This window comes from Pseudoalteromonas sp. 2CM39R (assembly GCF_023161845.1).
The window spans coordinates 57,672-115,342 of record NZ_JALNTM010000021.1; the positions used below are offsets into that span (position 1 = coordinate 57,672).

The window sequence follows — 57,671 nt, forward strand, 5'->3', positions numbered from 1 at the left end:
TTTAACGGCAGAACTACAGCAAAAAGCGGATCTAGAAACAAAAGGCACTGAACAACTGAACGACGCAACAGCTAACACAGCGCAAATGGCATCAGCGTGGCTAAAGCCTGTTTTTCATCGTGCGCAAAGCCAAGAGTCTGATGCGAGCCTAAATCTTGCTATTGCGATGGATATTGGTCTTGAACTCAGTGATATCAGCGCTAATTTAGCGGGCATGCAAATCGATAATCCAAGCTTTGGTCGCTATCAATTATCACTTAATCGTGATGTTCCGATGGATAGAGACTTTGAGCTGACATTTAAACCCCTTGATAAAGCCCACTCACAGGCTGCATTTTTTACCGAAACAGTAGCAGGGCAAGAATATGGTTTACTTATGTTAGTACCGCCAAGCGATCACTTTACCTCGCAAGCTCGACTTCCTCGCGAAATGGTGTTTGTTGTTGATACCTCTGGCTCAATGCATGGCCAATCAATGGAGCAGGCTAAACAAGCCTTGTTTTATGCCCTTTCGTTATTGGATGAAAATGACAGTTTTAACATCATAGGCTTTGATAGCGAAGTGTCGGTATTAAGTGACACGCCAATGATTGCCAATGACTTTAACATTCGCCGTGCAGAGCGCTTTATTTATGGCTTACAAGCTGATGGCGGCACCGAAATAGCAAAAGCACTGACTCAGGTACTTGATGGTAAACAGCATGATGGTTTTGTACGCCAAGTGGTGTTTTTAACCGATGGCAGTGTGGGTAACGAAACGCAGCTATTTAAACAAATTCAAACAGATTTAGGTGACAGCCGACTCTTTACCGTCGGTATTGGTAGCGCGCCTAATAGCTTTTTTATGACCAGAGCTGCTGATATTGGTCGTGGTACATTTACTTTTATAAGTAGCACCAGCCAAGTACAGCCAAAAATGCAGCTACTTTTTGATAAGCTGGCGCATCCCGCTGTTACAGAGCTTGCTCTTGAAGGTGACAAAGCAGCACTTGAGTACTGGCCATCGCCATTACCTGACTTGTATTTTTCAGAGCCGGTTTTGGTTGCCGTGAAGCTTGATGGCAGTCAGCACTTAACATTAAAGGGGCAGACAAACACAGGGCCAATGACGATTAATTTAGCAACAGCCAATGCCGCAAATGGCGAAGGTATCGCTAGACTCTGGGCCAGACAAAAAATTAAATCGCTGCTGCTTTATAACGAAAAACAAACGGTACGCGCAGAAGTCGAAGCATTGGCACTTCAGCATCATTTACTTAGCCCTTTTACGGCCTTTATTGCAGTTGATAACTACGCGGGTAATGAGATTGCAGAGCGTTCAATGCAAGTTAGAAACAAACTTCCTAACGGTATGACGCTACCGCAAACCGACGGACAAAGCCGGGTGTTTATGTTACTTGGGTTGTTGTTGCTTACATTCTCATGGTTATGGCAATGGCGACGCTAAAAAAAGCGCTGCCAGTTTGCAGCGCCTTACTTGGCATCGCATTGTTTGTTAATGGTGGATATATGCAGGCGAAAGCTTGGCTGGCACAGGCATTGATTGAGTCTGCTTGGCAGCAAGCTTTGCAAAGTCCTAATCAGCAAGTAAGGCCTTGGTTTTACGCCGATGGTTATGTCACTGCACACATAAATTGGCCAAGTCAGCAGCAAGAGTTGACTGTACTTGCTGGTGCATCGGGGCGAAACCTCGCGTTTGCACCTGGGCATTTTTTGCCAAGCGGTGAACTTGGCAGCTCAAAAGGGGTGTTAATAGCTGGTCATAACGACACCCACTTTGCATTTCTAAAACATGTCGAAGTGGGTGAGCAGTTCAGTATGCAGTTGCAAAATGGCCAGATTGAACACTATCAAGTTCGCAGCATTGATGTTATTCATCAAAGCGAACAAGGGTTTTTAGCACAATCAGGCCTTTATTTATTAACCTGTTACCCTTTTGACTCCTTAGCTTCAGGGACTGAGTTTAGGCTATTGGTTTCGGCTGATAAATTATCATCGTCTACTTCAACTTTGAGCTCTTGATGACGTTGGCTAACAATAACACCGGCAAATACCACCGCAATACTCACCCATTGCCAAAGTGTCAGTACTTCACCAAGTAGAATGGCAGACAAAATTAACGCAAAAATTGGAATGAGGTTTGAGTAAGCAGCGGCGGTTAACACCGACACTTTACTGATGGCGTAATTGTACATGCCATAGCCACCTAAAGTGACACATGAGCCTAAATATAAAATGCTCAGAAGGGCACTTAAATCGTGCTGATTTTCGCTGGGTAGTTCGATGAAAAATAAAAATGGCGCAAAGAATAAGCTACCGCTAAACCCTTGGATTGCAATTAAAGTAAGTGGTGAGTAACGAGCTACTAGGTGTTTTACGCTCACGGTATAAAACGCGGCGCAAACCATCGCCATTAACTCTAAAAAGTTACCAAGCAGTGGGTTAGGGGCTTGCTCAGTGCTTGGTGATAATAGCGTTAATAAAATACTGCCACCAATACACAAGGTAAAACCAACGACGATGGCTTTACTGATGTACTCTTTTAATATTAAGAGCGCCAAAATAGCGACGATAATTGGTAAACAAGAAACAATTACCCCAGCTTGCGATGCCGAAGTATATTCAAGGGCATGCCCTTCAAATAAATAATAAAAGCAAGGCTCAGCCAGCGACATACCAATTAAGTACTTCCAGTCACCTGGTTTAAACTCAAAGCGGATTATATAGCGCCATAAACATAAGCTAATCAATAACGTGGTTAGCATTCTTAAAAATATCACTAACACAGGATCATAAACATTGATTGCATGCTTTAGAGCAATGTAGGAGCTACCCCATAAAAAGGTCGCGATGATTAAGCATAAACTGGCTGGCATAGGCGTCGCTATTGAGTAAAAAAACGAGAGCGCGATCCTAGCATGAATTTTTTTAACTTGTTCAAAAATCGTTAGCTGGTATATATATACCCAAACTACCTCAATATGCAGAATATAAGAATCAAATGCAAAGGCCACACGTCGTTGTTGTAAAGCTGGGCACAAGCGTGCTGACAGGCGGTACCGACAAATTAGATAAAGCGCACATGGTTGAACTTGTTCGCCAATGTTGCGAGTTAAAAAAGCAGGGTTATCAGGTTGTTTTAGTATCAAGCGGCGCGGTTGCTGCAGGTCGCGAGCAACTCATTACCCCCTGTGGTCGTTCTTTGATTGAAAAACAAATGCTTGCTGCAATCGGTCAAGGGCAACTTATTCATATTTGGCAGAGCTTGTTTGCTTTGTATGGTGTGAATGTTGGACAAATGCTACTGACCCGCGCCGATGTAGAAGACCGTGAACGTTACTTAAATGCCCGCGATACCTTAAATGCACTACTTGCGCACAATGTGGTGCCAATTATTAACGAGAACGACGCCGTGGCAACCGCCGAAATTAAAGTCGGTGATAACGATAACTTATCTGCTTTAGTCGCGATATTAGCGAATGCAGAAAAACTGTTATTGTTAACTGACCAAGAAGGCTTATTTACAGGCGATCCGCGCTCTGATGCTAATGCAACACTTATCAACGAAGTTGAGCATATTAATGATGAGCTAAGAGAGCTCGCTGGTGGCAGTGGCACTACCCTAGGTACCGGTGGTATGGCTACCAAACTTCAAGCGGCCGATATTGCACGTCGCGCCGGTGTTGAGGTAATTATTGCAAAAGGCTCAGGCAAAAATGTGATTTTAAATTGCATGGCCGACAAGCTCCCTGGTACACGCTTTTTAAAACTCACCGCACCAAAAGATGGCCGCAAAAAATGGTTACTTGCAGGACCTAAAAGCACGGGGCAATTAGTGATTGATGATGGCGCAAGCCTTGCTCTTAAAGAGCGTGGTGCAAGCTTACTGGCAAAAGGCGTAAAAACTGTGCGAGGGAAATTTGAACGCGGTGATGTGATTGAAGTAGTGACGTGCCAAGGGCAATGTATAGCCAAAGGCCTTGTTAATTTTAACCATCAAGAAATTGATCAAATTAAGGGCTGTCATTCGTCGCAAATTACCCAGTTGCTTGCATTTGCACCAAGCAGTGAAGTAATTCACCGAGATGATATGATTTTGTTATAGTTTTTTAGTAATTCTGATAAAGTTAACTAAACTAAAGTAATAAGCAGTTTTGGGGGCTTTTTAGATGGCGGCTAACGCTTGCGGACATGACTGGGTTGTAGAAATTACCCAACAAGAAGAAGAGCCTGAGCTCGATCAGGCGCTTATTAATGCCGTGAGTGAACTAGATGAGTTTTCTCGTTTTGCTATTTACATTAACAAGTTTTTCAAACCGGGCTTGCCTGCAAGACTGCTAAATAAAGATTCGGTTATCGAAGAGCTCAGTGAACACGAAGTCAATGAGCTCATCGAAAAAGTCAGTCGCAATAAAATTCGCATCAGTCGCAACTACGGTTTTATTTCTACTTATGTGCCCATTTATTACATGGGCAATGTGGTTGGTGTACTGGTCATTGAGTCTGAAAAAGAGCTTTCAGAGCGCTGTAGCATGCTCGCCATCTACATGCTAAATATCTACGCTAATCAACTTTCGTTACTTTATAAGTCGCAACTTGACCCTTTAACTGAGCTTTTAAACAGGCAAACCTTTGATAAAAAGGTGATTGAAATTGCAGCCGATGCCGCTGTAGATCATGAAAGCCATGAGTCAAAGCAACGTCATTGGTATTTGGCGATGGTCGATATTGACCATTTTAAAAGCGTAAATGACAACTATGGGCACGTTATTGGCGACGAAGTGATCTTGTTAGTAGCGCAGCTATTAAAAAATAATTTTCGAATTGAAGATTTCGTTTTTCGCTACGGCGGCGAAGAGTTTACTGTGTTATTTCAAGCAAGTGACGAGCTCGATGCTCGTAATGCCCTAAATCGTTTTCGAGGCTGTGTGGCAGAATACCCCTTTCCTCAAGTTGGTAACTTAACTGTGAGTAGTGGTTTTATGCCAATTTACGAGTTTGAAATGGTAGCTAGCCTAGTCCAAAAAGCCGATCAGGCCTTGTACCATTCTAAAAACAGTGGTCGTAATTGTGTCACTGCCTATTCAGAGTTAGATATTCAGCAAATCAAACCTCAAGATGATTCTATAGAGCTGTTTTAAGGTGTTGCAGCGCGCTTAGCTGTGTTAAAATTGCCCATTATTTTTTGAGCCACATGAGAAGGTAAGATGAAGTTTGTTCGTTGGTTGTTAGGCCGCATCATTTTGTTTTTTGATTTTGTATTCACACCACGCAGTAAAAAGCGTCCGGCAGCAGAGCAAGCAGCGCTTGACTCAGTGACCTCACAATTTAAGCTTTATCAATTTAAAGCCTGTCCATTTTGCGTGAAGGTACGTCGTGCTATTAAACGCCAAGGTCTATCAGTTGAAACCCGTGACGCTAAAGGTAACGAGCAATTTCGCCAAGAGCTATTAGAGCAGGGCGGCAAAGTGAAAGTGCCTTGTTTACGTATTGAAGAAAACGGCCAAGTAACTTGGTTGTATGAATCAAACGATATCATTGCTTATTTAGATAAAGTCGCGGCATAAAGCGGCTTTTCACTTCGATTATAGCCCGTGCTGTGCTAGCATTTGGGCAAATTTTTAATTGTCTTTTGAGAGATATAACCATGACAATTCGCACCCGTGTTGCTCCGTCACCGACAGGTGACCCGCACCTAGGTACTGCATACATCGCATTATTTAACTACTGTTTTGCTAAGCAGCAAGGCGGTGAGTTTGTGTTACGTATTGAAGATACAGACCAAGTTCGTAGTACGCCAGAATCAGAGCAAGCTATTATGGATAGCTTACAATGGTTAGGCTTAAACTGGGATCACGGTCCAGATGTAGGCGGTGAGTTTGGTCCATACCGTCAATCTGAGCGTAGCGATTTATATAAGAAATTTGCGCATCAGTTAGTCGAACAGGGTAAAGCTTTTTACTGTTTTGCTACGGGCGAAGAACTAGACCAAATGCGTGAAGAGCAAATGGCCGAAGGCCTACGCCCTAAATACGATGGTCGTGGTTTAAATCTTTCTGAAGATGAAATTAAAGCAAACCTTGAAGCGGGTAAGCCTTACGTAATCCGTATGAAGATCCCAAGCGAAGGCACGTTCAAGTTTAACGACTACCTACGTGGCGAAATTGAGATCCCATGGGAAAATGTAGACATGCAAGTGCTACTTAAAGCTGACGGTTTCCCAACTTACTTCCTTGCCAACGTTGTTGATGATCATCATATGCAAATTAGCCACATTTTCCGTGGTGAAGAGTGGATCAATTCAGCGCCTAAGCTATTAAAATTATACGAAGATTTCGGTTGGGAAGCGCCAGTATTAGGTCACTTACCATTACTTCGTAACCCTGATAAGTCAAAGTTATCGAAGCGTAAAAACCCAACTTCAATCAACTATTATAAAGAGATGGGCTACTTACCTGAGGCACTATTAAACTATTTAGGCCGCATGGGTTGGTCAATGCCTGATGAGCGTGAAAAGTTCACGTTAGCAGAGATGATTGAACACTTTGATATGAAACGTGTGTCGCTCGGTGGCCCTATTTTCGACATCGATAAGCTTAGCTGGTTAAATGGTATGTGGATCCGTGAAAACTTATCTGATGCAGAACTAATGCAACGTTTTGTTGATTGGAAATTTAATACTGAGCTATTCGCCAAAGTATTACCAGAAGCAAAAACGCGTATTAACACGCTTTCTGATATGGTTGATCTTGCCGGTCACTTTGTCGGTGGTATTCCAAGCTATGATCCTGCGCTATTAACAGCAGGTAAAGCTGATGAAGATGTAATCCGTCAAGCATTACAGTTCTTCATCTGGCAATTAGAAGGTTTACGCAGTTGGGAAAAACCAGCGATTTTTGCTATCGCAAAAGAAGTGGCGACTTTCCATGAATTGAAGATTAAAGACTTCCTTGAGCCAATCTTTGTGGCTATCACAGGTAAGACATCTTCAACTTCAGTACTTGATGCGATGGAAATTTTAGGTTCTGACTTATCACGTGCTCGTTTACGTGTTGCACTAGCGCACATTGGTGTGTCTAAAAAGCAAGCGAAAAAAATTGAGCGTGCATATCGCGATTATCCACAAGCTTAATCGTAATGTTAGTTTTAAAAACCGAGCTTATATGCTCGGTTTTTTTATATTTAAATCAAAGTTAATGCAGATTTAACTTGTAAATAGGGACTGCTCTAATAGTATTAAACATGCACAATTTATCACTTGTAGATATATCTTAATGAAGCAGTATGAGGTAACTGCAAGCGAGGGATTATTAAAGCTGAGGCGAATGCTTTAGTTAGTTTTCAAGGAGAAAGTGATGTTTAAATACGTATTGGTCTGTTTGGCCATTTTAGGCTTTAGTTTGCCAAGTTTCGCGGCTGATAAACCCAATGTACTTGTTATTTGGGGTGATGATGTTGGTATGTGGAACATTAGTGCCTATCATCGAGGCATGATGGGAGGCAGTACCCCAAACATAGATAGAATTGCTAATGATGGCATGATATTTATGGACCATTATGCACAGGCCTCGTGTACTGCTGGCCGCGCTGCATTTATCACAGGTCAGTATCCTATGCGAACTGGTCTCAGTACGGTAGGGCTTCCTGGCGCGAAGCAAGGCTTGCAAGAGAAAGATCCCACCTTAGCAACTATGCTCAAATCAAAGGGTTATGTCACAGGCCAGTTTGGTAAAAACCATTTAGGTGATCGTGATGAACACTTACCTACAAATCATGGCTTTGATGAATTTTTTGGTATTTTATATCACCTCAATGCCGGTGAGTATCCAGAACAGCAAGACTATCCTCAAGATGCCAAAACACAAGAAAAGTTTGGTTTAAAAATGCGTGGGGTCATTCATTCAAAAGCGCTTGGAAATGGCAAGCAAGAGATTAAAGATCTTGGTCCATTTGGGAAAGAGCGTCAGCGCAATTTAGACCAAGAAGTACTTGTAGAGTCAAAACGCTTTATCCGTGATGCAGTAAAACAAAATAAACCTTTCTTCGTTTGGCACAACACAACTCGTATGCATTACCAAACTAACCTTAATAAAGCTTATGACGGCAAAACTGGCTTTGGTTTATATGCTGATGGTATGGCCGAAATGGATGATGATGTAGGTGAGTTACTTAACTTACTTGATGAACTTAAAGTCGCTGATAACACAATAGTGATGTTTTCTACCGACAACGGTGCCGCATCAAACTCATGGCCAGATGGTGGCAACCAGCCATTTCATGGTGAAAAAGGCGTTGGTGGCTGGGAAGGTGGGTTCAGAGTACCTATGGTTGTTAAATGGCCGGGCCATATTCCTAAAGGTGTGAGCACCGGTGAGTTCATGACAATGGAAGATTGGATGCCAACGATTATGTCGTGGGTTGGTGATAAAGATTTAAAAACTAATTTATTAAAAGGCACCAAGATTAATGGTCAAAAGTATAAGGTTCATTTAGATGGTTTCGATCAAAGTGATATCTTACTAAACAATGGTAAAACAAAGCGTAAAGAGTTCTATTATTTCACCGAAACGACCTTTCATGGAATGCGTTACGGTGACTGGAAGTTAATCTTTACAGAACAAAATCATTGGTTTAGGTCTACACAGCAAGCCCTTACTTCACCTTACATTATTAACCTAAAAATGGATCCATTTGAGCGATTCATTGATGCTAGGGGTTATGATGAGTGGGCAGAAAACCGTAGTTGGATTTTAGGCCCAGCAGGTAATCAAATTGCAGAGTTTGTAAAAACTTTTAAGGCTTTTCCACCTAGCCAAGAAAGTATGTCAGTACAAGTGGGTAGTGTTGCTGAAATGATTTCACAGCAAGCGTTAAACCGCTAAAAACTATAGGCTTTACCAGAACACAAGGTTGCAACATCACAGTCTTGGTAGTCACTGGTAAAGTCTTTACAACTCTCAACTAAGTAGCCGTTACCACCTCTATTAACTACTTCAAGTTTTAACTGCTCAATAGCAATACTATTTACCTCTGTAGGGTTATAACCACCAGATTGTACTGAACGCTTACCAAGACAACTAAGCCCTTCAACATCACCTAAATAATATGCGCCACCTCTCTTTTCTATTTATTGTAAAGAAAAACTAAATATTGATGCTTTCCTGGTAATTTAAATGTTAACAGTGTGTACAAAACGCTACACGAATGTACGTCATTTTTAAAACTTCTTGTGGTTATATTGTAGTCGCAAGCAGTGAAATGGATGTTCACATAGCTTGAATAATTACTCTAACTAACTATCCAGGGGATACTTATGCAAGTGAAAACACTTTCGATTGCTGTTGCCGCAGCTCTCTATAGTGCCAGTGCTGCTCATGCAGTGGGTGTAGATAACAATCAAGTTAAACACCAATTAAAAGCACCTAATATCACATTTGAAGAAGTAAAAGCGTTTAGCAAAGAGTTTAACCAAGGTGACTCTAGCAACATGCTACAAAACGATGGTCTTAACGTTCAGCTAAATAGTAAAGCAAATAAATTCGCTGAAGAAGGCATAGATGGCGAGCATGTTTACATCATTCGTTTACGTGATAATTCAGTAGCGCTAGAAGCACGAGATTTAACCTCGTCATTATCACAATCACTTCAAGCGCAAGGCGTTTCAAAAGTATTTGAGAAAGGTCAAGCGGCGGTCTCTGCCGTAACTGATTATCAAAACAAACTACTTTCAAAACAACGTACTGTAATGCAAAGCGTGACAGCAGTAACGGGCCGCACAGACATGCGCCGTCAATTCACTAAAGCATTGAATGGTTTCTCTGTAAAAATGACAGAGCAAGAAGCGATGCGCGTTGCAGAGCTTGGTGCAGTTGTTTCTGTAATGCGTTCGAAGAATTATGATCTTCTTTCTGATGAAGGCCCTAAGCATATCGGTGCTGATCAAATTTGGGATGGCTCAAGCGTTCCTAGTGGTATCAAGGGTAAAGGTGAAGGCCAAATCGTTGGTATCATCGATACCGGTATTAACTCAGATCACCCTTCATTTGCAGCTGTTGGCGGCGATGGTTACGAGCATGAAAACCCGTTTGGTCCAGGTGTTTATGTCGGTGACTGTGTTGAAGAGCCTGAAGAAATCCAATGTAACAATAAATTAATCGGTGTGCGTTCTTATGATGTGATCACGGATGCATTTGATGCCATGATCCCAGGCTGGCCTGCAATTGGTGAAGATTACCAAGGTCACGGCTCACACGTAGCTTCAACAGCAGCTGGTAACGTGGTCAAAGATGTACCGTTTATGCTTCCGAGCTTTGGTGAAAACACCGATGGTAATATCTTAAAAGAAGGCTTATTCCCTGAAATATCAGGTGTTGCACCGCACGCAAATATCATTGCTTATCAAGTATGTTATCCATCAAGTGACGAATACGCAGGCTGTCCTGGCGAAGCGCTTGTAGCGGGTATTGAAGATGCAATTTCTGATGGTGTTGATGTAATCAACTTCTCAATTGGCGGAGCCGATTCAAATGTGTGGGCCGATCCAGTACAACTTGCATTCTTAGCAGCGCGTGAAGCGGGCATTAACGTTGCCGCGGCAGCAGGTAACAGCGGTCAAGCATGTGGCGCAGCTGAGTGTTTTGGTTACTTAGATAATTCATCACCTTGGCTTGCACAAGTTGCAGCAACAACACATGGTCGCACTGTGGCTGTTGAAACTGCCGTTGAATTTGCTGGCTTTGCTGACGAAACTATGGGTTCAGAAGTACCTAGCTGGTCAGAAACTGGCCTTGTTGGTGGTTCAATTAATAGCGAAGAAATTACCGGTGTTGTTGTTTGGGCTAAAGATTACGAAGACGTAAATGGTTTTAAAGATTACAACGGTTACTGTACAGCAGATTACCCAGAAAATACCTTCAATTTCTACAAAGATGGTACTGAAATCGCGGGCGCGGCTGATGGTAGCACGAATGTTATTGTTATCTGTCAACGTCACGATCCAAATGATTCAGCAGCCAATGCGCGTACTGCAAAAGTTGATCATGTAAAAGCTGGTGGTGCGGATGGTTTCATCATGTTTAACCGTGACCGCGATCAAGGCACTGTGGCTGAAGGTTACTCATTACCAGGTGTTCACTTTACTTATGACCAATGGAATGGTGTTTATCCAGAAGATGGCTTAGAAGATTGGGTAGATAGTTACTCAGAACTTGGTCATATGATCACTATCAAACCAACAGTGATTGAGCGTCGTGTTGATGCAGAAGATGCGGATTGGCTGGCAACATTCTCATCACGTGGTCCATCTTACGATAACATTGAAGTGCTTGCTCCTACGCTCGCTGCTCCTGGTGTTGATATTTACGCGGCTTACTCTGATGAACATCCATTTGTAACGCCACATGGCCAAGATTATGCGTCAATTAGCGGCACGTCGATGGCATCACCACATGTTGCAGGTTCAATGGCGTTACTACGTCAAATTCACCCAGAGTGGACGGCAGCTGAAATTCAATCTGCGCTATCAATGACAGCTGAAAACGTTGTTAAATATCACCGTTTAAACAGCGAAAGCGATGTTGTTGCTGATGCGAAAATCTATCGTTCTGGTGCAGGTCGCATTAATGTGGGATTAGCTGCAAAAGCGGGATTTGTAATGGATGAAACGGCTGATAACTTCTTAGCAGCAGATCCATACAATGGCGGTACACCACATAAACTTAACTTACCAAATCTAGTTAACTTCTCATGTGCACCTGAATGTCAGTGGGTTCGTACAATCAAAGCAACAGAAGATGGCACTTGGACTGTAAGTCACGAAGACGTTGAAAACTGGGCATTTGATGTAAACACACAAACAGCACAAAATGGTGTGAACATCGATATCTTCCCGAAAACTTTCACACTGAAAAAAGGTGAAACACAAACAATCATTGTTAAAGCATCAATCATGGATACTCAAGATTGGTTCAGTAACTCAGAAGTTGAGCTTCATACAAACCTTGTTTTCCAAGCTGAAGAAGCGGATATCCCTGATGCACATTGGCCTGTGGCATTTAAATATGACCGTGGTAACTTACCATCATCATTAGAGACGACAGCTCACTCAAATGTAGGTACTTATGTTGCTAAAGGTATTGTATTACCAAGTGTTGAAGCGCCAGTAGCTCGTGCATATGAGCCTGTAAAAGCAGATATCACTTCTGTAACTCTGCCGAAAGATGATGAGCGTACTTTCCCTTGGGCTATGAACCGTACAGAGGAAGTGGATGCTGCAGATATTTTAGATGAAGCAACATTTACTAAGTTTGTAACTGTGCCAGCTTACTCAAAACGTTTTATTGCTGAAACTGTTGGTGTTGAATCAGAGCTTGAAGGTACTTTGAATGTGGGTAACCCTATCATCTATGTAGGTAAGGACTACAACGGTGATGGAATTGTTCAGCCACAAGATGAAATTTTATGTGTATCTAACCATAAGATTTATAAAAACTTCTGTAATATCAATAATCCAGAAGAGGGTGAGTATTGGGTTGTTGTTTATAACAATAATCAATCGGCTGTAGGCGCGATTGAAGAAACCTTTGATATTGCTACTGCGGTTGTTTCAGACCAAGTTGCAGCAGGTATGACAGCAAGTCTGCCGGGAAGCGATGGTCAAAACACAGTTGAAATGACTGTAGACTGGGACATGGATCTCGATGCAGACAGCGTGTACTACTCACTATTAGATGTAGGTACATCGGCTGTGAACCATGGCAACTTAGGCTCAATTCCATTTAAGCTAAACCGTGGCAATGATGTTGCTCACCTTGATGCGCCGTACACAGGTGCAAAAGTGGGTGATATGGTGCCTTACACATTTGAAGTGTTAGCGAATAACTCTGGTGTAGACCGTGAGTTTTCATTAGAGCTTGATATCCCTGCAGGTCTTGATGTTAAAGCTGAAAATGTAATGGTTTCAACAGCATCAGAAATCAACGTTGAAATTGCTGACGGTAAAGTGATTGTAACGGGCACACAAGCGGATACTCGTGATGTTGAACCTGATTATATCGTGACAGATAACATCACTGATGAAATGTGTCGTACGCCTGATTTTGGTAACTCAAACCCTGGTGGTTATGTCGATTTATCAGAGTTTGGTATCACGCCAATTCTATCTGGTTTCGATGAGAACAACCTTTATAACTCTCGCAGTGGTTATTCATTACCAATCGCAAGCTTCTATAATGGCGCATATGACACATTTAGCCTTTATAACAATGCTGAAAATACTAATATCCAAAACTCGATTATTCAAATTCGTGGTATGGGTACAGTAAATACTAATGGTAGCCGTTACTTCTACCCAGTACATAACCCGTTCCCTTATAACTCATTCCCATATGAGAACATGGGTCCATTATGGCGTGGCTGGGAGTTCACAGACAATGGCTTAGTGCGTTCAGTAATGTCAGTTGGCTTATCGTCTAACGAAGGTATTTCACTAGCAAGTACAGCAACTGGTTGGGGTATTGTTGAGTGGGATAATGCATCTGACTACGATAACCCTGTATATGACCGTACAACAGGCAAATATACTTACACTAAACGTGATAACTCATTTGACTTCCAAGTGTTATTTAATGCAAATACACGCTTTGGTAAAGGTGAGCATGAAATTTACTATGCATACGATAACCTAGACTACGGTTCGACGCGTCCTGCAGGTAGTATCGGCCTACAAGGTTTCCGTGGTGCACAGTATCAATATGGTCCACTTGAAAACTACCGTGGTATCCAAATCGCTTATAACAATCTAGATGAAGTGATCAGCGATGGTTACGTGGTGTGTATGGACTATGTAGGCCCTGAATCATCACAGTTTGAAGTGACTGCATGGGCAGAAGTTATGCCAACAGCTACAGGTCAAACTCTTGAAGTTGCAGCTAAAGCAGCAATTTCAGGTCTGAATGACATGACTTCAACAGCAACACTGGCCATTCCTGGCAACATCACTGTGGTGGCGCTTGATGACATGGTAACAACTGAAGAAACACCGATTAGCTTTGATGTTCATCACATTGATGAAAAGAACTCGAAGAATGAAATCTCGGTAATTTCTGACGATGTAACCTATGAAGTTGATGGCGATACAGTAACGATTACACCAAATGAGAACTTCTCTGGTGAGACCGAAGTAACTGTTATGGTATCTGATATTGAATACCCATCAGATGCTGCAAGCACAACCTTTATGCTAACAGTTGAAGCTGTTAATGATGCACCTGTTGTTGTTGTTGAAGCAAGCTCACAAGAGGTCGAAGAAGGCAGCGTTATTACTTTAGATGCATCAGCATCACATGATTTAGATAATGACGAGCTAACTTTCTCATGGGAAGGCCCAGGTACAATCGCAAGCCCAACATCAGCAATCACTGAAGTATCAGGTTTAACAGCTGGTGAGCATCAGTTTACTGTAACGGTAAGTGATGGTGTTGAACCGATGGAACTAGGTGTAGCTGTGACGGTAACGGCACAAGAAACAACTGTTGTTCCTGAAGAAAAAGCTAAATCATCAAGTGGTTCACTTGCATGGTTAACAGTTCTATTAGCTGGTTTTGCAGGTGTTCGTCGCCGTGTAAAACGAGGCTAAGTACTCCCTAAGTATGTTATGTGACAAAGGGCCTTCGGGCCCTTTTTTTTGGTCTATAAAATTTTAATAACCAAAAAGAATAACTAACAACTGAAAACCTATGTAGCAAAATGTACAGGCTATTTTATATTTTTTTCAGTGTGTTAGTTTGAAGATAGGGCGTAAATTAACAGTCTACGCCGCTTTGTTGGTCAAAAAAATTATACAATAAAGCGCGCAAGCGATATGATCGTCCCGGATTAAGTAAAGACTAAAGACTTTTTGGTAGTATTAAGTTGTTATAGTAACTGTTATTTATGACATAAAGGTGAATTGCGTTAATGAAGAAATTGTTTGGCTTAGTATGTTGTTTAACTGCATCAACTGCGTTTGCGCAGGCTGATGTTAAACAACCACAATTAATTAAAAAGTCGACAATACATGCCAGTATCACAGTGGGGTATGGGGGCATTGAAAACCCGGTACTTGATGCTGATGATGTCACTTCGCCAATTCTGCCAAGCTTTGCTTATTACGGTGATAACTGGTATTTCGATGATTTCTCTGTTGGCTACAGTCTATATGAAACAGAGAACTTCTACGTTGATCTACTGGGGCGCTTTAATGACGATGGCTTTTTCTTTGAGCTGGATGGGGTAGATAAACTCTATGCCACAGGTGTTGTTCGTTCGAGTTCAGGGCGACCGACATTACCCACTGCATCACCAATTAATTTAACACCTATAGAACGCGACCTTTCTTACATGGCAGGGTTATCATCGGCAGTAAACGTGTATGATAATATCTGGTTAAGTGCTGCGTATGTGCACGATGTAACCAATGTTCATAATGGTTATGAAATAATGTTCAACGGCTATCATGTATTTGAATTGTTTTCTGGTACTGCAGGGCTTGAAGCGGGTATTAATTACAAAAATGAAGAGCTGATCGATTATTACTACACGGTTAATCCGTCAGAAAGCAAAACGCGTTTACTAAGCTACAATTTAGAAAGTGCCACGAACTACTACTTAAAAGTAAGTTACGAATATCCGATCAGCGACAGTTTCAGTCTTGATTTCAAACTTAAACATACTTGGCTTGATAGCAACTTAGCTAACTCACATATGATCAATAAAAACGGTTATTTTTCAGGTTTTACGGGAATTACTTACCACTTTTAGGCCAACGAATGCTGATCTCTGCACCGCCTGTTTGCGAACTGTTAGCCAAGCTAATTTTACCGCCATGCCAGCTGGCAATACGATGCACGATATAAAGCCCTAATCCATACCCACTCGCTAGTTTATCGCCTTCACCTTGTTTAAAAGGCTCAATCAACGCATCCGCATTAATTGGTAAGCCAGGTCCATCGTCTGTAATACTTATACTGTAATAGCCCGCTTGTTCTGTGCTACTTATATGGATTGTGTGTTTTGCGTATTTTGTGGCGTTGATCAGTAAATTTTGTACCGCGATTGCCATAAAGCTTGCTTCGCAATAGGCTGTGTCTACTTCAAAGGCTGGTATGAATTCGAGTTCTTTGTATAAATCGAATTTAGCAATTTCTGTGTTGATCAGTTTAGCTAAGTTAACTTTCTCCTGATTAAAAACACTTTGCTGGTGCTCTAAGCGAGCGAATGATAAGTACTGCTCTAGACGTAATTCAATCTCATCAATATCACGCTCAATTTGTCTACCTTCTTGAGATTCCAAATCGGCAATCGACAAAGCAAATCGCATACGGGTAAGGGGAGTGCGAATTTCATGAGAAATAATACGCGATAAGTCATTATGTAGCTGAACAAACTTATTGATGCGCTCAGACATATGGGTGAAGGTGCTGGCTAATGGCGCAATAGATGAATTTGGTTTTATATCAAGCTCTATACGTTGCGGTTTCTTACTAAAACGATGAGCTGCGCGTTGTAATAAGCTCAAATCGCGAAATACTGGGCGAATGAATAATAAGATCATCGCACCAAGTAAAAAGTAAAAGGCAAAAAATGCAAGCCAGTCAGTTTTTGTTTGCGAAATCAAAGATATGGGGCCAACTTTTTGGATGCTACCGTTATTGCCTTTGAGGTATATATACTGCTGATTGTTTTCGGTGACGCTGATAATGCCATCTTTATCGAATTTGGCTTTTAATGAATCAGGTAAAACAAGCTCGTTTTGGTTAAAGGAGTTGATCCTAGATTCTTTTTGCTCAGCTATTTGAGCAAGTTCAGCAACACTTATTTGCACACTCGGTATGTGCTCAGAAAAAAACTGATTATAAAGCTGGCCAAAAGCTAAAACTAAGGCAATTAAGCTTACCGTGATAATTAAGTAAAGCTTAAAAAATTGCTGCTTCATATTTTTGAAATATCCAAGCTGTATCCTTTACCTCGTACAGACTTGATATCTAGGGTTTCTTTTTGCTCGCTAATGGTTTCTTTTAGCTTTTTACGTAAACGGCTAATTTTTAAGTCAATAGCTCGGTCAAGTCCGTCATACTCACGGCCTATAACATGCTTGAATAATACCTCTCGAGAAACCGGTTCTGGGGTGTTTTTTGCAAGGTAGGCAATGATCTCAAATTCACTTTCATTGAGATTCAATGCTGTATTATGAAAATAGATATCGCGTTTTTTGTTATCAATACGCAAGATATCAATTTGGTGTGAAAAGTTATCTTGGCCAACGGTGTGGGCGATAATCGTTTTAACTTTGGCGAGTAACAGTTCAGGCTTAATGGGTTTTACAAGGTAGTCGTAAGCACCTAGGTTTAAGCCCTTAATTTGTGATTGCACAGAATCCAGTGCTGTTAGAAAAATAACAGGGCAACTGTACTTTTCTTTCAATTGAGAAATTAGCTCAAAACCATTGCCATCCGGTAGCATCACATCACAGATGATCAATGAAGGCATAAAGGTAATTTCACTGCTACGGTACGCTTCTGCAGTATTAAATACATCTATGGTATAGCCATGCTTTAACAAAAACGTTTGTATTAAGCTTGCTAATTTCACATCATCTTCAATTAAAAAAATATGCTGCATTATAAACTCCAGCCAAAGCGCCGTTTTATTCGGTAATCTTTAGCTTCATAGCTTGCTATTGACAGTAGTTGTTGCTTAACAACTTGATTACTCAATGGATTAATTAATTTCACTGTAAGCGGATGCTCAGTCTTAACCGTTAATTTCTCGATAATTAAACCACCTTGTTTGTAACACTGCGTATATTGAGGACGCTGAGTTATTTCTAAACAAAGTTCTTTAAAGGGATCAACACGAAAATGAATCTGTATATTAAACTCACAGGCTTTTTGTTTTGCATCTGTCACACACACGGTGGGTGAGACTTTAAAAAAAGGTTGCTCGGGACTGTCATCGCTTAAACAAAGCGACGAAAAACAAAGACAAAAAAACAGTAATAGCCAACTAAATCGGTTTATCATTTAACCAAGTCTCTGTTTTTTAGAAGTCTTTTCTTCAAAGTAACAATAACCATCGAAAGCTGATGTAACCTGCCCAACTCACTTTGAGTACTCATTTTTTTGCCGTTTATTATAATTATTATTTATGCAGCCTATGTGTGGCGATTACACGATAAAAAAGCGTGTCTATCATACCTCATTTATCGTTATAGCTACAAATAGGTGCTATGCAAAGCCAGTAATTTCAACCTATTGGCGTATTTTCTTTATATTCTAAAGTTAGCTTGTTGTTTTAAAAGGGAAACTGAATTTATATTTAGTTTTAGCTAATAGTTTTTCACTAAATTTAGTTGGACCTTAGTCTTTACTATTCTGCGTTATTTGTTAATTGTTTCGTACAAATTGATACATTTTAAATTTAGCTTGTCAAAACCACTATTTTAGCTCATGCATTTAAACATATGCTGAGCGCGTGATTAATAATTAACAGATTCGACCTCTATTTTCATTTTATCTGGTAGTATAGTCAGGTTATAAGTAGTTTAAGCAGTGAACAATTATGTTAAGTCCTTATTATCAGCAACATGCTGATTACGTTTCTATCTCACGTGAGCAAGGCTGTCGTTTTGCCAAGTTAGTGGCTGATGATTTCAATCCGTTACATGATAAAGATGCCAAAAAGTTTTGTGTGCCGGGCGATTTACTTTTTTCGCTGGTTTTAAACCGCTATGGCATCAGTGAAAAAATGGAATTCACGTTTGCAGGCATGGTTGATGAAAATTCAAAGCTGACTTTCCCAGAAGGTGCTGATGAGTTTGCGATCACCGATGGCGAAAAAGTCATGCTAAAAGTGAAACGAGAAGGGGCTGTTAGCCAATGTCCTGAGTTAACAAATAGCTTAATCAAAAACTATGTTGAGTTTTCTGGCACGACCTTCCCGCATGTGATTATTCCATTGATGGGGAAGCAGGATGTGATGATCAATCCAGCGCGTCCAATGGTGATTTACGAATCAATGCTGATTAACCTTGACCGTCTTGATATCAGCGCACCTGAGTTAGAGTTTGCTGAGCCTGATTTTGAGTTTACTGGCAAACGCGGCAAAATCACGCTTCGCTTTAACCTGTTAGAAAATGGCGAAAAAGTAGGGGCGGGTGAAAAACACATGCTTGTGTCTGGAATTCGTGACTATTGCCAAGCAACGGTTGATGACTTAATTAGTTTTTATAATCAACGTAAAGAGTCGCTAAAACCAGCGTAATCTTTACATTTGCTACAAAGGGCGCTGATTGCGCCTTTTTTGTTGCTGGCGTTCCGCGTACAATAGCGCTTTTATAGCCAAATGTACTTCAGACTATGTCAGTAGCGACCTTTTCAGAGTTAAATCTTGCCCCTGCATTGCTAACAGCCTTGCAAGAAGAGAATTATCACACCCCCACAGCAATTCAAGCGCAAACAATCCCACTTATTTTAGCGGGTGCTGATGTAATGGGCAGTGCGCAAACGGGAACGGGCAAAACCGCCGCGTTTGTTTTACCACTACTGCACAATTTGCTATCTGCTGAAGTACTCCCTGATGCTGTTAAAGTCCTAATTTTAACGCCGACCCGAGAGCTCGCTCAGCAAGTATTTGCAAGTGTAGAGCGTTATGCTGCACACACGCAGATAAAAGCAGCACTGGCTTATGGCGGTGCTAGTATTGGCCCACAAATTAAAGCCATAAAAGGGGCGCAGGTTGTAGTGGCAACACCTGGGCGTTTACTTGATCATGTGATCAAAGGCAGTATTAAGCTTTCAAGTATCAATGCGCTGGTATTTGATGAAGCTGATCGCATGCTTGATATGGGCTTTATTGACGAAATTAAACGCATCTTGCGCCATGTGCCAAAAGAACGTCAAACTTTACTTTTTTCAGCCACATTTGACGACAGCATCTTTAAACTCAGTAAGCAGTTATTAAATGATCCTAAATTAGTTGAAGTGAATAAACGCAACTCAGCAGCGGTTGAAGTTGAGCAGCTAGTATATGCGGTTGATGAAGACCGTAAACGCGAGCTGGTATCACACATGATTGGCATGAAAAATTGGCAGCAAGTACTTATATTCACTCGTACTAAACAAACCGCCGATGTGCTTGCTAAAGAAATGTGTAAAGACGGCTTAAAAACCGAATCTATTCATGGCGATAAAAGCCAAGGTGCGCGTGATAAAGCACTGCAAAATTTTAAATCAGGTGCGACAAGAGTACTGGTTGCGACAGATGTTGCTGCGCGTGGTCTTGATATTGCCTCACTCAAGTATGTGATTAACTATGAGTTGCCTTATGTGGCTGAGGACTACGTACACCGTATTGGTCGAACAGGACGTGCTGGCGAGAAAGGGATGGCGATGTCGCTGGTTAGCATCGATGAGCAGTGGCTATTGGACGAAATAGATATCTTACTCGACACGAGACTCACGCCGCAGTGGTTACCAGGATATGAGCCTGATTTAACCAAAGAGCCAAAGCAAGTTCGTAAAAATACTAATAAGGCACGTCGCTCTCGTGATAAAAAACGTATTTTAGGGCAAAAAAGTAGGAGACGCTCCTAAATCTGGCATATATTTATACTATCCTCCGGCTAAAGTTGAGAGTTTAGTATGTTAGAAGAGAATAAATGGACCTTCCGCCGCGCTGATAAACAGTTCTCCTTAGAAAAGTGGCAGAAAACAATTGATCTCATGACCGAGTTGTTTTCTGCTCCCGCAGGTTTTATCGTTCATAAAACAGATGATGTCTATCGTATTATCGTCTCCAGTGAGCAACAAGAAAATCCCTATGATGCCGGGGCTGAATTAAGCGCCGACGATAATATCTTCTGCAAAAAAGTACTGCGTGACATGGCACCGCTTTATGTTGATCACGCAAGCCAAGATAGTCAATGGGATGACAGCCCACTGGTAAAAGATGGTTTTGAGTCTTATCTTGGGGTGCCGATTAGCTGGCCAAGTGGTGATCCGTTTGGCACCTTTTGTGTTATGGATTTTAAACAAACCCATTATCAACAGAGCTTTTTAGAACTAATCGAGCAGCTTCGCGATATGGTTGAAGATGACCTTGCACTGTTAGACAACTTTACGCAAATGCGTGAAATTGCCATGCTTGACTCACTCACTAATATTTATAATCGCCGTGCAATAGACCTCCTTTGCCAACATAAATTAAATATATCGAAACGACTTGGTTTTGATATTAGTTGTCTATTTATCGATATAAACAGCTTTAAACCACTCAATGATACCTATGGCCATGAAGTAGGCGATCTCGCGCTGATTTGTTTAGCTGACACCATGAAAGAATGCCTACGTGAAACCGATATTATCGGCCGCTTAGGGGGCGATGAGTTTATTGCGTTATTGCAAGTTCAGCCCGGTGATTGCATAGACAGCATCGCTGATAAGCTCAATACCACCTATCAATCTAATTTAGAAAAGCGGGGCATTCCAGTTACAAGTTTAAGTATTGGTTCAGGGGTAATAGCTCAGCCAAAAGAAAACTTTGCTGAGCTATTAAAACGAGCTGATGAAGATATGTATGAGAAAAAGCAAGCCTCCAAGGCTGCACGTTAAGCTATTTGCTTCTCAGCTAGGTTTAATTCCATGGTTGCTTTAAGTAAACGGTAAAGGTTAATTGACGCATCAATTTCTTCTTTACGGTTGGTTAAGCTCTCAATATTTAAACCTAGCGGTACATCTAAATGTGCGCAGCTTTGTAAAATTAAGTCGAGATTCTCACGGCAAATTCGCACTGATTCACTCAATGTATTTGCCGAATCTAACATGCGGTACTTGGTAGCCTCAGGCACTGAAATACCTAACCATTCCATAAATTCTAAGGTTTTTTCACCACCACAAGGGGTAAACGTCAGAATAATGCGTTTTGGTGTTGTGCCTTGTGCTTTACAGCTACGCGCATAGCTGGTGATCAAATCAATCGTTGCTTGGGCATTGTAAACGGCTTGTGAGATGAAAAACTTACAACCTTGTGCTGTTTTTTCAACTAAACGCTCATGTTCATTACGTTTGCTAGCGTGTCGCTCGGCAATAGTAACACCACCTAAAAATACATCACTGTTCTGCTTTGCCAGTGTTTTATATGCATCAGGTAGGCTTAATTTGATGTCGCCATGAGATGATGGACTACCCACCAACACTAAGTTTTTTAGTTCAAAGTCATTGCGTGTTTCGTTTAACCACTCGGTAAATTCTGCTTCACCACGCTGGGCTACGCTCTTATATGTGATCACATCAAGTTGCGACAAGCTGCGAAGTAATTGACTGTATTCACGAGGATCTACCGTTTCTTTAAACGGAAAAGGACGCGGCTTTGCAATACGGCTACTCTCATCTTGAATGTCGTAGATGATTACACCGTCGTATTCAATTTCGTGTAAACGACCAAGTAGCTTCTGAGCAATGGTCTCAAGCTGTGCTTTATCAGTACCTGACTTTGGTGGTGTGGTACCAATTAGGTAGACGCCTTGATTGGTGTCTTCAATTTTCTCTTGTAATGATAAAGCCATAATCCTCATTCCAGCTCGTGCTAATGTCAATGACAAATAATATAGCAGCCATTTAGACGTCTAGATAGATTTTTTTCTTGAAAGTTTTTCAATGACTATGAATTTTACTCAAGTTTAAAGCTGAGCGTTTCGCAAAATTGACACACCTGTTTACATAAATTATTGCTCTGACCCTCATATTTTCTGGCGCTTTGATGCATAATCAAGCAGCAATGATTATGAGAAAAATAACTAACAAGGGAACATTATGAAATTTAGATTATTAGCAACCAGTGTTGCTGTAACACTGGCGCTGAGTGGCTGCGCAAGTAACTCACAGTCAACTGTGGTTAAAGAAGTCGAAATTGAGCAGCAAGTAAGCCAAGATGATAACCGTGTATTTAGCCAAGATTACCTATTAGAAGAGCTTGAGAATGGCCTTCGCGTGATGGTCGTTAAAACAGATTACCCAGATGTTGTGTCACTGCAAATTCCAGTATCGGTTGGTTCACGTAATGAAGTTGAAGCAGGTAAAACTGGTTTTGCACACTTCTTTGAGCACATGATGTTTAAAGGCTCTGAAAAGTTCCCGCAAGATGTGTATTCAGATATTTTAAAGAACTCAGGTGTTGATAATCGCGCGTATACGACCAACGATTACACTAACTATCACTTAAACTTCTCAAAAGAGCACTTAGATAAAGTGCTCGAAATTGAAGCTGATATTTTCCAAAACCTGACTTACAGCGAAGAGCAGTTCCGTACTGAAGCGCTGACTGTAAAAGGTGAATATTTAAAGAACAATGCCAGCCCAATTCGTAAGTTACTTTCTGCCGTTCGTAACGAAGCATTCGAAAAGCATACCTATAAGCACACCACCATGGGCTTTTTCGAAGACATTGAAGCCATGCCTGATCAAATGGCGTATGGTAAAGAGTTTTTCGCTAAATTTTATAAGCCCGAGTACGTATCTTTAGTCATTGTTGGTGATGTTGATCCACAAGAGACCATGGCAATGGTGAAAAAGCATTGGGGTAATTGGCAAAAAGGCGATTACCAAGCAGATATTCCTGTTGAACCAAAGCAACAAGCAGCAAAATATGTACATGAGAAAAATGATGGTTTACCAGGTCACTGGTTGCTTGTTTCTTATAAAGGCACGGAATGGGATCCTACTCAAAAAGACCGTGCTGCTCTCGATTTGATCTCACAGCTTTATTTCTCTAATAACTCGGCACTTTATCAAGAACTTGTTGTTGATAAACAAATTGCCAGCCAAATGTTTACCTATAACCCAGATACTAAAGATCCGGGTTTATTACATGTTTTTGTAAAAGTCGAAAACGAAGCGGACCTTGCGAAAGCTCGTGATGCGATTAACCGTACCTATGCACAAGCACGTACTGAGTTGGTTGATGCACAAAAGTTAGCTGATTTAAAATCTAACTTAAAGTATAGCTTTATCAATGGTCTTGATTCATCCCAGTCAATAGCTTCAACACTTGCACGCTACATGCACTTTGAGCGTGACCCTGAAGTGATTAACCAACTTTATGCCACTGCTGATAGCATCACTCCTGAGGATATCAAAGCGGTAGCAAACAAATATTTTGTTGATCCAAGCCGTACTACGGTGACAATGTCGGCGCTTGATAAAGTGGCTGGTTTTGAGCAAGAAGTTGATTTAAATGCCTTGGTTGCCAGTATCGAGCAAGCCCCAACAGAGCGTCACTTTAAAGTACTTGATAAAACAAATAGCTCACCATTAGTTGATGTTAATTGGTTATTTAATACAGGTGCAGCGGCTGATCCACATGGTAAAAAAGGTTTAGCAGCACTCACTGCAGCGATGCTAGCGCAAGGTGGCTCAGAAACTATGAGCTACAAAGATATTCAAAAAGCGTTATACCCACTAGCGGGAAGCTTTGGCTATCAAATCGATAAAGAGATGATTTCACTACGTGGCCGTGTACATAAAGATAATGCCGCGCAGTGGTATGCACTTGTTAGCGACCAGTTGTTAAATCCAGGCTTTAGAGAAGATGATTTCAAGCGTCTGAAAAAAGAGCTTATTGATAGCATAAAAGCAGGTCTGAAAGCGTCAAATGACGAAGAGCTAGGTAAAGAAGTGCTTTATCATCAGCTTTATAAAGGCCATCCGTATGAAAGCTATAACTATGGTGATTTATCAGACCTTGAAGCACTTACACTTGACGATGTAAAAGCGTTTTATGCTAACCAGTTTACTCAATCTAAGTTAACAGTGGGTCTAATTGGTGCGATTCCGAGTGATGTTAAATCGACTATGATGAAAGATTTAACATCGCTTCCACAAGGTAAAGAAAGCCGCTTAACGATTCCTGATGCGCCTGAACTTAAAGGTCATCATGCAACGATTGTTGAAAAATCAGCGCAATCTACCGCTGTGTCATTTGGTTTCCCAATCGATACAATTCGTAGCAGCGATGACTGGACAGCGCTTTGGTTAGTTCGCTCTTACTTTGGTGAACACCGCAGCTCAAATAGCTTCTTGTATCAGCGCATTCGTCAAACCCGTGGTATGAACTATGGTGACTATGCATACATTGAGTACTTCCCGCGCGGTATGTTCCAAACTAAACCTGATGCTAACTTAGGTCGTTCAGAGCAAATTTTCCAAGTGTGGTTACGTCCGCTTCGTTCTAATAACGATGCGCACTTTGCAACGCGTACAGCATTATTTGAGCTTGATAAGCTAATTAAAAATGGCATCAGCAAAGAAGATTTTGAAGCGACTCGTAACTTCTTAATTAACTTTGTGCCACAAATGGTTGCAAGCCAAGATCGCCAGTTAGGTTATGCACTTGATAGTGAGTTCTATAACACTGAGAGCTTTGTTGACTATGTGCGCGGCAAGCTTGAAAAGCTAACCCTTGATGATGTTAACCGTGTTATTCGCGATAACCTGCAAACAGAGAATATTCACTATGTGTTTATTACAGGTGATGGCAAAGACATGCAAAAGCGCCTAGCTTCAGAGCAAACATCACCAATGGTGTATAACGCTGAAAAACCAGCAGAACTTGTTGCTGAAGATAAAGTGATTGCAGACTATAAGCTTGCAATACCAGCGAAAAACATTTCAGTACTTGATGTCGAAAAAGTATTTCAGTAATAACTGAATAAACAGGCTCTAATCAATGCCCCTAATCAGGGGCATTTTTCTATGTTTAATGGCTCGATGTTATCAGCAACCATAAGCTGATTTCGGCCAGCTTCTTTTGCTTGATAAAGCGCACTATCAGCCATTTCAATGAGTAACATGGCATCATCACTGCTACTAGGGTAGATAGTTGCTAAACCAATACTAACCGTCAAGGGATGATCGGCAAGCTCTGGTAATTGAAGCGTATTTAGCGCTGCCATAAAACGCGTCACGAGTTTTTGTGCTTGATGGTTTTGGGTGTTACCAAGTACCAGTACAAATTCTTCACCGCCGTATCTAGCGCACAAGTCACCAGGTCTGCGAGTATAATCTGGTAATAGTTTTGCCACTTCTTTTAAGCAAATATCACCCACCAGATGACCAAAGTTGTCGTTAAGAGACTTAAAGTTATCAAGGTCAATCATGGCTAACGACAAGGGGTGCTTTAAACGTGCACAGCGACTCCACTCTTGCTTATAAAAATCATCAAAATGACGTCGGTTAGCTATTTGTGTGAGGCCATCGATACGGGCGAGTTCTTGTACTTGCTGCTCGGCGATTTTACGTTCGGTAATATTCAAGTGGCTGATCACAACATAACCTGCTGTGCCAAGTTTTAAAGGCACTGCGCGCATCATAAACCAGCGGTTTTCGGTATCACTGTGGCAAGGGTACTCGAGGTAAAACTCGGAGAGTTGTTGATTAATAACTTGGTGTATTCCTGTGTAGGCTTTTGCACCGAATTCATCGCCATGGGCTGCAGCAGATTTACAAACAGCTAAGTAGTTTTGCTCTTCCCACAGGGTATTGCAATTACAGTTATTTTGCTCGCCGAATGTTTGCCAGCTGCGATTTACAAACTTGATATCACCCGAGTCATTAATCACCACAATATGTTCAGAGATCGTATCGAGTATTGATCTTAGAAACTCTTTTGATTCAACCACATTAGTTCCTAGCCATTGTCACTTTTTTAAGGTTAGCAATAAATGCTGGGTTTTCACCGTGGTTTACATAAAAAACAATTAATAAGGTGTTGTCTTTTACTTATAGCTTGGCTATTTGAAAGTAGATATCTACAGGTATTTGTAGGTGCTGATATGAAAAAACTGCCAGCACCTAGCTCAACGCTCAGTTCTGACAGTTATATTTTATTTATATGCTTAGAAATGCTAAAGCATTGCGCCAATTTTAACTGCTAGTGCAAATAGCATGGTTGCTATTACAAAGCCGATAAGTGTGGCGTAGCCGCGTTGTTCTTTGGTCATCTATCACTCCTAAAAAATAACAAATACCGTTACCATACCAAGGGCAAAACTCACAAACGAAGAAGTCGCTACGATTGCAGCGAGGTTTTGCTTACTCACTGCATGTGTTGTGCTTTGTTCAGATACTTCGTCATCGAGCTTAATAAGCTCACCTTGGCGCACTTCAAAAACTGCGCATAGGCTCATGGTGGTTTCTTTTGATGCCGCACCTTCTTTTTCAACTCGTTGAATGGTACGTAGGCTTACATCACAGGCATCGGCCAGTTGCTGCTGCGTCCAGTCGAATTTAAGTCTAAGTGCTTTTATTGTATTAGGGTTCAGTTGCATTACTTACTTCCCAAGAAATGGTTCAATAAAAGTAACGACTGCATAACCCGATATTGCACCACCAATAAAACAGCCTAAGGTAACCAAAGCCACTTGTTTTGGATTATCAGTAAGTGAGGTTTGTGTGCTCTGTTTAACTAATTTGTCAGCTTTATAAAACGAACATTCAAGCTTGCCTGTCAGTATATTTTTCATCTCGAATTTGACTGCATAAGCATTACCTTGGTAGTTAAAGTCATGATGACTTTTAAAGCCGAAGCTGCGCTTTTCACTTACTAATTCGTCGTTTACATATATTTGTTCTTTACCGCTCATGATATGACCAAAGCATGCGATTTGGTTGTCACCATCTTGAAAGTAAAATTTATAACCTAGTTTGTGTGAGTTTAGTACGTCGTTTTTCATCATCGTTTCCTTGTTAAGTTGATGATGTAAATTTAATGATTATTTTTGTTTTTTACGCCGTCAGCGATATGCCAGTTCCTATTTTGGCATATGACAGGCAAGATGTCATATCTGTTTTGTTATTGAAAAATAAGCACTTTAATTAATTTTCTCGGCTGGTGTTAGAATTTGCTACTGTCATATGCGATTGGCAAAAAAGCACAGCAAAAAGAGTAAAAATAGGTATTGTTACTCTGGTTATTAGATATAACCAGAACAAATAAACAACGGGTTAGTACATATTGCTACAAATCCGTTAAACTTAAGGCTTAGCAGTTAGGTACAACCAGAAAGGCAATATTATGCGTCATGAAATTTGGCAAAAGCTTCGAGATGAAGCAAACGAAGTCGTTTCCCGCGAACCGCTTTTAGCAAGTCACGTTTATTCGTGTGTGTTAAATCATGAATGCTTAGGTTCGGCGCTGAGCTTTATTGTGGCAAATAAACTTGCAGATGCGGTGGTATCAGCATTTACTATCCGTGAATTATTCGACCAAGCCTTTGTTAAATGTGACCTAATGCTGACGCATGTAGCTCATGATATAAAAGCAGTTAAAGATCGCGACCCTGCGGCCGATAGTTACTTAACTGTTATTTTGAACCTTAAAGGCTTCCATGCAATACAAGCACACCGACTCGCAAATTGCTTATGGCAACAAAACCGAAAAGAGCTTGCTCGCTTCATTCAGAGCAGAACCTCAGAAGTATTTGGCGTTGACATCCATCCTGCTTGTAAAGTTGGTCATGGTATTATGTTTGACCATGCAACTGGGATTGTAATTGGTGAAACAGCGGTTATTGAAGATAACGTATCGATTCTACAATCTGTAACCTTAGGTGGTACGGGTAACGAGCAAGGTGACCGTCATCCGAAAATTCGCGCTGGTGTATTAATTGGTGCAGGCGCTAAGGTACTAGGTAATATCGAAGTAGGAGAGGGGGCGCGTATTGGTGCAAACTCTGTTGTGTTAAGTGCGGTTCCAGCGCACACAACTGTGGTTGGGGTACCTGCTAAAGTGGTTGGTAAACCGAGCTGTCCCTGTCCAGCTGAAAGTATGAATCAAAACTTTTTAGATGATGGCACGACTTCCGCTAGTAATGCCTCTCACACCAGTGCTATGTTGTAGTTTTACACTATAAATGAGCAATGGAATTGTCTAAATTATCCTTCGGATTAGCTGTTGCAGCGTCATTTATTTGTGGCGCTGTCGCTATGTCACTTTTTCAATCTACTCCACAACAGCTACAAACTTATCAGCAACAATTTGTTGAAGAACAAATAGCTCAAGCACCAGAGCCGCAAGCTATAACTGTTGCGCCTGTAATTAATAAAGAAGCCGCTGAAGTTAATTCAGATAGTTCAGTAGCTGATAGCAAAAGCGAGCTTGAGCAACAAATAGCAGAGTTAAAGTTACAAGTCGAAAATCAACAAGCTGTGATTGCTAGTTACCGTTCAAGTGCGATACCTCCACAGCAAATCGACTCACACTTAGATGAACTTTATAACTTGTTAGAAGAGCAATCTCGGGATGAGGCTTGGGCCTATCAAGTTGAAACAGCCATGAGTGATTTTTTAATCATGGCCGATTTACCAGTGCAACCACAGCTTAGTGTCTCTACATGCAAAAGCTCTGTGTGTCAGTTTAAGCTATTGCAACCAGAGGATGTTGATGATTTGCCAAGTCATTATTGGCGTAACATGACCGATAAGATGATGGAACAAAGCTGGTGGAAGCAATTTAAATTTACCTCCACCACCTCAAGTGACGATAGTCTAACAATCATCGCAAGCACGCAGTAATTTTATACAACTTTTGATTGTAGCTGCCCATCTGCAATCTCGGTGGTTATAAGCTCACCAGAACTTACATCGTTAACCGATTTCACTACACTACCGTGCTGGTTTTTAGTAATACTATAACCACGTGCTAACACACTGAGTGGGCTCACAGAATCTAAACGACTCGCTTGTAAAGAAAGCTGGTTTCGAGAACTTGAAAGTTGCTGTTGCATCGCTTGTGTAAGGCGGGCATGTAATTGTGCCAGTTGATGCTCGCTTTTCGCTAACTGTTTTTCAGGAGAGCGTTGCATCAAACGTGGTGTTAGGTTAGCAAGTACTCGCTCATATTGCTGGATTTTGCCACTCATTGCGCTGTGTAAGGCCAAACTAAGTTCATCTAGTTTTTGCGCTTGTTGATTGAGTTGATTACGGGGATGGCATAGCTGCAAGCGATGCTCAAATTGAGTGGCAGTACTGCGTTTTACAGCTAAAGAGTGTTTAAAGGCATGATTTAAGTGCCTAACTAACTGCGTAACTTTGTTATGTAGCTCTTCGGTATTTGGGCTAACTAGCTCCGCTGCTGCAGAAGGTGTTGCGGCGCGAATATCGGCAACATAATCACTGATTGTGGTATCGACCTCGTGACCAACAGCGCTAACAATAGGTAAGCGACTTTCAAAAATAGCGCGAGCTAATTGCTCATGGTTAAAACACCACAAATCTTCGAGTGAACCACCACCGCGACCTAAAATAAGCACATCTACTTCGTTACGTTGATTGGCGATGTTTATTTTTTCTATTAATTGGCTGTGTGCATCTGCACCTTGCACCATAGCTGGGTAAATCACGACTTCAAGCTGCGGAGCACGGCGTTTAAGTACCGTTAGAATATCGCGTATAGCCGCACCTGTGGCTGAGGTGATCACCCCAACACGATTAATATTGGTTGGTAATGGTTTTTTGTGGGCTGAGCTAAATAGGCCTTCGGCAGCTAAGCGCATTTTAAGCGCATCAAACTCTTGCTTTAATAAGCCTTCACCTGCAGGGGCCATATGCTCAACAATCAGCTGATAATCACCACGAGGTTCATACAAAGATACGCGGGCACGCACAGTTACTTGTGCACCATTGCTCGGGCGAAAAGTTTGGCCGCGATTATTGCCGCGCCACATTGCCGCTTTTACCTGTGCTCGGTCGTCTTTTAAAGTAAAGTACCAATGTCCAGATGCAGGGGCTATAAAGTTAGAAATTTCACCATTTAAGATAAGCGATGAAAAGCCTTGTTCTAAAACATGGCGAATTTCCTTATTTAGGCGCGAGACCGTGTAAACAGGCTGTGTTGATTGCGTAAAAGCCATTAAAAACCCCAGTAAAAAATTCTCTGTGTACTTTAACACAAATAAATGAATAATTTTATTTACTCGTGCTCACAACGCTGATAAAATTTGGCCGCAATTCCTTATACTCAGATCCACATGTGAGAAGTTGCACTATGCTAAGAATCGCTAAAGAAGCTCTTACCTTTGACGACGTACTTTTAGTACCAGGTCATTCTACTGTTTTGCCACACTCGGCAAATATTTCAACTCGCTTAACGCGTGGTATCAATCTTAACTTGCCGCTAGTTTCAGCATCTATGGATACTGTAACAGAAGCACGCTTAGCGATTGCTTTAGCGCAAGAGGGCGGTTTAGGTTTCATCCACAAAAACATGACAATTGAAGAGCAAGCTAAAAACGTTCGTAAAGTTAAAACTTACGAAGCGGGCATTGTTTCTTTCCCTGTTACTGTGACTGCGGATCTTACAATTGCTGATGCTATCGCGCTTTCAGAAGACAAAGGTTTTTCAGGTTTCCCTGTAACCGACGCTGACAATAACCTTGTTGGTATTGTGACAAGCCGTGATATGCGTTTTGAAACGAAACTTGAGCAACCTGTCTCAACAGTAATGACGAAAAAAGAATCGTTAGTGACTGTTAAAGAAGGTGCAGACCGTGAAGAAATCTTAGGTTTAATGCACGAGCACCGTATCGAAAAAATTCTCGTAGTTGATGATGCATTTAAACTTAAAGGCATGATCACTGTAAAAGATTATCAAAAAGCACAAGATAAGCCGCATGCATGTAAAGACGAGCAAGGTCGTCTACGTGTAGGTGCTGCTGTTGGTGTTGGTGCGGGTACTGATGAGCGTATCGCAGCGCTTGTTGAAGCAGGTGTTGACGTATTACTTATCGATACATCACATGGCCATTCACAAGGCGTTATTGACCGTGTTGCACAAACACGTCAAGCATATCCAGATCTACAAATTGTAGCAGGTAACGTTGCAACAGCTGAAGGCGCGATTGCCCTTGCTGACGCGGGTGTTGATGCTGTTAAAGTAGGTATCGGTCCTGGTTCTATTTGTACTACTCGTATCGTAACAGGTTGTGGTGTTCCTCAAATTACTGCTATTTCTGACGCGGTTGAGGGCTTAAAAGGCCGTGATATTCCTGTAATTGCTGATGGTGGTATTCGTTTCTCTGGTGACATCGTAAAAGCACTTGTTGCAGGTGCATCATGTGTAATGGTTGGTTCAATGTTAGCTGGTACTGAAGAAGCACCGGGTGAAGTTGAGTTATATCAAGGTCGTTACTACAAGTCATACCGTGGTATGGGTAGCCTTGGTGCAATGAATCAAAAAGAAGGTTCATCAGACCGTTACTTCCAAAAATCAAATGAAGCAGACAAGCTTGTTCCTGAAGGTATCGAAGGCCGTATTGCTTATAAAGGTCCTATCGCGACAATTATCCACCAACAAGTGGGTGGCCTTCGCAGTGCAATGGGCTTAACTGGTTGTGCAACAATTGAAGAGTTAAATACTAAACCTCAATTTGTTCGCGTTACTTCAGCCGGTATGGGTGAGTCACACGTTCACGATGTGCAAATCACTAAAGAAGCGCCAAACTACCGCTTAGGTTAATTACCTTAAGGTATTGAAATTACATGGGCTAGCATCTGCTAGCCCTAATTTATTGATCATCTCCCTTTAGGGGAGCAGTTCCTGACTAACGAGATACTCCATGAGCAAAGACATTCACGATTCACGAATTCTCATTTTAGATTTTGGTTCGCAATACACACAGTTAATCGCACGTCGTATACGTGAGATTGGTGTTTACTGTGAGCTATGGGCATGGGATGTAACTGAAGAGCAAATCCGCGAATTTAATCCACAAGGTATTATTTTGTCGGGTGGCCCTGAGTCTACAACACTTGAAAACAGCCCACGTGCTCCTGAGTATGTATTTAACGCAGGCGTTCCAGTACTTGGTATCTGTTACGGCATGCAAACAATGGCAACGCAACTAGGTGGTAGCGTTCACAGCTCTGATAAGAAAGAGTTTGGTTATGCGCAAGTTGAAAAAGTAGGTAACTGTGCGTTATTCGATGCTATTGAAGACCACATTACTGACGGCGGTGCAGGCGTACTAGACGTTTGGATGAGCCACGGCGATAAAGTGATGGAAGTACCAGAGACTTTCAAAACAACTGCTAAAACTTCAACATGTCCACATGCTGCAATGTCTTGGGAAGAAAAACGTTTTTATGGCGTACAGTTCCACCCAGAAGTAACTCATACTCACCAAGGTTTACGTTTACTTGAGCGCTTCGCGATTGATATCTGTGGCTGTGAAAAGCTATGGACACCAGCTAAAATCATCGACGATGCAATTGAGCGTATTAAGGAAACTGTAGGTGATGACGAAGTTATCTTAGGTTTATCAGGTGGTGTTGATTCATCTGTAGTTGCCATGCTTATTCACCGTGCAATCGGCGACAAGCTAACGTGTGTATTCGTTGATAACGGTCTTCTTCGTTTAAACGAAGGTCAGCAAGTTATGGATATGTTCGGCAACAAGTTTGGCCTAAACATTGTGAAGGTAGATGCTGAAGATCAATTCTTAGCAGATCTTGCTGGTAAACATGACCCTGAAGATAAGCGTAAAGCGATTGGCCATACCTTCATTAAAGTATTTGACGAGCAAGCTAAAAAGCTGAAAAGCGCTAAATGGTTAGGTCAAGGTACTATCTACCCAGACGTAATCGAATCTGCTGCATCAGCAACAGGTAAAGCACACGTAATCAAGTCTCACCACAACGTAGGTGGTTTACCAGACGATATGGAAATGGGTCTTGTTGAGCCGTTACGTGAGCTATTCAAAGATGAAGTACGTAAAATTGGTCTTGAGCTTGGTCTACCATACGACATGCTTTACCGTCACCCATTCCCAGGTCCTGGTTTAGGTGTTCGTGTACTTGGTGAAATCAAGAAAGAGTACTGTGATTTACTACGTCGCGCAGATGCTATCTTCATTGAAGAACTACACAAAGCAGAGCTTTACCACAAAGTAAGTCAAGCCTTCACTGTATTCTTACCAGTTAAATCGGTAGGTGTAATGGGTGATGCGCGTAAATACGACTGGGTTGTATCGCTACGTTGTGTAGAAACAATCGACTTCATGACGGCACGTTGGTCACATTTACCTTATGAGTTCTTAGGTGTGGTTTCTAACCGTATCATCAACGAAATCGATGGTATCTCACGTGTTGTTTACGATATTTCAGGTAAGCCACCGGCAACAATCGAGTGGGAATAATTTTATTATTCTGACCTGAATTGGTACAAAAACGGCGAATTAGCTTGCTAATTCGCCGTTTTGTTTATTTAAGAAGCAGTTAAACTAAAAACTGTGTTTTTTTACTTTACCTTTGAAAAAAGCTCTATATAATTCGTCGTCATTGCAGGGGCGTAGTTCCAATTGGTAGAACAGCGGTCTCCAAAACCGACGGTTGGGAGTTCGAATCTCTCCGCCCCTGCCATTTCTTCCTTCTTTACTTTAATCGCAAATCTCCCTATATTACTTGCTCTTAATCATGATTGAGTTGTTATGAATCCAAGTTACGCTGCGATATTCTCTGTACAATCTTTAGAGTTGAATCAACACTATCGAACTGCGCCTGATACTTCTGGCGAACAGATACCCAACACTCAACAAGAAACACTGACGCTTCCGTTACAGTTTCACCAAGACCTCGAAAAAGCATTTGCGCCGTTAGTTATTACCCAAATCGTTAAAGCAACGAGTATTAGCTGGCAAGAGGGCTGCTTAGGCTTACCAAGCGATAAGCTCGATGGCGAACAGAAAAAACAACTTTGGTCTTTAATCGGTGAACAACTTGATAAGCTTTAAACCTGTCGATGCAACCTATATTAGCCAGTTAATGGCTATCGAAAACGCCTGCCATAGTCACCCTTGGACAGAGAAAACCATGCTGTCGTGTTTAGCTGGGCGTTATTTTAACCTAGCCGCTTTTCAAGGTGATGAGATGCTAGGTTTTTATATCGGTGAACAAGCGGGCCCAGATTACACTTTAATGGATATTTGTGTTGCGCCGAAGTATCAAGGGCAGGGCATTGCTAAGCAGTTGTTAAATGCATTTATTGAGCACGGCGAGCAGCACCAAGCTGAAAACCTATTCTTAGAAGTGCGTGAGTCGAATGCTCCTGCTATTGGCTTGTATGAAAGCGCTGGCTTTTCACATATGTCGGTGCGCAAGAACTACTACCCAACCGCGACAGGCAACGAAGACGCTATTTTAATGGGTATGAGCTTTAGCCTTTAAGATGCTTCTTCAAGGGCATTGATAAGCGCATCGTAGCATTGCTCCACCTGTTCAGTTTGATTACTGCGTAGCGCATTTTCAAGCTGGCCCGCAGTCTTGTGAATAGCTTCAAAACTAAAACACCCTGCACTGCCTTTTAAGCTGTGTGCTAATGAACGTAGGGCTTCCCATTCTTTAGCTCGATACAACTGTACTACTTGGCTTAAATAATCAGGTAGTTTTGAACGATAGTTGTCGTTAATTTGTTGGAACTTTTCACTTTTTAGTAAGTTTTCCCACTTGTTTTGACTATCTTTTTCGATATGTAAGTAGCTTACAAGCACTTGCTCTAGGGCATCTTTGTCGATTGGTTTGGCGAGTGCTTCATCACAGCCAGCCTCTATGTAGGTGTCAACATCGGTTTTCATTACATTGGCCGTAAGCGCAATGATAGGTCCGTCATAGGCTGCGTGACGTAGCATTTGCGTTGCTTCTAAGCCACCCATTACTGGCATTTGCATATCCATGATGATCAGCTGATAATCATTAACTAATGCCATTTCAACTGCTTCAGCACCATTTTTCGCGATATCAGGCTCAAGCCCCCAGGTTTGTAACAGTAGTTTGATCAGCAATTGGTTATCTGGGTTATCTTCGGCCACTAGTATATTGGCATCAAAACTGTTTGCTGCAAATGAAAGCTGAACGTCTTTACTTGGCGATAGTTGCTCGTAGCTATGAATAAAGGCCTCGTACTTAAGCTGTTCGGCATTTAAGTGAGCAGCAACTTGTACGGTAAAACAACTGCCGTTTCCAGGTTCACTAATCAGTTGTACATCACCACCCAATAACTGGGCTAGGTTCTTTGAAATACACAAGCCAAGACCCGTACCACCAAAGCGGCGAGTTGTCGTTGCATCGGCTTGTTCAAACGGTTTAAATACCCGCTCGACTTCGCGCTCAGACATACCGATACCGGTATCTTGAATCGCAAATTGTAAATGCTGTTTTTCGCTGTTGTAGCTAATATCAATCGAGATACTGCCTTTCTCAGTGAACTTAACCGCATTGCTGGCAATATTGATCAAGATTTGTTTTAAACGTGTGGTATCGCTATTAATAGTTTTGGGTATTGGTAGCTTGTAGTTGATATTAAACGCCAGTTGCTTCTCATTAGCCAGTGGACGAATAATCGAATCAATATCATGAATAAGCTGCACTACATTACATGGCCCGCGCTCAACGGCGAGTTTTTCAGCTTCAATTTTTGATAAATCAAGAATGTTATTGATCAGCTCAAGCAAGTGCTTAGAGTTACGTAAAATGGTGCTTAAATGCTGCTCATCATTCACCGCATCCTTGTTGTGCAGAAGTTGCTCTGTAAAGCCCATAATTGCGGTAAGTGGGGTACGAATTTCATGACTCATATTCGCTAAAAAGCGGCTTTTCAGTTGGTTAGCTTGCTCAGCTTGCGCAATGGCCACTTCTAGCTTGCTATTCATTGCTTCGAGGGCTTTAGTACGGCTTTCTACTTTTTCTTCTAGGTGATGTTTATATTCTTCAAGCTCGTCTTGGTAATGACGAATTTGGTTCACCATGTGATTAAAGTCATTAAAAAGCACACCTACTTCATCGTTTGTATGGGCGGGCAAATACACCGATAAATCACCATCCCCAACTCGATGACTTGCAGCCCCTAATAATTCGACTGGGGTGAGTAGTAAGTTGCGCACCACAATGTAGATCAAAATAGGCAGTGAAATCACCGAAATAATAACAATTAATGCAGTAATTAAACTGATGGCTTTACCTGATTGATATAGTAAATCTTTGGGAGTGGTAGAGATAAAATAATCACCGTCGGTCATTTGTACCGCGTAGATGATGCGCTCTTCTTTATCGATGCTCGATAGCTCAATACTGGCTAGTTTGCCGTAATCGGCCAAACTCTTTATTTGTTCAAGCTCGTATTCACTTAGGTAACTGCCGCGTAGGTCATAGTCTGAGCTAAATAAAATTTGCCCTTTAGTAGTCAAAAACAAATTTAGGGTGTTATTAAAAGGCGCTTCTAAAATACTGGCATTTAATATCGAGGGTTCAACATGGACAACAATAAACCCAAGTTGCTGCGGCTGTTTTAAGTAGTAATCAATATTATAAATTGGGTGCACAAAGTACAGGCTAGTCGAGCCATCTTCTTTGGAGATCATAAATTGCTGTTGGCGCAAATTTGATTGCAGTACTTGATCAAAAAACGGGTAACTTTTCGGCGCAGGAGTTAATTGGCTTGAATAAAATGCATCGCTTTTACCATCTGGGGCAACATAGTTAATACTTACAATGTCAGGGTAAGCTTCTGAATAACTTGCAAATACATTCATTAATTCGCCAAGGCGTTCAATGTATTGATTTTTTGATTCAGGTTCGCGGGCTAAAAAGTCTGCCAATACAGGGGAGGTCGAAAGCAACCGAGTAATCGAGTGAAATGAGTCAATGTAATTGAAGATTTTTTGCTGCTGTTGCTCAACAAAGCGACTGACAATCAGCTCAGCTTGTTTTTTTGTTGAATTGGTCACATTGGTTAACGTAAAGCCACCTAAAAACAACAAAGGTAAGATCACTAATGGTGTGATATACCATAATAATCGAATACTGAGCTTACTGGTTTTCATGACCTAAATTGATATCCCTCCGTGCAATTTATCAATAGTATGCGTTACAACTTGATTACACAAGCTTAGCAAAAAAGTGAACAACGAAAATCCTCAACGAAAGGTGAATAATTACTTACAATCGCTGCTTTTTTGGCTAAGACAAACAAGGTATAATACTTGGCAATTCTATTTTATTTTTACAGTGCGCACCGAGCTTTATAATTTATAAGGCAGTTAAGTGCGCTTTGTTATGACTAAAAGCAGCTTACATGTCTAATTTAACTACCGAAATTAATAAACGACGCACCTTTGCGATCATCTCGCACCCGGATGCGGGTAAAACCACTATTACAGAAAAAGTTCTGTTATTCGGACAAGCGATTCAAAAAGCGGGTACCGTAAAAGGTCGTGGCTCAAACCAGCACGCAAAATCAGACTGGATGGAAATGGAAAAAGAACGTGGTATCTCGGTAACTACGTCTGTTATGCAATTTCCTTACAACGAGCGTCTAGTTAACTTACTAGATACTCCGGGACACGAAGACTTCTCTGAAGATACTTATCGAACACTGACTGCGGTTGACTCATGCCTAATGGTAATCGACGCAGCGAAAGGTGTTGAGGATCGTACTCGTAAATTAATGGAAGTAACACGCTTACGTACCACACCTATCGTAACTTTTATGAATAAGTGTGACCGTGATATTCGTGATCCAATGGAGTTATTAGACGAAGTTGAAACTGAGCTAAACATTGCCTGTGCGCCAGTAACTTGGCCGATTGGTTGTGGTAAAGAGTTTAAAGGTGTTTACCACATTCACCGTGAAGAAACGATTTTGTATAGCACAGGTCAAGGCCACACAATTCAAGAAGTTCGCGTTATTAAAGGTTTAGATAATCCAGAACTTGATGATGCTATTGGCGGTGAGCTTGCTGAGCAACTTCGTGAAGAGCTAGAGCTTGTTATTGGTGCATCGCACGAGTTTGATTTAGATCTGTTCTTAGCTGGCGAATTATCACCAGTCTACTTTGGTACAGCACTTGGTAACTTTGGTGTTGACCATGTTCTTGATGGCTTAACTGAGTGGGCTCCTGCGCCATTACCTCGTGAAACAGAAGACCGCCAAGTTGCAGCAACTGAAGATAACTTCTCTGGTTTCGTATTTAAAATCCAAGCGAACATGGACCCTAAACACCGTGACCGTATCGCCTTTATGCGTATTGTATCTGGCAAATATAGCCAAGGTATGAAAATGAACCATGTACGTATTGGTAAGCAAGTCAGTATTTCTGATGCGGTAACCTTCATGGCTGGTGACCGTGAGCGAGCGCAAGATGCTTACGCAGGTGACATCATTGGTTTACACAACCACGGTACAATTCAAATTGGTGATACCTTCACGCAAGGTGAAAAAATGAAGTTTGGTGGTATTCCTAACTTCGCGCCAGAATTATTCCGTCGTATTCGCTTAAAAGATCCATTAAAACAAAAGCAATTGTTAAAAGGCTTAGTTCAGTTATCTGAAGAAGGTGCTGTGCAAGTATTTAGACCGCTTATCAATAACGACCTAATCGTTGGTGCGGTCGGTGTACTTCAGTTTGACGTAGTTGTTGCGCGCTTAAAAGCAGAATACAACGTTGATGCGATTTACGAAGGTGTGAGTGTTAACACTGCACGTTGGGTAAGCTCAGACGATACCAAAAAGCTTGAAGAGTTTAAGCGTAAGTGCGAAAGCAACTTAGCGCTTGATGGTGGCGATAACCTTACTTATATCGCGCCAAGCCGTGTAAACCTAAACTTGTCGATGGAACGCTATCCAGATATCAAGTTTAACCATACACGCGAAAACTAATACGCTAAGTCTGCTTCAAATTTAAGTGCCCGTACAGCGGGCCATAAAGGTAAAAATTACAATGAATATTCGTACTCTTTTAATCGACAAAGCAATTGCTGCTATGGTTGCAGCAGGGTTACCTGAAGACACTAATCCAGCGGTAACACAAAGCACACGTCCACAGTTTGGTGATTACCAAATCAATGGCGCAATGGGCGCGGCTAAAAAATTAAAATCAAACCCGCGTGAACTAGCACAAAAAATTATCGATAACCTAGACCTTGCAGATATCGCAGAAAAAACTGAAATCGCGGGCCCAGGTTTTATCAATATTCACCTAAAGCCTGAGTTTTTATCAGCTAGCTTAAAAGCGGCAAACGAAGACGAAAAGCTAGCAGTTGCGCCTCATGCAACAGCGCAAAAAGTGGTTGTTGATTACTCATCACCTAACCTTGCTAAAGAAATGCACGTAGGCCACTTACGTTCAACCATCATTGGTGATGCAGTTGTTCGTGCCCTTGAGTTCCGTGGTGATGAAGTTGTTCGTCAAAATCACATGGGTGACTGGGGTACTCAGTTTGGTATGTTAATCGCGCACTTAGAAGATCAAATCAACCAAGGTGTAGACTTAGAGTCTGTAGCGCTGGCCGATCTTGAAACCTTCTATCGTGATGCAAAAAAACGCTTTGATGATGAAGAAGGGTTTGCCGACAAAGCCCGTGATTACGTTGTTAAATTACAAGGCGGCGACGCACACTGTGAAAAACTTTGGAAGTTATTCATTGCCACTTCTGTAAAGCATTCTGAAGAAGTTTATAAGCGCCTAAACGTAACACTTACGCAAGATGACATCATGGCAGAAAGTGCTTACAACAGTGAACTTGCAAACATCATCGCACTATTAAAAGACAAAGATATTGCTGTTGAGTCTGATGGCGCACAGGTGGTGTTCTTAGATGAACTTGCTAATAAAGACGGCGAGCCTTCAGTGTTTATCGTACAGAAATCAGGTGGTGGTTTCTTATATGCAACAACTGACTTAGCTGCTTGTGATTACCGTTCAAATAAATTGGGTGCTGATCGCATCTTAATCTTTGTAGATGCACGTCAAAGCTTACACTTCAATCAAGTTGAGCTAACAGCACGTAAAGCAGGTTTATTACGTGATGAAACAAGTTATGAGTTCTGCCCATTCGGCACCATGATGGGTGAAGACGGTAAGCCATTCAAAACTCGTACTGGCGGTACCGTTAAGCTTGCTGATTTATTGGAAGAGTCAATCACTCGTGCAGCAGCTAAACTTGCTGAGCGTGAGTCAGACTTAAGCGATGAAGAGCGTAGCGAAATTGCCCGTAAAGTAGGTATTGGTGCTGTAAAATATGCGGATCTTTCTAAGCACCGTACGAGCGACTATATCTTCAACTGGGACACTATGCTGAGCTTTGAAGGTGCGACAGCGCCTTACTTACAATATGCATACACACGTGTTCGCAGTATTTTCCGTAAATCAGGTATCGATGCAGCGTCATTAACTGCAGATGTTGCAATCAACGAGCCACAAGAAAAAGCGCTGGCACTTAAACTTCTTCAGTTAGAAGAAGTACTCGATCTAATGATCAGCGAAGCGACACCGCACGTATTATGTGGATACCTATACGAACTAGCAAGCCTATACATGACGTTCTATGAAGCATGCCCAGTTCTAAAAGAAGGTGTAGAGCCAAGTGTTCGTGATAGCCGTTTAGTACTGTGTAATTTGGTTGCGAAGACATTGAAGTCAGGATTGGATCTTTTAGGTATCGAAGTCATGGAGCAAATGTAATCACCGTCGTATTTTAACCTAATACTGCGTTGTCAAACCGACTGACCCTAATCACATACAAAACACGTATGCTCATAGGGATAAGTCGGTTTTCCGCCTTGTCTTAGGCTAAACTACTTAGGTGAATTCTGCTTCGTGTAGTTCGCTTTGAAAGCACTCCTACACTTGCAGATGATGTGCTTCGTAGGTTGGGTAGAGCGCAGCGAAACCCAACATAAATCGAAGGCCCTAGACTCTAGGCGCTAGGGGAGTAGCTTGTAGAACCTAGAACCTAGAACCTAGAACCTAGAACCTAGGACCTAACTTCGTAGGTTGGGTAGAGCGTAGCGAAACCCAACAAAATTGACAGCTCAATAACCTTGATTAATCTTTAGCTGATAGCTGATAGCTGATAGCTGATAGCTGATAGCTGATAGCTGATAGCTGATAGCTGATAGCTGATAGCTGATAGCAGCGATAGAGGGAATTTTATGAAACTTGAAGATATTCGCCGTGAATATTTACAGGATGGTTTATCTGAAGACATGCTTGATGCGTCTCCAATCAAGCAGTTTGAAAAATGGCTTGAGCAAGCTGTTGCCACTAATTTGCCTGATCCTACAGCGATGGTCGTAGCAACGGTTGATGAGCATGGTCAGCCTTCGCAGCGTATTGTGCTGTTAAAGCATCTTGATGAAAGTGGCTTTGTGTTTTTTACCAATACTGGCTCGCGCAAAGCACAGGAGCTTAAAGATAATAACAAAATTTCTCTGCACTTTCCGTGGCACCACATGGAGCGACAAGTCATTGTTTATGGTGAAGCTAAACCTTTACCAACAACTGCTGTGGCTAAGTACTTTTTATCGCGTCCTAAAGAAAGCCAGTTAGCTGCATGGGCATCTCAGCAAAGTCGTCCTGTGTCATCACGTAAGGTATTAATGGAAACATTTTCGAAAATGAAGCAAAAGTTTTCTGAGGGTGAAATTCCACTGCCTGATTTTTGGGGAGGCTATTGTGTTGAGCCTACTAAAATCGAATTTTGGCAAGGCGGAGCACACCGCTTACACGACCGCTTTATGTATCAACGCCAAGCCGACGGTAGTTGGCAGTTTGGTCGTTTAAATCCGTAAATGCGTTTTATCGATTCCCACTGCCACCTTGATTTTAGCGAATTTGATGAGACTCGCACAGAGCTCATCAAGGCATGCAAGCAAGTAGGGATCGAGCATTTTATTGTGCCGGGTGTGAGCTTGGCACAATCTACAAAACTATTCTCTTTTGCTAAATCAGAGCCAAGTATTTCAGTTGCTTTAGGCTTACATCCTTATTTTTTATCTGACCACCAAGCTCATCACCTCGCTGAACTAGAGCAATTAGCGAAAACCCATACTGGGCAGTTTATTGCCATCGGTGAGTGCGGCCTTGATCGCAGTATCGACAACCTCGATAAACAAACGCAGCTTTTTGAAGGGCAGATAGAGCTTGCCAACCAACTCGCTTTACCACTGATTGTACATCACAGACAAAGCCATGACTTAATTGCTCGCTCATTTAAGCGTCGCAAGCCAAAGTATGGAGGTGTTATTCATGCCTTTTCAGGTTCAGAGCAACAAGCTCATAGTTATATTAAACAAGGGTTTAAGCTTGGTGTTGGTGGCGTGATTAGTTACCCGCGCGCTGCTAAAACTCGTAAAGTTATAAGCACAATTGAACCGCAATATTTAGTGCTTGAAACCGACTCGCCATCAATGCCGCTAGCTGGTTTTCAAGGGCAGATTAATACACCACTTAAGGTGCGCGATGTGTTTGCTCATCTATGCGAGCTTAAAGGCGCGACAGGGGATGCAAAGCAGCAATTGGCTGCTGAACTTTATGATTCTTGCTCTGCGCTTTTTTTGATGTAACGGTTGATTTGCCAGTGTTTTAAGCCGCGGCCTAACTGCCAAGTAAAAATACAGGTGATCACTAACATTAATAACACTTGGCGACCTAAATCATGAAAACTACTGTGACTGGTCGCAATAGAAGCCTGCGTTAAATAGGTAATCGACACAAAACCAATTGGCCTTTCATCATCACTTATCACCGGCTCTACAAATGGGGTTTTAAGCTTGCTGATACCCGGCGTTGAATCAGGTAATAAACCAAAAGTGTGGTGACTTTGCCAATTATCGCTGGCCGCAATTTGAATACCTTGTTGATCGTAAATCGTTGCCGCTAACACATACTCATCTTCAGCAATATGATTACACAAAGCATTTAACTCTGGTTTGTTTTTTTCTTGCAGTGGGGTTTTTGCATTTAGTGCCATAAACTTGGTTAAGCTTATCGCGGTGCTGTCAGCACTATCATAAAGTAATTGGTGGCTTTGAAAGCTACTATTCATGGCAACCCAACTTAACAGCACAAAACAGGCTGCAGCCAAGCTCAAGCGCACAACACGTTGGCGATAAGTGGCTGAAAAGGGAATTTTAAGTTGGTTATTTTTCATAGTCACCGTATACGTTACTGACAGCTTTTAAATTTGATGGTACAACATGATAACTTTAACAGCCCCTTGAGTGCGAGTGCCAAATGCACAACCAAGGACAGACATAAGTCTAATGTGGAGCCACTATGTCACAGCTTAGCTTAGCTGCTACACCTTCAGCAAATTTAGCAGAACAAATCAGCCTAAATTGCTGGTATAAAATTGAAAACAAACACCTTATTACAACAGACTTTACGCCAAAAGCAAATCAAGGCGTGTTCAGTGTTGCCTTTGGTAATGAGCTTAATGCTGAGCAATTACTTGCTATTAGCGATTTTTTAGCAGCGCAAGGGTTTAGCAATTTATCGCTTTGTTGTTATCAGCCAATCTCAGACATGCCAGTAGCGTGGAGCTTTCATAGCGATACAACAACAGTACTTAGCCCACTAGTATTAGTTGAGTTTGCTAAGCAATTGGGTATTCAACTGGTGCAATTAACAAATCCACCCACGGTGAATGAACCAGGTTTACTGCTGATGGATATGGACTCAACAGCCATTACTATCGAGTGCATCGATGAAATTGCGCGCCTTGCCGATGTGTATGACGAAGTTGCCGCTGTAACCGCGCAAGCAATGGCTGGTCAACTGGACTTTGCACAAAGCTTAAAGCAGCGTGTCGCTAAACTTGAAGGTATCGATGTTGACTTAATCGATGGCTTAAAAGCACGTTTACCACTTATGCCGGGTGTGAGTGAATTATGCCAATTCTTAAAGCAACATAATTGGCATTTAGCCATTGCATCAGGTGGTTTTGTGCCATTTGCTGAACAAGTACAGTCACTGCTTGATTTAGATGAAGTGCATGCCAATACCCTTGAATTTAAAGATAACCGTTTAACAGGCAAGGTCATAGGCACGATTGTTGATGCTGAAGAAAAAGCCCGTGTACTTAAACGAATCGAACAAAAGCTTACCTTAAACAATCGCCAAACTCTTGCTATGGGTGATGGTGCGAACGATTTGAAAATGATGGCTGCGGCAGGGCTTGGTGTTGCTGTGCATGGTAAACCTAAAGTAGTTGAGCAAGCACAAACTGCAATTAATGAAGGCTCATTACTGCAAGTTGTTTACTTACTCTCTCTACCGTTAGATTACTCGCTTTAACCAAGTCGCTTTGCGTTTACTCATTTCATTGATCAGCCTTTGGTCAATATCAAAATGGGTAAGCGCTTCTTCGGTTATATCAATTAAATCACCCACACCAGCTACTGCCCATAGAGCTTCTTCTAAGTCTTTCGCTTTATGTAATGCGTACTGACTAATGTATTTGAGTTCATTCGCTAAGTAATCAATATCAGGGCGACCAGTTCGTGATACATATAAACGAAATACAAAGACTAAATCGTTTTTCAGGGCTTTTTTCACAAACAAAGTTTGTGGTTTGTAATCATCTTCACTAATACAGCGGCTGGTAATTGCATCGCTTATTTCGGCTTGGCGCGGATCAAAGCGAACAAACAGGGTAAATGGCAGAGGTGGGTCTTGGCGACTTCGGTCTTTGATCAACGGGGTGATCACTTCTGTAATTTGATCCGTTGATAAGAATCCGTCGATGCTGGTTGTTTCGTTCAATAACGCAAAATTTTGTAGTAGTACATGAAGAGGGCTTGGATATAAGCCTTGGCCAATAGCGCCAGCTTTAAAGTGGGCTGCTTCTTTATGTAAATAAAACGGGAATTGGCATACGCTTTTGGTAACCATATTTCTGAGTGCAGTTGATAGCCCCGGAATTTTAGGGGTTTCTTCACAAACACGTAATTTGTCTTTGTTGTTATCGATTAATACGGTGAAAAACTTAATCGCCATATGCGGTAAGTCACCAACTTTATGCACTTTTAAATTTACTGTTGTCAGTGATTTACTTATAGCCATTACTTCATAAGCCAGATTTGTTAAGTCGTGCTTTTTGGTAATTTTTTGCAAATCAGGCAAGTTTAGTTTGATGATATCGCCTTTTTTGAACTCAACCGGTTGGTCGCATTCAATTTGCAAGCCCATCACAGATAAATCACGAGTATGGCCTGTAATTGATTGCTCATGATGTTCAATGCTGATAGCTGTTTTGTATAAATAGCGTTTATGAGCACGAAGGTTCACATACTCAAGCGCCACAGGCTCTAAATGAGGAGGCGTTTTATGCTTACTGTGACCAAACTGTTTAAGTTGGTTTACCGCATCTTTATTATAATCAAGCTGTTGGTATGTTTGTTGTTCAAACTTAGTACCCACCGAAGTCAAAATCAGTAGATATTTAACATCTTTAATCAACCCCTGCACCCGTGGTGTCGGTGGCTTATTTAGTTTTTCGATGTTTTTACCAGCACTGCTTGGTAGCGATAGCGGAATATACGAATCTTCCGGATGGCTTGGCATCAACTGAAGCTTAAAGCATTGCCAGCTGTCTTTTTGGCTACCAAAGCCGAAAAATAAATCTCTCAGTTGTGGTTGGCTATCAAGCTCAGTTCGCGTAGCTGAGTAGTAATAAATTTTGCCAGCAACGGTATGAGTGAAGGTATACAGGTACTCTTCTTTTACCGCATCAGGTGAACTGAGCAAGTGACCTAAACGTTGCTGATTGATAATGCTATATAAGCATGACAACTTACGCTCATCACAAAAATAGCGCTGAATAAAAATGTTATTTTCTGTGGTTAACGCAAGGCTAGGATAAAGTTTGTCGCCTTGTAAGCTTAAAAATGTATAAAATGAGGTAACACGTGGAATGTAGTATTGCTCGTAGCCTTTTGATACAACCGCATCTAAGGTATTGTCTAAGTTCACTTTATAGCGACGTTTATTACCGTGAATAAAGCTCTCTAAGAACTCATCAAACTTATCATTATTTTCAATAAAGGTGCGTTTTAAGCGTACATGGTTGTATTCACGAGATACTTTTTCTACCGCAACTACTTCATATTGAATTCCGTTTTTTAAGCCCAGTTCAAAATCTTGCTCTAGGCCAACTAAGCGCAGACCAATTAATTGGCCTTTTTTAACTTTATACCGTGGTGCTAACTTGATTTTTGCGCCACTTAAAGAGATATCAGAGGTAGAAGCGGCAACCTTATTGTCTTTATCTAGTTCAACGGTAATTTTAATTGAGTAGTTCATCCGCTCTTCGCGGCGACTTTCATAGGATGCAAACTTAATGACTTTAGCTGACTGCTCTGTCGTGGCACTATCGTCAGTTAAAGCTTGTTCAGCGGCCTTTTTTTGCATTACGCGGTGATTATTTTCGGTATTCATTACCGCTTCGTAAACGGCAAGGGTGTAACCACCGTGGCGCTTTATAGCATCTTCAAACACTTCAATGGCGGTATCGTCCATAAAGTGTTGCTTACCATCATATTCGTAGGGTTTGACTTGGCCGGTTACCTGGCCACGTAAATCAATAAAGCGTGCTACAGGCTGAGATAAGCGCGACATTTCCATTTTGATCAGAAACTGCTCTGGCTTTGTTAAGCTAGCTGTCTTTGATTTAAACAGTTTGTCGAACTGGGGAGTGCCTAAATGTGCCTTTAGTTCTTCAACTAGGCTTTCATATTTAAGCAGTATGTCTTCAGCCATTTATAAAACCATCACCGTCTATCTAAAAAAGTAGGTATACTAGCTGGCTATTGAAAGCCAAGCAGTGTAACTAGTTTTTTATTTTATTAGTTATTGTTATATGTATTCGCCAATTAAATGGCAAGCACTGTAAAGTTTTATTTGTAAGCAAAAACTGTGCCCTTAACCATTTCTTAATTAAGCACTTAGCATGATTAAGCGTTTTTCATGGGGCAAGTTACAGCATATTATCTTTTGTGACTACAAAAGTGACTCTAGATTAATTACCTGAGTCATATGTTTTACTTTAGCTATTATATGCTTGAAAATACAGAAATAGTCACAAAACAGCGACCAAAATAGGTAAGGCCGAATGGCAAAATCAGCAAAAATCGAATTTGTCTGCACTGAGTGCGGCATGAACTATCAGCGCTGGCAAGGTCAGTGTAAGTGTGGAGCGTGGAATACGCTGGCAGAATTTAAGCCTTCAGCGGGGCAATCGAAGCAAGCGGCAAGCCGTGCGGCAGTGGCAGGTTATGCCGGTATCGCTAGCGGTGGTTCAAAGAAAATCAATGAAGTTGCGACCACTGAGGCCGAAAAACGCCTCACAGAAATAGGTGAGCTAGACAGGGTATTAAGTGGTGGCGTAACCACAGGCTCTGTTAACATTATTTCTGGCGACCCAGGTGCTGGTAAAACCACCTTGCTGTCAGATTTAGTCGCACGTATGTCAAAGTTAATGCCTTCTTTATACTGCACAGCCGAAGAGTCTCTATCGCAGTTTAAAAACCGTGTGAATCGCTTACGTTTAGATTACAACGAAGACGAGCTTTACTTGCTGTCTGAAACCAGTGTTGAAGCCATCATTGAAGAGCTTGATAAAAACAAAATTAAGTTCGCGGTTATTGACTCAATTCAGGCCGTGGTAACAGAAACGGCAAATGGTAGCCCTGGCTCACCCTCACAGGTAAAAAGTGCAGCGCAAGCTTTAACACAATATTGTAAGCAAAATGATGTCACTATGTTCATCATTGCTCATGTAAACAAAAATAACGAAATTGCTGGGCCGCAAACACTTGTACACATAGTCGATGCTTTATTACATATCGATACTAACGATGGCCAAGTCAGAACATTGCGTGCTAATAAAAACCGTTTTGGCGATATCGACACTGTGGGTATTTTTAGAATGTGTGAGCGCGGAATGTTGAGCGTTGATAACCCAAGCGAAATCTTTTTATCTGGTTCTAGTACCGAGTCTCCAGGCTCTGCTATTACCTGTATTCGTAAGGGCAACCGTAACTTACTACTCGAAATACAATGTTTAACCACAGAAACCGAAGCCGAATTCCCGCAGCGGGTGTGTGTTGGCTTGAATATGAATCGTATCAAGATGCTAACAGGTATTTTACGTAAGCACACAAAAACAAAAATCTTCCACGATACTTTTTTCAACATTGTTGGTGGTTTAAAAATCGATGAGTCAGAGACTTGTATCGATTTAGCATTGGTAGCAGCACTTTTAAGCAGCTTGAACGAATTTGTTGTACCGCGTACCACTTGTATTATGGGTGAGCTAAGTTTAAATGGTGATGTAAGACCAATCGACAGCGGCGTACCTCGAGTTAAAGAAGCTGCGCAACACGGTTTTACTGAGATCTTTATTCCATATCGTAATTACCATAAATCAATGGAAGGCCTTGGTGCTAAGATCACCCCAGTAAAAACCGTGCATGAGCTATTGTCGTTAATAAACTAAATACAATTTGATACACTGATAAAAAATTTACACCAATTAAAGGAAATAAAATGAAGAAGTTAATTATTGCAGCGGTTGTTGCTGCGGCTGTCGGTGGCGTAGCTTACGCAAATTACGCAGCTACACAGGAAGTGAAAAAGGTGGTTGATAAGCAAATCAGTGCGTTATCAATCCAAAGCGGTGTAGAAATTAAATACAGTGATATCTCAGCCAGTATTTTTGATAGCAGCATGCAGTTATCTGAGATCACGGTTTCAAATAGTTTAAGCAATGAGCCTGTTGCAACAATCGATAGTATTGATGTGTCGGGTTACGAAGTAGATGCGGTGCCGCCTCACACAGGTTTTGTTATGAAGAACTTTCGTTTTAGCGATGAATTTTTAGCGCAGCTGCCAGAAAACTCTAATAACAAGCTAGCATCAACAAGCTATAACGTTGACTCATCGCTTGATTATAATAAAGATTCAGGTGATAGCGACTTTGCTCTTAAAGTGACTGCAAATGAGGTGGCTGACGTTAACTTTAATCTTGGTTTAGCTAAAACTACAGCGCTGATGGAAGCATCACTCGCTGTTAGCCAGATGCAAAATGAAGCAGCTGATGGTCAGCTTACTTTAGAGCAGCAGTTACAACAGCAATCGAAGATGATGGCAGCCCTCACTCAGTTAGAGCCACGTAGCATCAATATGTCGATTGCTGATGAAGGTGAGCTTAAAGCGGTTGTTGATAGCTTCTTAACTGCGCAAGGTATGACTCATGAGCAATTTAAGCAAGTCGTTGCGATGCAATTACAGCAAGTACCAGTGAGCGAAGAGCTTGCTACAGCGATTAGTAACTTTGTGAATGGTTTATCGTCTTTCTCTGTATCAGCTAAATTACCTGAAGGTAAAACTATGATGGAGATTAATCAGCAAATTCAAATGCTGATGGGTCAACCTGAAGAGCTTGCGAAATTTATCAACCTACAAGCAAGCGGCGAATAATCTCAAGCCTCTTTTGTAAACCTAACCTTAAAGTGACGAGTGATTTAACTTACTCACTTTAAGGTTGTTTTTTATCTGCATCACACCTTGGCTGTGTTCTAAAAATTTCTGTGCTAAAGCGCGTTGAAATCCCGTTTCTGCAACACCTTTTAGTTCAACAGTTTCACCCTCAACAATCACTTGTAAGTTTTCAATGTGAAAGTTAGGGTTACGAGTTAACTTCTGCAATGCCATTTGCTGTAAGCGCGGTTGCGCAGATGTGCTTGTTGTTAGCACACTAGTATTGGCGCTCACAGTCGTTGCGCAAGCAAGTAAAAACATACAACTCAATAAAGTAAGTACTACGGTTAATTTGAAGCGGCTCATACAATTCCCTCGTTAATCTAGTCTGCTGTGAACTATTGCTGAACCTGTTACAATTATTATTCCAACATTTAAGTTGTTGAATTTTATTGGTTTGTTTTTGTGGGTGTGATGTGTGGGCAATAAAGTGTGAACTAATTACACAGTTAATAAGTAAAAAGGGTATGGCACAAAAATGCCGAGACAAGCTCGGCATTTTCACAGTTATGTTGTTAAAGTTAAAACTACTTCTTCTTCGTTTTAGCTTTGGCTTTTTTCTTTGCCTTCATTTTTACTGGATCTTTTTTCTTTTTAGATGGGATCTTCGCTTCTTTGTGCTGTGGCTCAAGCCCTTTAATTACTCGGCGTTTCAATTTTTGCTCAATGTAGCGCTCCACTTTACCAACAATTGCCACGTCATGAGCTTCAATAAATGAAATCGCAATGCCTTTTTTACCTGCACGACCAGTACGTCCAATACGGTGTACGTATACGTCTGCGGTACGTGGCATATCAAAGTTGATAACATGGCTGATATCAGCAACATCAATACCACGAGCAGCAACATCCGTTGCAACTAAGATATTGTAGCGACCAGAGTGAAAGTTCTCCATCGCTTTCATGCGCTTGTCTTGTGGCATTTCACCACGTAACCAAGCTACACGAAGGCCTTCGTTGTTTAGCTCACCAACTAATGTTTCTAGGCGCTCACGAGTTTTTACAAATACAATTGCTTTATGAATGTCGTCACCATTTAACGTTTCAACCAACATTTTTAGCTTGTGATCGTAGTCGTCCGCAAGGTGAACCCATTGATGGATTTTGCCTTTTTCTTTGCGTGAAGATTCGGCTTCAAGCAGTGCTGGGTCGTTTAAGATACGTTCTGCAAATAACTCAACGCTGTCACCTTCAAGGGTCGCTGAGAATAAGAAACATTGACGGCGGTTACGTGCTTCATCACAAATACGTAGCATTTCTTTACGAAAGCCCATGTCTAGCATGCGGTCAGCTTCATCAAGAATAAGCATTTCAACGTTTTCAGCATGGAAGTTCTCTGTTTCGAGATACTCCATTAAACGCCCTGGTGTGGCAATGAGAATATCGTTATTGCTTTCGAAAATTTCTCTGTGTGTCCCGTAGTTTATACCACCTGTTACAACCCCTATTTTAAGGTGGGTTTGTGCTGCTAGTAATTCACATTGCTCATGAATTTGATAAGCAAGCTCACGGGTTGGTGTCATGATCAATACGCGCGCAAAGCCAGGATCGCGACGCGGGAAATCAAGCAAGTATTGAATTGCAGGGATCAAAAACGCGGCTGTTTTACCCGTACCAGTAGGGGCAGATGCCAAAATATCACGACCTTGAAGTGCTTCAGGGATCGCTTGTTGTTGAATACTGGTAGGCGTATCAAAACCCATTTTATTAATGGCATTTAACAGCTTGTTATCGATATCAAATTCAGAAAATTGCATAGAGTGACATAAATAGAGGACAATTGAGCCTAATTATACGCGTTAACGCGGCTGTGGTGAATGAAAAGGTGAAAAAATGTCAGGCTTTGTGTTTAAACAATTTACGGTAACGCAAACACGCACGGCGATGAAAGTGTCGACCGACGGTATTTTGTTAGGTGCTTGGGCTGATGTGAGTGGTGCTAAGCGTATTTTAGATATTGGCACAGGTACAGGGCTGTTGGCGCTAATGGCAAAACAAAGAGCGCCTGAAGCAAAAGTAAGTGCCATCGAAATTGACGCGGGTGCCTGTAATGATGCCCGAGATAACTTTGCGGCTAGCCCATGGCCTGATATAAACCTTTTTGAAGGTGGTGTGCAGTCGTTCAGCGCAGCAGAGCCTTTTGATGCGATCATCACCAACCCGCCGTATTTTAATGCGAGCCTAAAAGGTGAAAACGTTGCTCGAAATACTGCCCGCCATACTGACGGCCTTAGCTTCAGCGAATTAATAGCAGCGTGTACTAAGCTTAGCCACGGCAAAACGCTTTTGAATGTGATTTTGCCTTGCGTAGAGGCAAAACAATTCATTGCGATAGCAGAGCAAGCTGGCTGGTACTTAAATCGCCATTGTTTGGTTCGCACCACTGAAAAAAAACAGCCAAGTCGCAGCCTATTGTTACTCAGCCAAAGCAGCACTGAATGCGAAACATCATCGTTAACTATACATGCCGCAGACGGCAGCTATAGCCAAGACTATAAAGAGCTCTGTAAAGCTTTTTACCTAAAGATGTAATGGTTATTCAGCTATGCTCGCTTCAAGGCCATCTTCACTTAAGAGTAAGGTATATGACTGCCCATATGATGCGTTGCAGATTGAGACAGGTTCATAAACTCGCTTATCTTCATCATTGAGCTTTGATACTTTTAAATCATCAGCACAGTCATCAATGTGGTACCAGTAACTTAATTGATTTTGATATAAATTGACGATTTGATTTTCGATTTTTAAGCGAAGGTTTTCAGTTGCGAGAATACGTATAGCAAAAAAGTCATCTTTATCATCATTAGCTTTTTTTACTAGAGTTAAACGAAGCTTTTCTTCATTTTGCCAAGCCACAAAATGATAAGGTTGATTTTGCTCTACCTGATACATCTGTGTGGCTGAGTTAGTTATGTCGCTGTGATCGACTACATAAAATGAAATACGGCTACGTTCATTGTGAGCATGTGTTACATCAACGGGAAGTGATTGCGATGCAAGCGTGTCAACATAGTATTGAGAGTCTTTAACTTCTTGAGCATCACCAAACAGGTCAGTGTTTGCCATGTAATAGTCCACTTCTAAATCAGTGGTATTTACGAGTGTGTAATTGTTCTCATACATTTCATCGCCAAAGTTATGAGTTTCTTCAACTTCTAATTCATCACAACCAGTTAGCAAAATACTTGCGGCAATCATTATAGGTAGCGCACTTTTCATTGTTATTCCTTTTACAAATGAAGGAGCTGATTAGCATACTTACTAAGTTATTATACCTTTATTGGTTTTTAAATTGTACCGGTGGCTGTAATTGCATTACTTCATCAAGCTGAATTTGTTGCACATATTCAAGCTCTAATAGGGCGTCTAACACGGCTTTACTGTGCGACTTTTCTATTTCGGCACTGCAAAAGTCAATAATGCTAAAGCGGCGTTTTATCAGCAGGCCGTTGATTTCAGGTAAAGGATGTGTGGTTTCAATTAGCACGCGGGTCGTAGGGCAGGGGTCGGCATAGCCTGAACGTAATAACTTTTTTAAATTAAACAAGTTATCATCGAGCCGACCCAGCTCAATGGCGGCTTTAGCGCTATCAGGAATAAATAATGGCTCAGCAAAGCGATTTATTTTTATTTCGCCCGTGGCGTTAATTGTAGCTACCTGATTACTGTCGTAACTGACAATGTCACCGGTAATTAATGTGAATTGACTCATTGTGTTCCCTCGCAATGTTGTGTCGATTTCGGAGCTTAGTAAAATGGTGTGTTTGGTTAAGCCCTGATATAGTGCCAAAGTCTTAAGTTTTATACGAGTTTTTTATGTTCCGTTTATCAATTGTTTTATCTGCCTTATTATTTTCTCAGTTGAGTTTTGCTGCATTGACGCCTGTCGGTCTTTGGAAAACTATTGACGAAGAAACGAATGAAGCGAAATCTTTAGTACGTATTAGTGAGCAAGATGGTGTGTTGGTTGGTAGTGTTGAAAAAATCCTTAACCCAGCCAAGCAAGACGCAATCTGCGAAGAGTGTAAAGGTGATAAGAAAAATCAGCCTATTTTAGGGTTACAAATTATAGAAGGCGCTACAGATGCTGGCGATGGTAGCTGGCAAGAGGGTGAAATTCTAGACCCAAACAATGGTAAAACCTATACCCTTAAACTGACCCCACAAGAACAAGGTAAGGTGCTTGAAGTACGCGGATATATTGCATTTTTCTATCGTAATCAATATTGGCAACGTGTTGAATAACCATTAAAAAAGCCAAGCGATGCTTGGCTTTTTTATTCATGACTTACAAGCTTTCGCTGTACTCAGTCATGACTTGTTCAACCCAGCTTGCGATACGCTCATCGCTGAGCTCGTATTGACTGTCTTCATCAAGGGCTAAGCCAACAAATTGTTTACCATCTTCAGTGAGTGCTTTTGAAGCCTCAAATTCATAACTTGCATCGTTAGTCCATTTGCCTAACAAGGTAATGCTTTGATCACAAATTTCATCGTGTAACATGCCAAGCGCGTCTTGGAACCACTGACCATAACCTTGTTGATCGCCCATACCAAACAGAGCCACGGTTTTGCCGTTTAGGTTAACATCTTTAATGTCGTCCCAGATTGATTCCCAATCTTCTTGCAACTCACCAAAATCCCAAGTTGAAATGCCGAAGATCACGAAATCAAATTGCTCTGCATTTTTTAATGGCTCATCTTTGATATTGTGAAGGCTCACTATGTCGTGACCAATAATATCGCGAATTTTCTCTGCCGCTATTTCTGTGTAGCAGGTTGTAGAACCATAAAATAAACCAATCTGCATCGTATTTATCACTGTGTATTTGCCTGATATGATAGGCGTAAGTTTACCGTAAGGTATAATCAATTGATACCTTGATAAGGATGAGAGTACGCGTGGCTGATAATAATTCACAAGCCCAAAAAGGTGTAATAACAGCAAAGAACGCCGAACATTTAGAGTTATTTTTAGATACGCTGTATCTTGAGCAAGGAGTCAGCGAAAATACACTCGCCGCTTATCGCAGCGACCTTGAAAAGTTTTGCCAATTTTTAAAAGATAAAGACCTACTAGCTGTTCGCTCTGATGATATTGAAGCGTATTTAGCATACCGTGTTGATTTAGGGCTAAAGTCGCGCAGCACTGCACGTAGCATCAGTGCGCTTAAGCGTTTTTATCAGTATTTTGTGCGCGAAAAAGCCATTGCCGATTCACCGATGGTCAATATTGCTCAGCCAAAAGCTGGGCAGTCATTACCAAAAACGCTGTCAGAAGCCGAAGTCGAAGCTCTGCTTGCAGCCCCAGACATAGAAGATCCTATGGGGCTTCGCGATAAAGCCATGCTTGAGCTGTTATATGCCACAGGGCTTCGCGTTACTGAGCTGGTGGGGCTCAGAATGGAGCAAATTAATTTGCGCCAAGCGGTGGTCTTTGTAAAAGGTAAAGGTAATAAAGAGCGTTTAGTTCCCCTCGGTGAAGAAGCAATGTACTGGCTTGAGCAGTTTTTAAAAGTGGGTCGTTCGCAAATGATTAAACATGCCACTGACTTTGTGTTCCCATCAAAGCGCGGGATTGGCATGACACGACAAACTTTTTGGCATCGCATCAAACACTATGCTATTTTGGCATCAGTTGAATCGCCGTTATCACCGCATACGCTCAGACACGCGTTTGCAACGCATTTGCTTAATCATGGGGCGGACCTTAGAGTCGTGCAAATGATGTTAGGTCACAGTGACTTATCAACAACACAAATTTATACCCATGTAGCGAATGAAAGATTGAAGTCGGTACACGAGCAACATCATCCACGTGCTTAGTGCAAGATTTTTAGAGATGTACCGGTCTATATAAAAAATGATCAGGATATAGGATATTTATGAAAAAGTTAGTTTTAGCCACAGCACTACTAGGCACAAGCTTAAATGTGTTTGCCAATGGCGTATCAACAACAGACGCTGCTGATGCCCCTATTATTGCTAAGTTTGCTGAATTAGGCGTAACCGTTAAGCAAATAAACCCAAGCCCAGTGGCAGGCCTTAAAGAACTAATTACTGATAAAGGCGTGCTGTACGCAAGCCCTGACGGTCAATTTCTAATGCAAGGAACACTGATTGACCTTAATAACCGAGTTAATCTAACAGAGCATGCACTGAGCGATGTACGTAAAGAAGGCATTGCTGAATACGAAGACTCAATGATCGTTTACAAAGCGAAAAACGAAAAGCATTCAATCACAGTCTTTACCGATATTACCTGTGGTTACTGCCGTAAGTTACACCGTGAACTTGATGATTTCTTAGATGCGGGTATCACGGTTAAATACCTTGCTTTCCCACGTGGTGGTTTACGTGGTAAAGGTTACCAAGATCTAATGAATGTATGGTGTGCTAAAGACCCTGCTGAAGCGTTAACAGAAGCAAAAGCGGGTGCAGAAGTAGCAGACGTGCCAGGTTGTAGCGCGCCAATTGCTGAGCATTACCAACTAGGTCAAAGCTTTGGTATGTCGGGTACTCCAGCAATTATTTTAGAAGATGGCACCATGATCCCAGGTTATCAATCAGCTGCGCAGATCAGCCAAGCGCTTGATGCCTTACCAAAAACATCTTCATAACTGATTTTTTAAACGAAAAGGCCTATTTGTCGTAGGCCTTTTTTATTTGTCTTAAGCAAAGAAGTACCATTTCCGACATGGAAAAAATAATTCAAGCTCGCCCTCATGTTGATGATTCGCATCTACCACACCATTTACACCCTGTAATTAAGCAAATATATGCGACTCGACAGGTGCAAAGTGCCACCGAACTCGATAATAGCGCTGCGACATTACATGACTTTAAGTTGTTTAAAGATATCGACAAAGCTGTGGTGCTATTGCAACAAGCCCTCGCGGCTCAAAGTCGCGTGTTAATCGTCGGTGACTTTGATGCCGATGGCGCAACCAGCACAGCAACCTTAATGCAAGGCCTTGCTATGTTTGGCCTAAAGAACCTTGATTACTTGGTACCAGATAGATTCAGCCTAGGTTATGGCTTAAGTCCTGCGCTTGCTGAGCAAATAGTGGCTATGCAACCCGAGCTGGTGATCACTGTTGATAACGGTATTTCATGTATCGATGGCATTGCCATTGTAAAGCAAGCGGGTATTAAAGTGCTGGTAACTGATCACCATTTACAAGGTGAAGCCCTGCCAGATGCCGATGCCATCGTGAACCCAAATCGCCATGACTGTCAGTTTCCATCGAAATCAATAGCGGGCGTTGGGGTA

At 41.6% G+C, this 57,671-nt stretch carries 48 protein-coding genes and 1 tRNA gene (2 of these 49 cut by a window edge); 32 read left to right on the plus strand and 17 right to left on the minus strand.

Annotation, left to right across the window (positions count from 1 at the left end; all coding sequences use genetic code 11):
• Both MTF66_RS31125 and MTF66_RS31130 read left to right on the plus strand, forming a co-directional pair.
• Positions 1-1,447 carry the 3' portion of a marine proteobacterial sortase target protein gene (locus MTF66_RS31125; RefSeq protein WP_248529574.1) on the plus strand. 554 nt of this gene lie to the left of the window's left edge, so the window shows 1,447 of its 2,001 coding nt (coding positions 555-2,001); the start codon falls outside the window, past its left edge; the stop codon is at positions 1,445-1,447.
• Positions 1,435-2,022, plus strand: a complete 588-nt coding sequence (locus tag MTF66_RS31130) for a class GN sortase (RefSeq protein WP_248529575.1) — start codon at positions 1,435-1,437, stop codon at positions 2,020-2,022. Before MTF66_RS31125 ends, MTF66_RS31130 begins: the two co-directional genes overlap by 13 nt.
• Here MTF66_RS31130 and MTF66_RS31135 read toward each other — a convergent pair.
• The gene (locus MTF66_RS31135) at positions 1,929-2,876 is read right to left on the minus strand and encodes a DMT family transporter (RefSeq protein ID WP_248529576.1); all 948 of its coding nucleotides are present in this window, start codon (positions 2,874-2,876) and stop codon (positions 1,929-1,931) included. The genes MTF66_RS31130 and MTF66_RS31135 overlap by 94 nt on opposite strands.
• 125 nt (positions 2,877-3,001) lie before the next feature.
• Here MTF66_RS31135 and proB point away from each other — a divergent pair, with 125 nt between their 5' ends.
• The 7 genes from proB (at position 3,002) to MTF66_RS31170 (ending at position 15,798) form a co-directional block, all read left to right on the plus strand.
• Entirely contained in the window at positions 3,002-4,105 is a 1,104-nt protein-coding gene (gene proB / locus MTF66_RS31140; protein ID WP_248529577.1) for a glutamate 5-kinase, read from the plus strand.
• A 64-nt stretch (positions 4,106-4,169) separates the two neighbouring features.
• Complete coding sequence (locus MTF66_RS31145) at positions 4,170-5,141, plus strand: GGDEF domain-containing protein (protein ID WP_248529578.1); 972 nt, start codon at positions 4,170-4,172, stop codon at positions 5,139-5,141.
• A gap of 66 nt (positions 5,142-5,207) precedes the next feature.
• Complete coding sequence (locus tag MTF66_RS31150) at positions 5,208-5,567, plus strand: glutathione S-transferase N-terminal domain-containing protein (protein ID WP_054560852.1); 360 nt, start codon at positions 5,208-5,210, stop codon at positions 5,565-5,567.
• 80 nt (positions 5,568-5,647) lie between these two features.
• Positions 5,648-7,132 carry a glutamate--tRNA ligase gene (gltX, locus tag MTF66_RS31155; protein WP_248529579.1) on the plus strand — a complete coding sequence of 495 codons (1,485 nt, stop codon included), beginning with the start codon at positions 5,648-5,650 and terminating at the stop codon, positions 7,130-7,132.
• 223 nt (positions 7,133-7,355) lie between these two features.
• Complete coding sequence (locus tag MTF66_RS31160; RefSeq protein WP_248529580.1) at positions 7,356-8,882, plus strand: arylsulfatase; 1,527 nt, start codon at positions 7,356-7,358, stop codon at positions 8,880-8,882.
• 431 nt (positions 8,883-9,313) lie between these two features.
• Positions 9,314-14,635, plus strand: coding sequence for a S8 family serine peptidase (locus tag MTF66_RS31165; RefSeq protein WP_248529581.1), 5,322 nt, complete (start codon positions 9,314-9,316; stop codon positions 14,633-14,635).
• 320 nt (positions 14,636-14,955) lie between these two features.
• On the plus strand, positions 14,956-15,798 hold the full coding sequence (locus tag MTF66_RS31170) for a MipA/OmpV family protein (protein ID WP_248529582.1): 843 nt from the start codon (positions 14,956-14,958) through the stop codon (positions 15,796-15,798).
• Here the strand turns inward: MTF66_RS31170 and MTF66_RS31175 are convergent.
• From MTF66_RS31175 to MTF66_RS31185, 3 genes are read right to left on the minus strand one after another with little or no spacing between them, the layout of a single operon-like run.
• Positions 15,782-16,972 carry an ATP-binding protein gene (locus MTF66_RS31175; RefSeq protein ID WP_248529583.1) on the minus strand — a complete coding sequence of 397 codons (1,191 nt, stop codon included), beginning with the start codon at positions 16,970-16,972 and terminating at the stop codon, positions 15,782-15,784. The genes MTF66_RS31170 and MTF66_RS31175 overlap by 17 nt on opposite strands.
• A complete protein-coding gene (locus MTF66_RS31180; RefSeq protein WP_248529584.1) occupies positions 16,969-17,658 on the minus strand; it encodes a response regulator transcription factor in 690 nt (229 codons plus the stop codon). Before MTF66_RS31180 ends, MTF66_RS31175 begins: the two co-directional genes overlap by 4 nt.
• Positions 17,658-18,059 carry a DUF3019 domain-containing protein gene (locus tag MTF66_RS31185; protein ID WP_282454216.1) on the minus strand — a complete coding sequence of 134 codons (402 nt, stop codon included), beginning with the start codon at positions 18,057-18,059 and terminating at the stop codon, positions 17,658-17,660. Before MTF66_RS31185 ends, MTF66_RS31180 begins: the two co-directional genes overlap by 1 nt.
• A 538-nt stretch (positions 18,060-18,597) precedes the next feature.
• Between MTF66_RS31185 and MTF66_RS31190 the strand changes: the two genes are divergently transcribed.
• The 3 genes from MTF66_RS31190 (at position 18,598) to MTF66_RS31200 (ending at position 21,647) form a co-directional block, all read left to right on the plus strand.
• Positions 18,598-19,299, plus strand: a complete 702-nt coding sequence (locus MTF66_RS31190) for a DUF3581 domain-containing protein (RefSeq protein ID WP_054560843.1) — start codon at positions 18,598-18,600, stop codon at positions 19,297-19,299.
• A gap of 95 nt (positions 19,300-19,394) precedes the next feature.
• Positions 19,395-20,630, plus strand: coding sequence for a DEAD/DEAH box helicase (locus MTF66_RS31195; RefSeq protein WP_248529586.1), 1,236 nt, complete (start codon positions 19,395-19,397; stop codon positions 20,628-20,630).
• Positions 20,631-20,678: 48 nt separating this feature from the next.
• The gene (locus MTF66_RS31200; RefSeq protein WP_175080312.1) at positions 20,679-21,647 is read left to right on the plus strand and encodes a sensor domain-containing diguanylate cyclase; all 969 of its coding nucleotides are present in this window, start codon (positions 20,679-20,681) and stop codon (positions 21,645-21,647) included.
• Here MTF66_RS31200 and MTF66_RS31205 read toward each other — a convergent pair.
• Positions 21,644-22,600 (minus strand): methylenetetrahydrofolate reductase, encoded by a 957-nt coding sequence (locus MTF66_RS31205; protein WP_175082936.1) that lies wholly within the window; start codon positions 22,598-22,600, stop codon positions 21,644-21,646. The genes MTF66_RS31200 and MTF66_RS31205 overlap by 4 nt on opposite strands.
• A 247-nt stretch (positions 22,601-22,847) precedes the next feature.
• Between MTF66_RS31205 and MTF66_RS31210 the strand changes: the two genes are divergently transcribed.
• Complete coding sequence (locus MTF66_RS31210) at positions 22,848-25,733, plus strand: pitrilysin family protein (protein WP_248529587.1); 2,886 nt, start codon at positions 22,848-22,850, stop codon at positions 25,731-25,733.
• 35 nt (positions 25,734-25,768) lie between these two features.
• Here the strand turns inward: MTF66_RS31210 and MTF66_RS31215 are convergent, their stop codons facing one another.
• The 3 genes from MTF66_RS31215 to MTF66_RS31225 form a co-directional block, all read right to left on the minus strand.
• The gene (locus MTF66_RS31215; RefSeq protein ID WP_248529588.1) at positions 25,769-26,710 is read right to left on the minus strand and encodes a sensor domain-containing diguanylate cyclase; all 942 of its coding nucleotides are present in this window, start codon (positions 26,708-26,710) and stop codon (positions 25,769-25,771) included.
• 330 nt (positions 26,711-27,040) lie between these two features.
• The gene (locus MTF66_RS31220; RefSeq protein WP_248529589.1) at positions 27,041-27,358 is read right to left on the minus strand and encodes a helix-turn-helix transcriptional regulator; all 318 of its coding nucleotides are present in this window, start codon (positions 27,356-27,358) and stop codon (positions 27,041-27,043) included.
• A 3-nt stretch (positions 27,359-27,361) separates the two neighbouring features.
• On the minus strand, positions 27,362-27,766 hold the full coding sequence (locus tag MTF66_RS31225; RefSeq protein WP_308200277.1) for a hypothetical protein: 405 nt from the start codon (positions 27,764-27,766) through the stop codon (positions 27,362-27,364).
• Between the two features lie 338 nt (positions 27,767-28,104).
• Here MTF66_RS31225 and cysE point away from each other — a divergent pair, with 338 nt between their 5' ends.
• Together cysE and MTF66_RS31235 are read left to right on the plus strand one after the other, a co-directional pair.
• Positions 28,105-28,929, plus strand: coding sequence for a serine O-acetyltransferase (gene cysE / locus MTF66_RS31230; protein WP_058585718.1), 825 nt, complete (start codon positions 28,105-28,107; stop codon positions 28,927-28,929).
• 26 nt (positions 28,930-28,955) lie between these two features.
• Positions 28,956-29,603, plus strand: coding sequence for a hypothetical protein (locus MTF66_RS31235; protein WP_248529590.1), 648 nt, complete (start codon positions 28,956-28,958; stop codon positions 29,601-29,603).
• A 2-nt stretch (positions 29,604-29,605) separates the two neighbouring features.
• On the opposite strand, the gene xseA is transcribed toward MTF66_RS31235, so the two are convergent.
• Entirely contained in the window at positions 29,606-30,940 is a 1,335-nt protein-coding gene (gene xseA, locus MTF66_RS31240) for an exodeoxyribonuclease VII large subunit (protein WP_248529591.1), read from the minus strand.
• Positions 30,941-31,074: 134 nt separating this feature from the next.
• Between xseA and guaB the strand changes: the two genes are divergently transcribed.
• The 5 genes from guaB (at position 31,075) to rimI (ending at position 35,249) form a co-directional block, all read left to right on the plus strand.
• Complete coding sequence (gene guaB, locus MTF66_RS31245; protein ID WP_248529592.1) at positions 31,075-32,544, plus strand: IMP dehydrogenase; 1,470 nt, start codon at positions 31,075-31,077, stop codon at positions 32,542-32,544.
• A gap of 100 nt (positions 32,545-32,644) precedes the next feature.
• Positions 32,645-34,222 carry a glutamine-hydrolyzing GMP synthase gene (gene guaA, locus MTF66_RS31250; protein ID WP_058585715.1) on the plus strand — a complete coding sequence of 526 codons (1,578 nt, stop codon included), beginning with the start codon at positions 32,645-32,647 and terminating at the stop codon, positions 34,220-34,222.
• A gap of 146 nt (positions 34,223-34,368) precedes the next feature.
• Positions 34,369-34,445: transfer RNA gene (locus tag MTF66_RS31255), tRNA-Trp, on the plus strand.
• A gap of 68 nt (positions 34,446-34,513) precedes the next feature.
• A complete protein-coding gene (locus MTF66_RS31260) occupies positions 34,514-34,816 on the plus strand; it encodes a hypothetical protein (protein ID WP_248529593.1) in 303 nt (100 codons plus the stop codon).
• Positions 34,803-35,249, plus strand: a complete 447-nt coding sequence (rimI, locus tag MTF66_RS31265) for a ribosomal protein S18-alanine N-acetyltransferase (RefSeq protein WP_054551230.1) — start codon at positions 34,803-34,805, stop codon at positions 35,247-35,249. Before MTF66_RS31260 ends, rimI begins: the two co-directional genes overlap by 14 nt.
• On the opposite strand, the gene MTF66_RS31270 is transcribed toward rimI, so the two are convergent.
• A complete protein-coding gene (locus MTF66_RS31270; RefSeq protein ID WP_055020975.1) occupies positions 35,246-37,900 on the minus strand; it encodes a hybrid sensor histidine kinase/response regulator in 2,655 nt (884 codons plus the stop codon). The two genes, rimI and MTF66_RS31270, sit on opposite strands and share 4 nt — an antisense overlap.
• 251 nt (positions 37,901-38,151) lie before the next feature.
• Between MTF66_RS31270 and prfC the strand changes: the two genes are divergently transcribed.
• From prfC to MTF66_RS31290, 4 genes are all read left to right on the plus strand, one after another.
• Positions 38,152-39,735 carry a peptide chain release factor 3 gene (gene prfC / locus MTF66_RS31275; RefSeq protein ID WP_058585714.1) on the plus strand — a complete coding sequence of 528 codons (1,584 nt, stop codon included), beginning with the start codon at positions 38,152-38,154 and terminating at the stop codon, positions 39,733-39,735.
• A 61-nt stretch (positions 39,736-39,796) separates the two neighbouring features.
• A complete protein-coding gene (gene argS / locus MTF66_RS31280) occupies positions 39,797-41,539 on the plus strand; it encodes an arginine--tRNA ligase (RefSeq protein WP_058585713.1) in 1,743 nt (580 codons plus the stop codon).
• 470 nt (positions 41,540-42,009) lie between these two features.
• On the plus strand, positions 42,010-42,648 hold the full coding sequence (pdxH, locus tag MTF66_RS31285; RefSeq protein ID WP_248529594.1) for a pyridoxamine 5'-phosphate oxidase: 639 nt from the start codon (positions 42,010-42,012) through the stop codon (positions 42,646-42,648).
• Positions 42,649-43,422 (plus strand): TatD family hydrolase, encoded by a 774-nt coding sequence (locus MTF66_RS31290; protein WP_248529595.1) that lies wholly within the window; start codon positions 42,649-42,651, stop codon positions 43,420-43,422.
• Here the strand turns inward: MTF66_RS31290 and MTF66_RS31295 are convergent.
• Entirely contained in the window at positions 43,389-44,009 is a 621-nt protein-coding gene (locus MTF66_RS31295; RefSeq protein WP_054560826.1) for an AhpA/YtjB family protein, read from the minus strand. The two genes, MTF66_RS31290 and MTF66_RS31295, sit on opposite strands and share 34 nt — an antisense overlap.
• Positions 44,010-44,134: 125 nt before the next feature.
• On the opposite strand from MTF66_RS31295, the gene serB reads away from it, so the two are divergent.
• A complete protein-coding gene (gene serB, locus MTF66_RS31300; protein ID WP_248529596.1) occupies positions 44,135-45,154 on the plus strand; it encodes a phosphoserine phosphatase SerB in 1,020 nt (339 codons plus the stop codon).
• On the opposite strand, the gene MTF66_RS31305 is transcribed toward serB, so the two are convergent.
• Positions 45,137-47,617, minus strand: a complete 2,481-nt coding sequence (locus MTF66_RS31305) for a PilZ domain-containing protein (RefSeq protein ID WP_248529597.1) — start codon at positions 47,615-47,617, stop codon at positions 45,137-45,139. The genes serB and MTF66_RS31305 overlap by 18 nt on opposite strands.
• 352 nt (positions 47,618-47,969) lie before the next feature.
• On the opposite strand from MTF66_RS31305, the gene radA reads away from it, so the two are divergent.
• Both radA and MTF66_RS31315 read left to right on the plus strand, forming a co-directional pair.
• On the plus strand, positions 47,970-49,355 hold the full coding sequence (gene radA / locus MTF66_RS31310) for a DNA repair protein RadA (protein ID WP_054560823.1): 1,386 nt from the start codon (positions 47,970-47,972) through the stop codon (positions 49,353-49,355).
• 50 nt (positions 49,356-49,405) lie between these two features.
• Positions 49,406-50,338 (plus strand): hypothetical protein, encoded by a 933-nt coding sequence (locus MTF66_RS31315; RefSeq protein ID WP_062564892.1) that lies wholly within the window; start codon positions 49,406-49,408, stop codon positions 50,336-50,338.
• Between the two features lie 27 nt (positions 50,339-50,365).
• Here the strand turns inward: MTF66_RS31315 and MTF66_RS31320 are convergent, their stop codons facing one another.
• Together MTF66_RS31320 and srmB are read right to left on the minus strand one after the other, a co-directional pair.
• Positions 50,366-50,704, minus strand: coding sequence for a BON domain-containing protein (locus MTF66_RS31320; protein ID WP_248529598.1), 339 nt, complete (start codon positions 50,702-50,704; stop codon positions 50,366-50,368).
• Positions 50,705-50,925: 221 nt separating this feature from the next.
• Positions 50,926-52,155, minus strand: coding sequence for an ATP-dependent RNA helicase SrmB (gene srmB / locus MTF66_RS31325; protein WP_248529599.1), 1,230 nt, complete (start codon positions 52,153-52,155; stop codon positions 50,926-50,928).
• A gap of 76 nt (positions 52,156-52,231) precedes the next feature.
• Between srmB and MTF66_RS31330 the strand changes: the two genes are divergently transcribed.
• The gene (locus tag MTF66_RS31330) at positions 52,232-52,930 is read left to right on the plus strand and encodes a tRNA1(Val) (adenine(37)-N6)-methyltransferase (protein ID WP_248529600.1); all 699 of its coding nucleotides are present in this window, start codon (positions 52,232-52,234) and stop codon (positions 52,928-52,930) included.
• 3 nt (positions 52,931-52,933) lie between these two features.
• On the opposite strand, the gene MTF66_RS31335 is transcribed toward MTF66_RS31330, so the two are convergent.
• On the minus strand, positions 52,934-53,617 hold the full coding sequence (locus MTF66_RS31335; RefSeq protein WP_248529601.1) for a hypothetical protein: 684 nt from the start codon (positions 53,615-53,617) through the stop codon (positions 52,934-52,936).
• Between the two features lie 58 nt (positions 53,618-53,675).
• The gene (locus MTF66_RS31340; RefSeq protein ID WP_054560817.1) at positions 53,676-54,110 is read right to left on the minus strand and encodes a hypothetical protein; all 435 of its coding nucleotides are present in this window, start codon (positions 54,108-54,110) and stop codon (positions 53,676-53,678) included.
• A gap of 104 nt (positions 54,111-54,214) precedes the next feature.
• Here MTF66_RS31340 and MTF66_RS31345 point away from each other — a divergent pair, with 104 nt between their 5' ends.
• On the plus strand, positions 54,215-54,643 hold the full coding sequence (locus MTF66_RS31345) for a DUF2147 domain-containing protein (protein ID WP_054560816.1): 429 nt from the start codon (positions 54,215-54,217) through the stop codon (positions 54,641-54,643).
• A 43-nt stretch (positions 54,644-54,686) separates the two neighbouring features.
• Here the strand turns inward: MTF66_RS31345 and fldB are convergent, their stop codons facing one another.
• Positions 54,687-55,208: a flavodoxin FldB gene (gene fldB, locus MTF66_RS31350; RefSeq protein WP_248529602.1), complete on the minus strand. Its 522-nt coding sequence runs from the start codon at positions 55,206-55,208 to the stop codon at positions 54,687-54,689.
• Between the two features lie 128 nt (positions 55,209-55,336).
• Here fldB and xerD point away from each other — a divergent pair, with 128 nt between their 5' ends.
• The 3 genes from xerD to recJ all read left to right on the plus strand — a co-directional run.
• Positions 55,337-56,224 (plus strand): site-specific tyrosine recombinase XerD, encoded by an 888-nt coding sequence (xerD, locus tag MTF66_RS31355; RefSeq protein WP_374237612.1) that lies wholly within the window; start codon positions 55,337-55,339, stop codon positions 56,222-56,224.
• Between the two features lie 59 nt (positions 56,225-56,283).
• Positions 56,284-57,018, plus strand: coding sequence for a bifunctional protein-disulfide isomerase/oxidoreductase DsbC (gene dsbC, locus MTF66_RS31360; protein WP_063528332.1), 735 nt, complete (start codon positions 56,284-56,286; stop codon positions 57,016-57,018).
• A 77-nt stretch (positions 57,019-57,095) separates the two neighbouring features.
• Positions 57,096-57,671, plus strand: the 5' end (the start) of a protein-coding gene (gene recJ / locus MTF66_RS31365) for a single-stranded-DNA-specific exonuclease RecJ (protein ID WP_248529604.1). It continues 1,146 nt past the right edge of the window; the window shows 576 of its 1,722 coding nt (coding positions 1-576); its start codon is at positions 57,096-57,098; its stop codon lies beyond the right edge, outside the window.

What these genes read in the sequence shown, in the direction of transcription:
- MTF66_RS31225 (WP_308200277.1), bottom strand. Translation starts at nt 27,766, where the DNA reads ATGATGAAAAACGACGTACTAAACTCACACAAACTAGGTTATAAATTT.
- MTF66_RS31200 (WP_175080312.1), top strand. Translation starts at nt 20,679, where the DNA reads ATGTTAGAAGAGAATAAATGGACCTTCCGCCGCGCTGATAAACAGTTC.
- MTF66_RS31145 (WP_248529578.1), top strand. Translation starts at nt 4,170, where the DNA reads ATGGCGGCTAACGCTTGCGGACATGACTGGGTTGTAGAAATTACCCAA.
- MTF66_RS31305 (WP_248529597.1), bottom strand. Translation starts at nt 47,617, where the DNA reads ATGGCTGAAGACATACTGCTTAAATATGAAAGCCTAGTTGAAGAACTA.
- MTF66_RS31330 (WP_248529600.1), top strand. Translation starts at nt 52,232, where the DNA reads ATGTCAGGCTTTGTGTTTAAACAATTTACGGTAACGCAAACACGCACG.
- guaB (WP_248529592.1), top strand. Translation starts at nt 31,075, where the DNA reads ATGCTAAGAATCGCTAAAGAAGCTCTTACCTTTGACGACGTACTTTTA.
- serB (WP_248529596.1), top strand. Translation starts at nt 44,135, where the DNA reads ATGTCACAGCTTAGCTTAGCTGCTACACCTTCAGCAAATTTAGCAGAA.
- MTF66_RS31165 (WP_248529581.1), top strand. Translation starts at nt 9,314, where the DNA reads ATGCAAGTGAAAACACTTTCGATTGCTGTTGCCGCAGCTCTCTATAGT.
- MTF66_RS31210 (WP_248529587.1), top strand. Translation starts at nt 22,848, where the DNA reads ATGAAATTTAGATTATTAGCAACCAGTGTTGCTGTAACACTGGCGCTG.
- argS (WP_058585713.1), top strand. Translation starts at nt 39,797, where the DNA reads ATGAATATTCGTACTCTTTTAATCGACAAAGCAATTGCTGCTATGGTT.
- gltX (WP_248529579.1), top strand. Translation starts at nt 5,648, where the DNA reads ATGACAATTCGCACCCGTGTTGCTCCGTCACCGACAGGTGACCCGCAC.
- MTF66_RS31345 (WP_054560816.1), top strand. Translation starts at nt 54,215, where the DNA reads ATGTTCCGTTTATCAATTGTTTTATCTGCCTTATTATTTTCTCAGTTG.
- MTF66_RS31260 (WP_248529593.1), top strand. Translation starts at nt 34,514, where the DNA reads ATGAATCCAAGTTACGCTGCGATATTCTCTGTACAATCTTTAGAGTTG.
- MTF66_RS31195 (WP_248529586.1), top strand. Translation starts at nt 19,395, where the DNA reads ATGTCAGTAGCGACCTTTTCAGAGTTAAATCTTGCCCCTGCATTGCTA.
- MTF66_RS31340 (WP_054560817.1), bottom strand. Translation starts at nt 54,110, where the DNA reads ATGAGTCAATTCACATTAATTACCGGTGACATTGTCAGTTACGACAGT.
- MTF66_RS31205 (WP_175082936.1), bottom strand. Translation starts at nt 22,600, where the DNA reads ATGGCTTTATCATTACAAGAGAAAATTGAAGACACCAATCAAGGCGTC.
- MTF66_RS31150 (WP_054560852.1), top strand. Translation starts at nt 5,208, where the DNA reads ATGAAGTTTGTTCGTTGGTTGTTAGGCCGCATCATTTTGTTTTTTGAT.
- prfC (WP_058585714.1), top strand. Translation starts at nt 38,152, where the DNA reads ATGTCTAATTTAACTACCGAAATTAATAAACGACGCACCTTTGCGATC.
- fldB (WP_248529602.1), bottom strand. Translation starts at nt 55,208, where the DNA reads ATGCAGATTGGTTTATTTTATGGTTCTACAACCTGCTACACAGAAATA.
- MTF66_RS31170 (WP_248529582.1), top strand. Translation starts at nt 14,956, where the DNA reads ATGAAGAAATTGTTTGGCTTAGTATGTTGTTTAACTGCATCAACTGCG.
- MTF66_RS31335 (WP_248529601.1), bottom strand. Translation starts at nt 53,617, where the DNA reads ATGAAAAGTGCGCTACCTATAATGATTGCCGCAAGTATTTTGCTAACT.
- radA (WP_054560823.1), top strand. Translation starts at nt 47,970, where the DNA reads ATGGCAAAATCAGCAAAAATCGAATTTGTCTGCACTGAGTGCGGCATG.
- cysE (WP_058585718.1), top strand. Translation starts at nt 28,105, where the DNA reads ATGCGTCATGAAATTTGGCAAAAGCTTCGAGATGAAGCAAACGAAGTC.
- dsbC (WP_063528332.1), top strand. Translation starts at nt 56,284, where the DNA reads ATGAAAAAGTTAGTTTTAGCCACAGCACTACTAGGCACAAGCTTAAAT.
- pdxH (WP_248529594.1), top strand. Translation starts at nt 42,010, where the DNA reads ATGAAACTTGAAGATATTCGCCGTGAATATTTACAGGATGGTTTATCT.
- MTF66_RS31290 (WP_248529595.1), top strand. Translation starts at nt 42,649, where the DNA reads ATGCGTTTTATCGATTCCCACTGCCACCTTGATTTTAGCGAATTTGAT.
- MTF66_RS31270 (WP_055020975.1), bottom strand. Translation starts at nt 37,900, where the DNA reads ATGAAAACCAGTAAGCTCAGTATTCGATTATTATGGTATATCACACCA.
- xseA (WP_248529591.1), bottom strand. Translation starts at nt 30,940, where the DNA reads ATGGCTTTTACGCAATCAACACAGCCTGTTTACACGGTCTCGCGCCTA.
- MTF66_RS31185 (WP_282454216.1), bottom strand. Translation starts at nt 18,059, where the DNA reads ATGATAAACCGATTTAGTTGGCTATTACTGTTTTTTTGTCTTTGTTTT.
- MTF66_RS31130 (WP_248529575.1), top strand. Translation starts at nt 1,435, where the DNA reads ATGGCGACGCTAAAAAAAGCGCTGCCAGTTTGCAGCGCCTTACTTGGC.
- MTF66_RS31315 (WP_062564892.1), top strand. Translation starts at nt 49,406, where the DNA reads ATGAAGAAGTTAATTATTGCAGCGGTTGTTGCTGCGGCTGTCGGTGGC.
- MTF66_RS31175 (WP_248529583.1), bottom strand. Translation starts at nt 16,972, where the DNA reads ATGAAGCAGCAATTTTTTAAGCTTTACTTAATTATCACGGTAAGCTTA.
- MTF66_RS31135 (WP_248529576.1), bottom strand. Translation starts at nt 2,876, where the DNA reads ATGCCAGCCAGTTTATGCTTAATCATCGCGACCTTTTTATGGGGTAGC.
- guaA (WP_058585715.1), top strand. Translation starts at nt 32,645, where the DNA reads ATGAGCAAAGACATTCACGATTCACGAATTCTCATTTTAGATTTTGGT.
- MTF66_RS31180 (WP_248529584.1), bottom strand. Translation starts at nt 17,658, where the DNA reads ATGCAGCATATTTTTTTAATTGAAGATGATGTGAAATTAGCAAGCTTA.
- MTF66_RS31190 (WP_054560843.1), top strand. Translation starts at nt 18,598, where the DNA reads ATGTTAAGTCCTTATTATCAGCAACATGCTGATTACGTTTCTATCTCA.
- proB (WP_248529577.1), top strand. Translation starts at nt 3,002, where the DNA reads ATGCAAAGGCCACACGTCGTTGTTGTAAAGCTGGGCACAAGCGTGCTG.
- MTF66_RS31220 (WP_248529589.1), bottom strand. Translation starts at nt 27,358, where the DNA reads ATGCAACTGAACCCTAATACAATAAAAGCACTTAGACTTAAATTCGAC.
- MTF66_RS31320 (WP_248529598.1), bottom strand. Translation starts at nt 50,704, where the DNA reads ATGAGCCGCTTCAAATTAACCGTAGTACTTACTTTATTGAGTTGTATG.
- MTF66_RS31295 (WP_054560826.1), bottom strand. Translation starts at nt 44,009, where the DNA reads ATGAAAAATAACCAACTTAAAATTCCCTTTTCAGCCACTTATCGCCAA.
- MTF66_RS31160 (WP_248529580.1), top strand. Translation starts at nt 7,356, where the DNA reads ATGTTTAAATACGTATTGGTCTGTTTGGCCATTTTAGGCTTTAGTTTG.
- srmB (WP_248529599.1), bottom strand. Translation starts at nt 52,155, where the DNA reads ATGCAATTTTCTGAATTTGATATCGATAACAAGCTGTTAAATGCCATT.